Consider the following 57671-nt stretch of genomic DNA (forward strand, 5'->3'; position numbering starts at 1 on the left):
TTGCGGGGCGTTTACCTTGCAGATTTAAGTTAGTAAGCTGTTGTTCATAAAGATAATTGGCGCGAAATTGCTGTTCGGCATTCATGATAAATACTCCGTAGTGATTGGAGTATTAAGGGTAGTTTGAGGAGTATTTTCGCTTCACTCTGCCGCGCAGCGGCTTCGTTCAACAAAGCAATCAAGGTGATACGTTACACTCGGCAGTTTTGGTCTGAAGCTCGATGCGCCTTGCTAATTTAGTGGACGTACACCTTATTGCAGGCGTTATGTTTTTGGGGGAAGTTTAACCGATGATTAAATATTCTGATCTTCAGTCAGCTGATATAGCTGACGCTTTAGGTGAGTCATTTGACTTTGAATTGTGTCGAGCCAATGACGACTCTTCTTGGATAAAATTAGATCCTAATTTACCTTTCACTGTTTTGGCTGGCGAAGGATCTGGTGGTGTTTTTCTCGCATATGGAAATTTAGAACTGGAAAAACGACCGATACTCTTCGCTTCTTCTGAGGGACAAGCGGGCAAAGTTGCAAACAATCTACCGGAATTTCTAGCTTTGCTGATGGCTATTCCCTATTGGTTTGATTTGCTGAAGTTTTCGGGTAACGGTGATTTATCAGAAATGCGTAAAACAGCATTGTTCATGGAGCCGAAATATTGTGAGGACTATCCTGAATCATCTGAGGCAAGAGAACTGATTCAAAGTCACCTGGCACTTCCTGAAATTGAAGATCCTATTGCGGTGCTTCATGCTTGTGTTAATTCTACGGATTGCACTGTTGTTGCTGATGATGGATGGAAATATGAAACATTATTTAATAGTTTCGTTTCATCAGACAACAAAAGTTGGTCGTAAAAAAACATATAAAACAATCAAGGTGATGCCTTACACTCGGCATTTTTGGTTTGAAGTTCGGTGCGCTTGGTTGGTTCAACGAGGCACACCTTATTGTAGGCGTTATATACTCTTTCCTTTGTATCCCTCAAGATACGGTGCTATAGTTTGCTCATGGTAAAGCTATAGAGGTTCATATGCCAGAAATTGATGTATTGCTGGGCCTTTCGTTCTGCATGTACTTCTTCGATAACAAGCAGCACAAACTCCCTCACGTTCATGTGAAATATGGTGGTTATGAACTTATCGTAGCGATTGAAACTGCTGAAAGTTTAGAAGGTTACCTTCCAAATAAGCAGCGAAAACGAGCAGAAACGCACATTGCAGATAATCGTGAAAAACTCATGCAAATGTGGGCGAAAGCAGTCAACGGTGAAAACCCAGGTAAGCTATAGGTGACGTATGCTAAAAGTAATTGATGTTGATTGGTTAGAAGGCTTCAAGCTTGAGTTAACGTTTAGCGATGGTTTTTGTGGTGAAGTTGACCTTGAAGAGATTTTCCAGAAGCCAGCTTTTAAAACAGTAAGCGACTTCAAACGTTTCGCCCTGCGCAATGATGGTTCATTAGATTGGGAAGGTATTGATTTACCTGCGAGTGTTTTGCGTGAGCTAGCTATTGGTAGTTATGTTGATAATCCATTGAACCTCATAAATGTTCAAGAGATGGAGCAAATCATTAAACAGGCAGCTTGGGACTCAATGAAAGAAGGGCGAGTTGATATTCTTCAGGCGGCTATTCGCTCGTATGTTGAGTTTTTTGGTCATAGTCAGGTTGTTGAACGAGCCGGTATAAAAAGTCGTACAAGTGCGTATAAGTCACTAAAACCTGAGACATCGCCAAACTTTGGTACTTTGGTACAGCTTGGACATGCGGTGATTGAGATTGCTCAAGATCAGGCGAATTCCGCAAAAGCTAATCGTATATAACAAAACAATCAAGGTGATGCGTTACACTCGGCGGTTTTGGTTTGAAGTTAGGTGTGCTTGGCAAGTTCAGTGTCGGCACACCTTATTGTAGGCGTTATATTTGCGTCGAAATTCAAGGATGAAAAATATGTCAAAGTTAGTTGGAAATGTAGCTAGTTGTCTATGTGGCAACGTAAAAATACGAGTAGCTAACATCGACCCTAAGTTCACTGTTTGTCATTGTTCTTCATGTCGTAAATGGGGTGGTGGTCCTTTGTTTATGGCATCGTGTGGCACAGACGTTGAATTTGAGGGAAAGGAGTTAGTTAAAGAGTACGACTCATCGGCTTGGGCTACTCGTGGTTTCTGTACTAATTGCGGTACACATTTATTTAGCCGCTTCAAGAAAACAAATAGCTATAATATGCCAGTTGGTCTATTTCCAAACACGGAAGGATTGGAAATGAGCATGCAGTATTTCAGCGATCTTAGACCTGAATATTACTGTTTTTCCAACAATACACCGGAGATGACTGAAGCAGAGATCTTTGCTCATTTTGCTTCAGAGGTTTAGGAAAATATAATCGGGTAGCCGAGGGTTTCTAGCCCTCAGCCCCCACAACACCCTGCATGCGGATCCGCACAGGGCGTTTCCCAAAGATGTTTAAAGAAAGTTGGCCGATTAGCTCCTACTTTCTCCAATGCTGGCTACTGTATTATCAACGCCCCCATGCCTAAAGTCCGGTCGGATATAGCATGTTGAGTTGCACAGACTCCTCATTGAYCTYTAGGTTCAGGCCTTCACCGTGTCCCAACCATTACGATGGGCRTTTGGCTACTATGCCGTCTGCTGACTTCTGCTTAATCACCTATGCGAGTTACCCCGCAAGGCGCTATCGTTGTTCATCTGTTTCGCTCGAMCAAGTTGATGAAACTTGYTCGCCAGGCCTGTTGAACCAGRGGCCAAGCTGGTTAGGTAAACGAYCGCTTGTTAAGCAGATCTCCCCAGATAAGGACATGSACTTTCACTRCGCAACTGCATCATTTACGGTGRTCATTAAATCACTCGGCTTCGTCGTCTTGTGCCAACTCGCCTCTGACCTACGCCTCATATGATGTTCTTGTTCATCAGCTCGTAGTTTTGCTAGTGGCTTCCTTCAGACCGTTCCTCGCGGAAAAGCCCTTGCCATTCGCTAGTAGTTAACATCTAATAATCAATAGGTTATTAGACGGTGATTTTCCTACAGAGGACTTTCACCTCATTAGTTCATGCCCATGCTGGGCGTACACAATGCAATCAAGGTGATGCGTTTTACTCGGCATTTTTGGTTTGAAGTTCGATGCGCTTTGTTGGTTCATCGTGGCACACCTTATTGCGGGCGTTATATTTTTATACAACATTCGTGCCTTTTTATGCGATAGTTGCATATTAATCAACAAGGAGGTTGTTTGTATGGATGCTAGTTTGCTAGGTATTTTCGTCACAGTGGCGATTGCTCATTTTTTAGCTCTTCTAAGTCCTGGTCCTGATTTTGTCATCGTTGTAAAAAGTGCTATTCGAAATAGTGGGAAAAATGCTTTAGGTGTGGCTTTCGGGATTGCTACTGCAAATGCAGTGTATATAGGTTTGTGCTTAATCGGCGTTGGGTCAATTTTAGCGGCTTCAGTTCCTATAATGATCACACTTAAAGTCATTGGCGGCTTGTTTCTTATTTACCTTGCTGTACAAGCAATACGAGCGAGAAAGAGTGCATATGAAAATATCAATATTGCAGAGTCCAAAATATCTCACCAGACCACTTTTATCAGGGAGTTCATCACAGGCTTTATGTCTGGGATCCTAAACCCTAAAAATCTATTATTCTATTTGAGCCTTTTCACTGTGGTGTTAACCAATGATGTAGGCTTTTCTTTTAAGTTAGGTTTAGGTATTTGGATGACGTTGGTCGTGTTTATTTGGGATGCTGCAATTATTTCTCTACTTTCTACACCAAAAGTAAGAGGACAGTTTACTCGAATTGCGTATTACATTGATAAAGTGACAGGTGTTATGCTAGGGCTAATAGGCTTTACTATCGTCAAATCGGCAATCATACGTCAGTAAAAATATAAACAAAGCAATCAAGGTGATGCGTTACACTCGGCGGTTTTGGTATGGGGTTCAGTGTGCTTTACAGGTTCAGTAGGGCACACCTTATTGCAGGCGTTATGCATGTTTTTTGTTTTTAAAATAGATGCCTTCGCGTCGGGTGTAAGTTTCGCGTTGAATGAGCCTTTGTCTCTTCAACCAATTGGTTTGCACATTTTAACCGTTTTACTCTTTCAAGGGGATGGGTTTTTATAACCTTTGAAATAAGATCACAAAATGTTAAAAGGAAGAAAAATGAAAATCACCATAATTGGAGCTGGCAATGCTGGTTCTGCTTGTGCGTTTATGGCTGCTGAGGCAGGACATAAAGTAAGATTATTGAAGACTTCGAACCATATTACTCATGATGAGCATTTTGAAGCGATGGTCAGCAATAAGGGAATATATTGTATCGATAACACAAAAAAAGGGCATTTTACTGATAGTGCTGATGATGCCGAAAAAACCTTTCAACCATTGGAATTGATTACTCGAGACCCTAAAGAAGCGATTGAGGGGGCGGATGTAGTAATGGTTTTTATTCAAACCACATACCATCGGGATTTAGCTGAAAGAATCGCAAAATATTTTAAGGATGGTCAACTGGTTATCTTAATTCCAGGATATGCAGGCAGTATATTCTATAATAAATTTTGCGATAACAATCCAATATTTGCAGAAGGAGAATCTACCCCTAATGACGCAAGAGTGGTTGAACCTGGTACAGTGAAAGTCTTATTTAAGAATGTCAGAAATTCGCTGTCATTTTTTCCCGCCGCAAGAACGGCAGAAGGAATGGTCGTTGCATCCCGGTTGTTTCCTGCCTACAACATTGAAATGAACAGCGTGCGAAAACATATATTCGAATCGGCACTTCATAATCCCAATATCATTGTTCACACAGTGGGGCTGTATGTTATGTATCCAATGCTTGAGTATTGTGCAAAACATCATCCTGATGAAATTCCATATATGTACAGGGACGCACTTTCAACTGAAATGGCATGGCTGATGATAGAAAAATTGGACGCGGAAAAAATGGCGGTTTTAAGTGCTTTAGGATGTGAACCAATTCCTTATCTAAAAGCATGTTTATTTAGAAATGAAGAAGATCTTAAGCAAGACCCTAGAGAAGTTTTTGAAAGCTATAAAATCTCATCACCTCCAGGCCCTTATAGTTTCGATAATAGGTACATAACTGAGGATGTTCCTATGGGGCTAGTTTTATTATCATCATTAGGTGAAAAATTAGGTATTAGCATGCCTGAGTGTAATCGTTTGATCGAGATGTGCGGCGGAATTTTAGCAAGAGATTTTTATGAAGAAGGCAGAACGTTAGCTTCGTTAGGGTTAGGTGAACTAACAAGGGAGGATTTATTACATTTTGTAGAAATATAAAAAGTCGTGAACGACCGTTTTAGCTGTTCCAGTGTTAGTACAGAGCATTAAATTTTAAGCTTTGAAGGAAGTTTTTTATCCTGTGTTTGAGTTAATGTAAAACAAGAAAATTAAAGGACTGACAGCCAAAAGAGCAGGACAGCCATAACTTTTTGACACCTCTTCAGTCAGAAACGGAGCAACAAGAGCAAAATTCAAAGGGCAATGCTCCGCGGCTGATTGGGGCGTTATGTTTTATTCGACTATGGTGTGCTATCTAATAGAAATGGACGCTAGTGGTATTCCCAATTCACCATTGATTGAAATTGGTTGGCGTTTATCAACAGAACACTGGGGCTTAGGTTATGCGCCTGAAGCAGCAAACGTGGCATTAGCGTTTGCATTTGAAAAGCTATCATTGTGTGAGGTTTATGCCTTTACAGCCTTACCAAATGAGCCATCTCAACGGGTAATGACCAAAATTGGAATGGACAACATAAATCAAGACTTCAATCACCCTAAGCTACCGCCTGGGCATGTATTAGAGCGTCATTGTTTGTATAAAATAACGAAAGAGCAGTGGCTGGAAAAATCCACTTAACAGGGCGTTAGGCTTCGATTTTATATGGATTTCACATGAATAATAACACACCCGTTCTATATATCTTTTCTGGGTTACCTGCAGTTGGAAAGACCACTTTAGCTCAAATGTTAGCTAGACATACTAAAGCGTTATATTTACGTATTGATACTGTGGAACAAGGGCTAAGGGATTTATGTAATGTTCACGTTCAAGGCGAAGGATACAGGCTCTCATATCGTGTTGCGGATGACAATTTGCGGTTAGGAAACGATGTTATTGCAGACTCGTGTAACCCCATTGAATTAACACGCAAAGAGTGGCAACAGGTTGCGAAAGACTCAAAAGCGATATTTGTCGATATTGAAGTTATCTGTTCAAATGTTACAGAGCATAGAGATAGAGCTGAGACCAGAGACTGCACCATTAAAGGTTTAGTTTTACCTAAATGGGAACAGATTAAGTCACGAGAATACCACAATTGGTCAGATAACATTATTCAGATAGACACAGCGAACAAAAGTCAGGAAACAGCCTTCCAAGAACTACTGCAAAAAATCGAACGATATAAACCAAGACAACGAACAAAAACATCAAGTTGATGCGTGTTCTCAATGCTGTTCATTGGCAAATGAGCATTATCAAATCATGAGTATTAACAGTAAGGTTAAAATGGAAATAGTACTAATCCGACATGGTAAACCTACTGGTGCAACTAACCCTAAATTAACGGCAACAGGATTTGCACGTTGGGTCAGAAATTATAATCGCTCTAAAGTAACTCATGCAGCATAAGAAAATAGCAGTCTTTGGTCATGGTTTGACAAATAAATATGTCGCTAAAGAGCTCGTGAAGCTAGGTTGGTGTTGTTCTGAAAAAGGCAAATCGTACTGGGGAGTTACCAAGTTAAGTACAGAGCTGGCTTGACATGTTTTGACCTGACAGTCACCAATTCTCAATTGGTGACTGTCTGAACAAGACTCATGAAATAAATGCAGCTGTAAAACAAAAAGACCTACAGCTAAGTGAAACAAACTATCTTAAAACTCGGCTTCAACTTGGAACCGCATTGGTTCGTGAGTGATAGGGTGTTCCAATGTTAACGATTCTGCATGCAGATGTAAGCGACGGGCTTTATGACCGTAAAGGTCGTCACCTGAAATGGGCATGTTCAGTCCTAGCGAATGCGCACAGTGGACACGAAGTTGATGTGTGCGTCCTGTTTTGGGATGCAAATACACTTTCGTCTGCGTGTTGCTTCGCTCGACGACTTGCCATGTTGTTTCGGCGGGTTTGCCATGTTCGTAGCAAACCAACTGGCGTGGTCTGTCGTCTAAATCCCCGCGCATTGGCAAGTTTATAATGCCTTCATCTTGCTCTAATACGCCGTCGATTAAGGCAACGTAGCGTTTTTTTACTGTGCGACTAATAAACTGCTTCTGTAAACTTTTATTCGCTCGCTTGGTCAACGCTATTACCATTAAGCCCGAGGTAGACATATCGAGCCTATGTACGATTAAAGGGCCGGTCGCTTCGGGAAAGCGTTGTTTCATCCGCAGATAGACCGAATCTTCAATCGTTTTCCCTGGTACAGATAGAAACTCTGCAGGTTTATTCACCACGACCATGTCATCATCTTGATAAACAATGTCGATAGTTTTTCCTTCAGCAGGGTTGGTCAACAACGGGTTCTCATCCATTGCGATCCCTTCCAGTATGTGGCCTAAAATTGGCTGGCATTTACTTTTACATGCCGGATAGAAATTTTTGTGTTGTCTGATCTCTGATTTAGGTGGCGCTCCCCACCAGAATTCAGCCATAGCTAACGGCTTCATTCCCCATTTAAAAGCGTAGTGAAGTAATTTTGGCGCTGCGCATTCTCCAGATCCCGCTGGCGGGGTATGGTCTGGGGTGTCGTTGAAAATATCATTTAAGTTTTTCTCGACACCTTCGGCGTTTAGGAAGCGATACTGTTCAAACAATTTCTGCTGCAAAGAGGCCGACAGGACTTTACGTTTACTTCTTAGCAAATCGAGCTCATTAGTAAGCTGAAGAAGGTTTTGGTGAGCCGTCTTAATTCGTTCATCCCAGTGTAGCTTTAAATCTCGTAGCTGGTATTTCTCTTTAATGCTTTCGGTACTTAGCTGCGCTTTAAGCTGTAAAAAATCAGCAGGAGCGAGCTCTGTCGCCCCCGATTCTCTTTGCGCCTTTCTAACTTTTCGCCCTTCAATCATCGTCTCTCGGTGTGATTCGATTTGCACTCGAGCCGCGTCTTTTTCTACGGCTAATGCCATTTTGAATTCGGCGATTTTCGGGTTTGCTTGTAAGTTATTTAGTTGGTTGTTTATTGCATTGACTTCTGATTGTTCAGCAAGAAAGAAGCTGTCTTCAGTCAACATATCAAAGACTGGCGGAACAAATTTAGGGAGCAGATTTTTATCAGCAATTTTTCCTGAAAAAGCAGATAAGTAGCCAATTTCACCACACTTTTTTTGTACCAACAATACACCGAACATTTTACCGATCGCTGTTTCTGTATTACCCGTAAGACCGAAGTTATGCTGCCATTGCGTTTGCGTCTCAAGATGGTGTTGTAGTTCTTTAGCTGCTAACAGACACAGTGGGTGAGGCTCATAATAGAAAGGGAAAGTAAACTGCTCAGGTAAGCGATACGCATCAATCGATTCTTTAAATGGGGTAAAACAATTTTCTTGGGAGTGCATATTCTGATCTATTGTGATGAACGTTAGCCACGAAAGCATAAAGCTTCATTGGCGCTTAAGGAGGTGGGATTTTAACCTTTCAAAATGGAGATATCACTAAGCAATGGGGAATTAATCTTTGTTTTGTCATAGAAGCTAGGAAGTGGACAACTAAAATTGAATACGCTTACCCTTCATTTTAGTACCCGAAATGAAGGGTGTAGTAAAAAAACAACCTAGCAAGTGTATGGTTTAATTGATAATTGCAAGATGTGTCATGTCATTTGCACTATATAAAACCTGTCATGATTATTCACTGATTGCAATCTGACTGCAGCCCCAGCTTTTCGCACGTCGTAACGTGCTATCAGCTTTGATGTAATCGTAGCTGAATTCCTGGTATTCAATGGGTGTAATGCCGACACTGACAGTGATGCTTACTTCATGTCCTGACGCTAATATCAGCGACCAATTTGCAATTTTATCTTTAAGATAAGATGCAATTTCTTCTGCTTGTTTAATGTCGGTTTCAGGTAGTAGCACGCAGAATTCCTTACCACCTAAACGTGCCAGGTGATCCTCTTGACGAGTATGCTCACGTAAGCATTTCGTTAGCATCATTAGCATTTGATCCCCTGCGTGTAACCCATAGCGATCATTAATCGATTTAAAATTATCGATATCGAGTAACAGCATCGAAAAATCGCGCATGTATCGTTGACTGCGTGCTGATTCATTTTGATAGATAGGAAGCAGCCCTTGACGGTTGTGTAACCCTGTCAGGAAATCCGTTGTTGCGGTTAGCTTTACACGTCGGATTGCTTCGTTACGGTGGCGAGCCAGCAAGTAAGCCATGACGAATATAGTGGAATATGCGCTGATGTTTTGTAATGCTTCAGAAATCTGCAGTTGCTTGTCAGAGATACCGGCAACACTTAATACGATATAAAAGCCGCCAAACAACGAACTGTACCACGCGGCATGTTTATGTTGCAGAGCAAAGAAGCAAAGTAGTGGAATAGCCAGGCCGATAGTCGTGCTGATATGGCGGGTATCATCGGCATAAAAACCCATAGTACAGGCGGCCGTCGTAGCGATAATGAAAACCCAGACAAGCAGGAAAGGATTAATCTTATATCGATTAATAATAGTGAGTAAGTAACACAGACACATGCCTGCGATAGCAGAAAAAGTGAAAGATGGCGAAACGTTAGAGACCAAGTAGGTGAAGGCAATAATTGCACATATCATACCGGCGAAAGGGAAAAGTAAGGCTAACTGCTTTTGAAGTGTTTTTTCGCTAAGTTCGATATAGGCATAATTTGAAGATTCAAGCTGACTGCTGTTGATAAATGTAGTCATAGTATTCGCTGACATCCCTGTTACATCATAAGAAACCCTCAATGTGCAACACGGCGCATTGAGGGTGATAGAGTAATCAGAAATGCAGCTCATGTCTAATAAGTTTAAGTAACAAATGTAATTTATTGATTTAAATTATAAATGCTTTAATTAAATCTACGACGACTGTTGGTTGCTCATTCGTGACACCATGTCCCGTTTGCGGAATGACCACAACAGGCACTTCTAAGAATTTACTTAGTTCGATACCGTTTTTTAGCGGGAAAATTTGATCACTGTCCCCCCAGATAATCATGCTTGGCGGTAATTGGCTCGGTGAGTGTTGAGCAATACGTTCGCGCTCATTGGCCAACGTCGTGATAAGTGCCTCCCTTTCAGTTTGCCAGGGTGCAAAATAATTCTGGTAGATCTGATCGGCGATAAAGTCGGGCATGTGCTTCTTTTCATAGAACACATGGTCGAATAACCGTCTTACTTCATCACTGTTTTTGGGTACGAAAAGATCTTCGGGTTCATCGACGTTAGCTCGCTGGCAAAGAACGGCAAGATCTAGATCAGAGAAGAGTGGGCCAGGGCTGGCAATGATGATTGACTTACTAATACGTTCAGGTGTGGTCATCATGTTATAAGTGACAAAGCCTCCGTATGAGATCCCCGCGACGTTCACTTTGTCGATCTTTAAATGGTCCACTAGCTGCCAGATGGCTTCTGTCTGAGTGGTCAGGTTAGGTTGTCCGTTACTGTATGAATCGCCAAACCATGCCAGATCAGGTGCAATCACCATGTAGTTCTGACTTAGGGCAAGCATCTCTTTTTTCCAGGTTGAGATGGCCGTACCACCAAAACCGTGTAGCAACAGCAGCGGTTCGCCTTTTCCACCAACCCAATACTTTAATGTGCCTCCTTCTTTTAGTGGCAAAAATTGCTCAGAGTAACCAACATCAACTAAATCATCTTTATCTTGCTGTGCTTTCCAGTTGACGAGTTCACATCCAGATAAGGCAAAAATCATCACCAGAAGCATTAAAATGTGACGGTATATCTTTGGTGTTGGCATAGGAGATTCCGGTTCAGAGAGATAATGTTATTATACGGTGTTTTTTATTGTAGGGTAAATACCGAGTGGATAAATAAGAAGACCGCTGAACAACGACCTTCTTGGTTAGTCGCTTTTAATTACCACTCACTTTATCGGTCGAATCGATGCGATAAGGTTGATAGATAAAGAACAGAGCCAGACTAAATACCGCCCCCAATGTATCTGCCAGCATGTCTTTTTGCGCATCCCAGATATCACCCTGCGAGCCCAAGAACTCAATACCAGCTTCGCCTCCGGCAATTACGGCATACCACCATTCGATAATTTCGTACGCTGCTGCTACACCCATAATGGTTAATAAGCCAAACCACCCAGCAAGAAACGGGTTGCAATGTCCTTTTCGTGAAAGGTACTCCGCAACGGGGTAAGCGTAGAAACCAATTGAGAAGTGGGAAAAGCGGTCGAAATGATTGCGCTCGGAACCAATTAAATCACCGAACCAGTCAAAGGGAACGTTGGCGAAGGTGTAGTGCGCACCGATGCTATGCAAGATTAGCCAGCAAGCCATAAACATGTAAGCGGCATCAGAGAATCGGAACCATCTGTAGGTGACTACCAGTGGGATGAAAATCAGCAAAATAGGGACTATTTCAGCCCACCATACTTTAGGAAAGGCAGGGTTCATACCTGACCATAGGATCGTCGCGCTTACGAGTATTCCTAGCAGCACGGGGACTAATATCGATTTTTGTTTTGCCATTTTGTTCGATTACCTCTTACCTATAATGCCTTGATAAATAATGGTTAAAAAGAGAGTGGTGTTTTATTGAGATCGTCATACCTTCGGATTATTTATGTCAGCTCACATAAATAATCCGAAGATACTTATCTATTATGGACGCATGTAATTGAAGTTGTTGTTTTCTGTGTAAAGCGCTGAGCGCAATAAGTGTTATATCAAGCAGAGGCATAGGTATGTGCGTGGTTGGATTAGATTGGCGCGAACAGTGGGGTTGGTGGTGTTTAAGCATTATCGCACCTTTTACTGAATGGTTGATATTTTACGAAGTTGATAGGTTGATTAAAACACGCAATTGCACGCCGTGCAATTGCGGTGATTACTTGTTTAATAATGAATGATATTAGATGTTCATCGAAAGATTTGTGTTATAATCCGCCGCTAACATTTTTCATCCTGGTGTGAGTTTCGTCACGCGGGATTTGTAAACTCTGAATCAGAGCGTTTTTACCGGAGCATCATTTTGCATTTTAAAGATCTTGGATTAGACCCACGCCTTCTTAAGAAATTGACACACCTTGGGTTTGATCGAGCAACTGAAATTCAACGAACCGCCGTCCCTGTGGCTATTATGGGTAAAGACGTGCTTGCCTCGTCGAAAACAGGCTCTGGTAAAACACTGGCATTCTTGTTGCCTGCAATGCAGCGCATGTACCGTAGTAAGCCGTTTACACGCCGCGACCCTCGAGTTCTTATTTTAACGCCAACCCGTGAGCTGGCAAAACAGGTTTTTGCTCAATTACGTACGTTGAATGCGGGTACACCGTATGACGGTGCTTTGATTGTTGGCGGTGAAAACTTCAATGATCAGGTTAAAGAATTCCGTAAAGATCCAATGTTTGTTGTGGCTACTCCGGGGCGTTTTGCTGATCACCTTGAACACCGTAGCACACACCTAGATGGTCTTGAAATGCTTATTCTTGATGAAGCGGACCGCATGCTAGATCTTGGTTTTGAAGCGCAGTTACGTCGTATTCACGAAACAGCCAATCACCGTCGTCGTCAGACGCTAATGTTCTCGGCAACATTGGATAACGAAGATGTGATTGAAATGGCGACGGAAATGCTGAATGCACCGAAGCGCCTTTCTATCGGCAACTCAAATGAAGAGCACACTGATATTACACAGCGCTTCTTTTTGTGTGACCACCTTGATCACAAGCAAGCATTATTAGATAAAGTGCTTGAAACAGAAGACTATAATCAGCTTATTATTTTTACGGCAACTCGTGCTGATACCGATCGTTTAACCAAAGAGCTTAACGAACGTAAACTGAAAGCTGTCGCATTAAGCGGTAACTTAAATCAGAATCAACGTAACAGTATCATGAGCCAGTTCGAGCGCGTATGTCATAAGATCCTGGTAACAACAGACATAGCTTCTCGTGGTCTGGATATTGATAACGTATCACACGTTATTAACTTTGACATGCCAAAGCACGCTGAAGAATATGTTCACCGCGTTGGTCGTACTGGTCGTGCCGGTAACAAAGGTGATGCAATTTCACTGGTTGGCCCTAAAGACTGGAAGAGCTTCAAAAGTGTAGAAGCATATCTGCAGCAAGAAATTACGTTTTCAACCATTGAAGGTTTGGAAGGTAAGTTCAAAGGTCTGAAACCTGCGCCGAAGAAGAAGTTTGTTAAGAAGAAACCGACAGATAAGAAACCTTCTGCACCGAAGAAAGCATCCACGTCAAGTGCGAAGAAGAAGACGGATAAGCGTTTTTATGAAAACGTTGCAGTCGGTGATAATGTCTTCATGCCGAAGAAGAAGCGTAACGTCGACGTTAACAGCGACGATTAATTGATGTGCTCTTCATTGTAAAGCGAAGGGCAGCAATTATCGCTTCAAGATTAAAAAAGAAAGGGTGCTTATTAAGCACCCTTTTTGGTATTTAAAATACCTGAACATGGCCAGAAAACCGCTGAAAACTCATCACCAGCATCTACATTGGTGACCTTGTCACTTTTACTGGCGTCATTCATCCAATTCCATTTCCCAGTTATTTTGATCGGCAAGTTCGAGCAACTGTGCCATTTCTTCGTCTAACTTATTGACTAACCATGATATAAAATTAGTGACCTTGTCACCTTTGGTGTTGCAGTAATAGTAGTAATTCCATGGGCTACCAATGACTTTTACCGATTCGGGCAACTTCAGATAGCCTTGTTTGAGTTCATTAACCACCAGCATTAAATCGGTGATCGTAGCACCTTGTCCGGCAAGGCAAGATGTCAAAGCCATGTCCAGGGTGTCAAAGGTCAGGCCGGTATCATTATTCAGCTGATGTTTGTCATTTTTTTTCAGCCACTCGCGCCAGTCAGAACGATCAGGCGTGGGATGGAGGCGAGGGTATGTCAGCAATTCATCGACAGTCAGCGAGGCATCACCTTTGGTAAGCAATGTGGAATAAACCGGTGCCAGGTATTCTTTGCGCAAAAAATTGTTTTGATATTTTGCCTTAGGCTGTGCCAGCTGACCGAAAATGGCAATATCGTAATCATCGACATCTAAATTCAGTTCATCATCGCTATGGCTGATGGTGGAAGAGAGCACAATATCCAAATCCGGGTTCTGTTCCTTGAAGGAATGCAACCGGGGGATCAGCCAGCGCACAGCAAAGCTCATCACGACTTTCAAACGCAATGTATGGCTATCTTGATTTTTTAGCTGGCGAATAGTGCCGTTTAACTCACTGAATTGCCGGGTCAGCAATAGGGCTATTTCTTTGCCCTCATCGGTTAAGATCAATGCCCGATGTTGGCGAATAAACAGTGCAAAACCAAGGTTTTCTTCCAGTTGACGGATCTGGCGGCTAACTGCACTTTGGGTCACACTCAGTTCTTGTGCTGCAAGCGTAAAACTGAGGTGTCTTGCTGCTGCTTCAAAGACTCGAAGCCCATTCAATGATGACGGTAACAAAGCGTGTCGTGTAGCCATAATGTCAGATCTTCCTTGCATGAGTTTTTAGAATGCTAAGGTGCCATAAAAGTCGTTTGAAAAGCAATCCTTATGTCTTAACATTAAACACATAACAATAATATTAATCTGCATAATTAGGTCGTCTATGAAAAAATTGCTCAGCCTGGCTGTTCCGCTCATTATTTCCCAACTGGTTGCGCAACTACTGGTCTTTACTGATGTCTGGATGATGGCGCAATTAAGCATTGTGGCAATCGGCGGAGGCGGTCTTGGTGCATCAGTTTACTCTTTTGTCTTTATTATTGCGGGCAGTACCGTTGGTTGTGTCGCAAACCTTATTGCCATTGCATATGGCAAGCGGATGCATCAAAAAGAGCTAGGTGATACCGAGATCAGAATGGCTTTAAAAGGCGGGATATTACTGACCCTTATGCTGACGCTCGTCTTACAGCCGGTATTTTTTATGCTTGAAGGCTGGTTACTGATGGCGGATCAGGATCCGCAAGCTGTGGCGTTGGCGATGGATTACTTAAATGCATTGAAATGGTCAATGCTACCAACACTAATTTTGCTGGTATTGCGGAGCCTGGTAAGTGCATTTGGCGATGCACGTTCCATTATGATCATGTCACTGGCAACCGTGGTACTGAATGTGCCGATCAGCTATCTGTTTGCCTTCACCATGAACATGGGGATCGCAGGCTTAGGCTATGGGACGTCACTGGCATCACTGATCATGATGCTGGCTTATGGGTACTGGGTCTTTCGTCACCCGCGCTATCGTCAATACACGCCATTTGCAGGATTACATGAGTATAAATTAGGCGCGATAAAGCCGTTGTTAGCGATAGGTGTGCCAATCATGATTGCCACCTTACTAGAGCATGCGCTGTTTTCTGGCGGTGCCTTGCTGGCGGGAACATTAGGCGCGGTATCGCTGGCGATTCACCAGATTGCTATGCAGTGCCTGAATCTCTCCTGGAACATCGCTTTTGGTTTTTCGCAGGCAGCATCGATTCTGGTGAGTCAGCATGTGGGCAGCAGAGAGCCTAACATGGTCCGTCAATATGCCAAACAAGGGCTGTTTGTTGTCACGGCAACCAGTGCGGTCATTGGTTTGTTGCTCAGTATCTGGCCAGAGTTTCTGACTCAGGTGTTCAGTATTGAAGGCGATGTTCTGGCACAAGAATTGGTGAGTGCATTGCCAGGCGTGATGATCATGGTCGCGATGTGCTTTGTGGTGGATGCATGGCAGCTGACGGCAATAAGCGTATTACGTGGTATGAAAGTCGTGATAGGGCCAACGATCTCGACTGTGGTTGGTTACTGGCTGGTTGGTTTACCTGCTGCATGGTTACTGATGAAGCTGATGGGGCTGGAAGGCGTATGGGCCGGTATGGGCATTGGTTTGGCGGCAACGGGGGTGATGTTAGTTCTCTTATTGTTCAAGCATATCGCTAAGTTCGAACGCGATGTCAGTCAGGCCTCTGTCGCTAATGGGGATATGAATATTGGTACTGACGGTAAAAAACGCGCTATTGAAGCCCAAGCCTTAGTGGTATAAGTTTTTAACTAGTTCATCCATTTGAAAAAAGCCAGAAGTTGATTCTGGCTTTTTTGTTGGTACGGTTTAACGCATGCGGAAGACATCCGTCTTTTTATCATTTTGTACTTCCGCAAAGCTGCGAACAAATGGTCCTTGCTGGCGAATGTGAGGTGATAACCCCTGGATCACTCGCTTGGCTTCTTCTTTCGATGCAAAATCACCATAAATAACGGCGTACCAGCTTTGTCCGCGACTGTGTTTCCAGTTGACCCAAATTGGATCCTGCCCCTGGATATCTCGGATATAACCGCGAACATCTCGCTCCTCACTTAATGCAAGTACCTGAATGGTGAAACGGCCAGGATCTAAATGCCCGTACGCTTCCTGCGTTGTCATTGCACCTACGCACTGGCTTTCAGTATGTGTTGTTTCAGTGGTTGAACAACCGGAAAGAACAAGCAGTGCTAAAGCTGCGATCATCTTACGCATTAAGAGACTCCATAAAAGGTTTTATACCCATCTGATAAATGGTTGCAGAATGATCATTGCATTCTGCAGGCGGGTATTTTGTTATAAGTGATTCAGCGGCAAGTTTATCAAGAAGATAAATTATTGATGCATAAAACCGAACAAGCCGTTTTTGTTTGATGCTTTTTACATCATTTTTGGGTTGAAAAATCACCACCGCTTACAATTTGCTTAAAGACTGTGCATTCATACAGAAAAAACACATCCAATAAGTGACTATTGTACCGGTTTGCCATTAAGCTGTATATATATACAGTGCTGGCGAGTGAGAGAAGCAATGGCTGTACTGCCTTTATTTATTGAATCGGTGAAATGTGGTTTCCCGTCACCGGCTGATGGCCATCAGGAGCAATTAGAGCTGGAGGACTATCTGATCCGCAATCCGAATGCGACCTTTTTACTGCGAGCTTCCGGCGAGTCGATGGTTGGTGTCGGCATTTATGACGGGGATTTACTGGTGGTAGACAGAGCTGAGTCTATTGTTCCCGGGCGAATTGTCGTTGCCCGGATCTATGATGAATTTACCTGCAAGCGCTTAGTTCGACATAATGGCGCGTGGTGGTTGAAAGCTGAAAGTCCGGCTTTTAAACCGTTTCCGATGCCTGAAGATTCTGAAATCTTTGGTGTTGTCACGCGTAACATCCATGATTTGTTAAAAGTGTAATGGCGTTACACCTTGAAGGCTATCAAAATCAAGTATGGGCGCTGGTGGATGCCAAGAGCTTTTATTGCAGCTGTGAACAAATTTTTGATCCGAAACTGGCCAATAAACCCATAGTCGTGTTGTCAAATAACGATGGCTGCTGTGTTGCTCTATCAGAGCAGGCGAAAGCCTTAGGCATTAAACGCGGTGCGCCATGGTTCAAAATTGAGCGAGAGGCACGGCGATTAGGCGTTCAGGTCAGAAGCTCCAATTACACCTTATACGCCGATATGAGCCGGCGTTTTATTGAAGAGCTGAGTCAGTTTTCTCCCCATATTGAGCAATATTCGATTGACGAGGCCTTTGTTCGTTTAGATGGATTTCAATTAGATACCCTTGAAGATTACGGCAACAAGATCCGAGAAACCATTATGCGTAATATTGGGTTACCTGTGCGGGTTGGCATCGGATCAACGCCAACGCTGGCGAAACTGGGCAATCAGGCAGCGAAGCATTATGAAATGCGGGTCAAAGGGGTAATTCAGATTGATTCAGACTATAAACGACGCTGGTTGCTGGAACGTACGGATATTCAGGAGATCTGGGGAATAGGGGCCCGTACCGCAACGCGATTACGTACCACCGGGATCGAAAATGCCCTGCAACTGGCAGACAAGGATCCGGCAGACATGCGGCGGTTATGGAATGTCGGGCTAGCACGAACAGTACTGGAATTGCAGGGAATAGCCTGTATTGAGCCGGGGGATATCGACGAGACCCGCAAGCAGATCTTATCCAGTCGTAGTTTTGGCGCAGGTATTTCAAACTTTGATGAACTGAAGGCAGCACTCGCCTTTCATTGCCAGCGAGCCGGAGAAAAGCTGCGTAAGCAGGGAAGCCAGGCAAATATGGTGGGGATCTTTTTACGTACCAATCGTTACAAAGATTTGCCACAGCATAACAAAAGCAGTGTGCTGCCGTTGGGCTGCCCGAGTCAGGATACCTATAAGTTTCTCGATCTGGCACTGGCTCAGTTGGCTCAGTTGTATCGCCCCGGTTACGAATACCAGAAAATAGGGGTGATGTTAGATGATCTGACAGCAGCAGAGAACAACAGCTTCCAGCTCGATATGTTTGATAACAGCGCTCTAGAGGAATCTAAACGCCGCGATTTGATGGCAATTACCGATCAAATGAATGCGAAATATAAAAACGGCATCAAACCGGCCTCGGTGATTGGTTCAACCAACTGGCATATGCGCCAGGCCTTTCGCTCTAACCGTTGGACAACCCGGCTGGATGAATTGCAAACCGCGAAGTGTTAGGCCCGCTTATCTTTCAACAACCTTATAGCGTTTGCTTATGTCATAGTGGTAAATAGTATTTTTCATTATGGTCAAACCTTTTCAATAATATATACAGAGAATAAAAGCCAATGAATTCTCGCTGAACTCAGCATCTTGCAGTGGCTTGGGTATAAAGAGAATTGAAAGGGTATGACTTGATGGTTAAATGGATAGGCTTAGTGCTGGTTTTAGTGGTGTTGTCATTAACGACGTCAGGGTTGGTCAGTGCGTTACTCGACCTCAGTGCGTTTATGGTGTTATTAGTGGTGGTCGGGAAGAGAGCTGCTAGACGACATGATAGGAAGACTGTGATTAACAAGCCTAGTCATTGAAAAGAATAGAGCCCACCCGTGATGACGTTACCACGTCACAAAGCGAGTGTCAGTCGGACTCGTTTTATATTTCCTGCCAAGTCAATAATACCAATCGGAAGCATAGTCCCGATTGGTATATACCCAAATCACCTTAAAATCAGCCAGATCTCATAAACCTATTTGGATATAGGTCAGAGAGCCGATACCAATTGCCAGCCAAAGTATAATGCCAAGCAGCAGAGGCTTAAAACCGGACGTCCGGAGCTTTTGTACTGTGATACCAGAACCAATCAGGAACAGGCACAAGACCAGGATCCGTTTGGCTGCCATAAATATCTGGTCGTAAACACTTTGTAAAGAGGGAACATAGTGAGCAAATAAAATAGCCAGACAGTAAAACAGAATGAAATAAGGGATCCCAATCTTCTTGCTATCGCCCTTGAACAGGAGTGCACTGATAAAAGCGATTGGAATGATCCATAGTGCGCGAGCCAGTTTCAATGTCGTCGCCGTTCTGAGTGCCTCATCACCGTAAGCACCCGCGGCACCGACAACCGAAGAGGTATCATGGATCGCAATGGCTGCCCAGGTACCAAAAGCGTGCTGGCTCATCTCCAGCAGGTGCCCAATGGCAGGGAAAACAAATAATGCGACGGAGTTCAGTACAAAGACCGTGGCTAATGCTAACGAGGTTTGATCATCGCGGGCATTGATTGCAGGTGCAACTGCTGCAATCGCACTACCACCACAGATGGCCGTACCGGATGCAATGAGGTGTCCTGTCTTTTGTTCAATGCGCAATATTTTGGTTAATAGCCAGCCAATGATCAGAGTAAAAAAAATAGAGCAGACAATCAGGCCCAATCCTTGTTTACTGGCTTCAATGGCCTGTTCAAAGTGGATACCAAACCCCAATCCAATGATTGAATAGGAGAGGAGTTTTTTGGTGGCAGCTGCGATATTAAACCGTGCAGGCACCAGCCCTAAACTGGCGAGAGAAAACCCGAGAATAAGTGCAACAGGAGAACTGATAATGGGCAGTAAACAAATGAGAGCCACAAAGAAGAAAGGCATGTCAGAAGTCTGAAATCGTTTAACAGCGTTGTTCAGAGGCATTAGGTTCAGCAAAAAAGAGTCTAAAAGTGCAGCGAGTATACTCTGAAGCCTCTATTTCGTTAATTTAAATATATTGATGCCAGGGTTAAGAAAAACTGAACGAAAAGCTATTTCTTTATCCACTTGCCTGCTGCGTTTTGGTAATAGTGACCAGGTCGGGTTTTATCTACCGCTTTTTTATGGGCCAATACGCCGACTTCTGTCGTGGTTAAGCCATGTGACACAGCAATTTTCTTATAGCGTTCTTTTCGCTGGGTATTAACCTGTGCAACCAGTTGGGTGACTTCGGCAGGGGCATTAGACGTGACAACAGCGACGTATCCGTTGCTTGTTTCACCGACTAAACCTTGTGATTTTGCTTGTTGCAGATCGAGAGCAAAGGCACTTGCGCATATGAAAAATGCGAAAAATAGGATTGAAAAATTCTTCATGGCATTCTCCCTGCCGACTCAGAATACATCATCGTCACTGAACAAGTCATCAATTTCCTTATCGACTTTTATTCTGATTTCATGCTCAATTTTGACATTCAAATTGACTTCAATCGGCTTGTCAGAGGCGGTGACCTGAATGGTAGGTGTGCATCCGGCTAATCCAATAGTCGATAGCATTAATGTCAATGCAAGGAGTGTGAGTATGCATGAAAATTTTAGCTGTATGTCCATGGGCTATGACCTTCTTAGCCATTTATATCAATTAAGCGCATAAATTGCTACTCATCTAAACCAAGCTGCTTTAAAAATAAACCTTCCAATTTGGGTGAATTGATCGCATTCATTGTTTTTATTAGTGCCGGTATGTCATCTTCGATGTTCAGGTTTAAATACACGGGCCGACCATTTTGAAATTCAGGGTTATGGCCTTTAAAACGTGAACTCGCTTTTAACTCTCCTTCTTTAGAATAGTCTATATTAATAGCAAGTGAGTCGTAGTTATAATTTTTGAGAATCTTACTAACAATCAGGATGCTGTTTTCTCCGGCGGCTTCAACATTTTGATCGATGGCTGAACCTTCTAAGTAGCGTAACACCCCGCCAGGGTAGCGTGACCGTAACTGACCATTACGGATAACGGGCAAACCGTCTTGAATTGCCAAAGGAAGTGATCCATCTAAAATACCTGTTAATTCAATCCCTTCTTGTTCAAGATTATCCATAATCTGCTTAAGATTGATACCATGTACAACAAAGGGAATATTTTCGATGTCAGTCAGGCTGCGGCTGGAAACATGCTGGGCGCTTATACTGCCGCCAAATACCTGGGCAAAAACTCGATTTAACTGATAACGATTCTGCCGGGTATCAAACTCAAATGCTGCTGTGATATTTTCAAAGAGTGTACCAAGGTGGAGTAATCCGACATGAATACTGATCGGATACCTTGATTTAATACCCTGTGGAGTAAATAGAGATGTGAAAGAAAGGTTCACATCGGCAAAGCGAAAGCCCTCAAAATATCCAGATAGCTGTTCAGCAAATAATGCGACATCTCCTGAAAGTTTGCCATTATCAAGCATTATATTAGCTTTCAGACTAATCGATCCTTTATATAAGTCATAGTTTATCGGTAAGTGCAGAAGATAGTACTTTTTTAGAGAACGTTTATTTGAAAAACGAATGGCATTACGGTGTAACTTAATTTGAGTCTTTTGCTTATTAAGATCTGATGCGACAGTGAATTCAAGCAACCGGGCGTTCTTACTATTAGTTAGCTGCCCTGCGATAATGACGTTAACAGGGGTCAGATCGATATTTCCCTGACTGGAAAATGACGGAAGGCGTTGGTTATTTTGCTTGATACGGAGGGTGGTCAGGTAGTCTGTTTTAATTCTCAGGTTAGTATCGATTGGTTTTACCAGGGTAAACTTACTCAGATCCAGCTCAAGCTTTCCATTGTATTTTTGCACAGGTAGCTGGCTTTTACTCTTCAATGATTTTTTACCGGATTGCTGAGTTTGCTGGCTATCGGAAATGATCTTTTCAGCATAGAAGTCAGCAGAAAAACGCGCCTGGCTATCTTGTGGTTGGTTGAGAATGAATTGGCCTGCGGGCTGTGATGAATACTGTTTCAGTTTTAACGCAGTAATAGCCAGTTTAAGGTCGGTTGCCTGACCTGTATGAAGATCGGGATGTCCTGAAAACAGTAAATTGGCTGCGTTTATCTTTATGTTTTCAAGCAATAGCGTGTTTTCGACTAAGGCCGTATTTGTAATAGTTCCGGTATCTTTATAAGAGGTTGCGCTTTCAGGCTGCACAGGAGTTGTCATGGCTGACCATTGCAAAGCGATATCAGAAGAAAAGGAAACTTGATTAATTTTAATCGTCTTAGAAGGATACAGTTGTTCTGTCGAGCCATTAACTCCCGCCGTTATGTGACAGCGTAATGATTGTTCTGCGCACGTTAACTGATTGATTAAAAAAGACAGTTTAGTATTAGTCTGTTTGTTTTTAAGTGATAGTTTCTCATTTCTATCTGTTAGGGTGAGCTGTAGTTGCTTATTTTGATAGTGGGCAGTTAAGTTAAGTTGCCCATCCGTTTCGATCTCAATATCAGAGATAGCGTTCTGTTTTTGTTGTTTGCTGTTCTGCAACGGTTTAGCTTGCTGCTGAGCTGTTATATCTGATTTTGTATTTAGCTTTTCTGACTCGATGTCGTGCTCTGGAGGGGCAACATACAGCAGATGAGCAGGTGGCGCATATCGGTTTAAATCAATCGAAATAGTGGAAGGAAGCTGAATTTCCAGTTGATAGTTGGCGCTAATGAGCTTGTTATCCACTATCTGGTTTTTTTCAGGGCCTTCAATTTGATGAGCCGTAATGATGATAGGTTCAGTTAATAAGGCATTGGGAAGACCATAGAGCTTGAGGCGGTCAGTCAGATCTCTGGTGTTGCGGAAGTTGGCTTTACACGTCAGTGTTTTTGGGAGAGGTTGATGAAAACGAACCTCTGCCCGACAATCCAGCGCATTACCTTTAGGGCCTGACATTACCGCGGTAAAACGAGCTTCTTGTGCATTTAAATGTTTAATATGAAAATTTATATCGTAGGGTTCCGGGCCTAACGCTTTTCCTTCTAATGTCAATTTTGCCAGCTTTGTTGGTTTTCCCGGTTGTTGGCTCGGTGTTTCTAATAATAACTTTGAATCAATGATTAACTCTCCGTAGCTGAACTCTTTTACCTTGAGTTTTTGAAAAGGCAATTGTGCCAGGTTCGCAATTACCTGGCCGAGATGGAGCCCTTGATGCTCTGTGTCAGGTTTTTCAATAAAAGCGGGCAACGATACAGGTTGATCCAATACGGCTTTATCTGCCAGTAACCTGATGCTGTCAGTTGGCTGATCGATATCCATTTGCAAAGAGATATTGCTGAGTTGTTGTTTAAAGCCCTTAATGAGCGTTTTCCATTGCGGATTAAGCTGTTCTATGTGTACCGACAAGGGGGTGGCGTCAGGCTGCCAGGCAATTGAAAAATTTGCTTTACTAAAGTTGAGCGGATAATGGGGGGATGACGATAGGTTAGGGAAAAATAAAGTTAAGTCGCCTTGTTTGATGAAACCCGTTATCGTAAATGCCGGTTTGGTGGCCAGTACCAAATCAACATTGTTGATCACTTGCTTAACTTGCATCTGCTTGTCGTCACTGTGAAAAGCTGCAACCGTAATTTTCTTAGCATGGGCGCTGAAAATGTAGGGTTCAGACAAGTCAGTAAAATTCAGGGCGGTATTGGTTAAATGGATATGCTGTAGTCTGATCCCTTGCTTCTTGAGAAACGACTCCACCATAGGAGTTAATTTTATCTCTGTTTTTTCTGCAAACAGTCGCCAGGATGACGCAGAGATGGCACTTTCAGCATCGACATAGCGACCCAATGTAATATTGTGGAAAGTTAACGCCGTTTTACTAATGGATACCGAAACTTCTTCAATGACCAGCCCCTGGTGAAAACTTATTCCTGAGATTGCTTTTATCTCGATCCCTTTTGTCGCCAGCCAGGGCGGAATAAAAATAGCAGGAATGAGTAATACGCAGAAAAAGATCAACACAGCATAGCGTATATACCGTTTCCTTCGCGGCTTGACGCTTTGATCCCGCAAAGAAGGCGGTGTTGCTGGTGGTTGTATCGGCTTTGGCTCATTCATCAATCGTTCATATAACCTCGTAGGACAAGTGAAGCGATAAAATGTCAGCTCATCAATTCATCTTCATCTGGTGATAAGGGCATCATTACGTTATCAAGAACATACCTTTAGCCTGAAAGGCTCTTTTAAAGCATATACCCAAACAGTGATAACCAAAGTGGGAATTTTTATGACGCCTATCAATCATTAAGCTTTAGATATCAAAATAAGCGTTGCAGAGCGAAGCCTGAGTCGTGTTCAGCTAGATAGTGGTGTGGTTCATCTCACTAAAGTATGGCGAAAAATACCAATCAACAAGTTAATAGTTCACCGCTGTAAGATTAAGTTGTTGAAATTATACAAATTAAAAGTTGGTCTGTGTTTTGCTCTGCTGTTATGTATAAAAGCATGAGTTGTCGAAAAAGGAGTGACAATGAAAAGGGCAAATTACACATTAACCGTAATGATTCTGGCCGTAGCAGCTTTGTTTACAACCGTCGCAACGTATGCCATCTCGGCGACAGATGAAGAACGTATTATTACGGATGAAATTAAACTATCAGCAAGTATGTTAGCTGATAATAACAGTCAGTTGACGTTGAATGTGCCGGTTGGTCAGGTTGAGATCAAAGTGGCTGACAGCGACGTTGTCACAATACTTGTCAAAATAGAGAATAAAGATGTTAGCTGGCCATTTTCTAAGGTCGATTTAGACAGTGTTGAGCTAAGTAAACATATTGAGGAAAACCAGATAACCCTGGAGCTGACGGAAGATGATATTAAGCAAGAATGGCAACTGATACTGCCACGCCAGCTCGCTATTGCACTTAATATAGGTGTGGGTAATGCTGATATCCAATCACTTAGCCAGTCTCTCGATGCAAATGTTGGTGTGGGCTCTGTTTGGGTAAGTGTTGATAATATTGATTATAACCAAATGGAGATCTCCGTTGGTGTGGGTGAGATCCAATTGCAAGGTTTTAACCATGGGCAAATATTGAAAGAACGCGTCGTGGTATCAGATCACGTATCGTACCAAGGAAAGGGGACTCATAACGTGATGGTAGAGATAGGCGTGGGTGATGTAAATATTCGCCAGCAATTTTCTGAACAAATCTAAGAACTGCTTTTGCATAGCTAAACGAATGACGAGATGAATAGCCAGACAATACCTGGCTATTCAAATTAGTGACTAAATTATCAGTCTGGTAAGAAATTTATCGGGGAAAACACTTTAATTTCTGCAAATCCATTCATTAATGTGACTGTTTCTTTGTCTCAGACATCTCAATTTGCCCGGGGTAGCGGAGCGTAGTTAAGGTATGTCAGCCAATTGCGAGAAATATTATCGTATTCTTCAATACAGGTATCTTCTCGTTCCACTTTATACTCTTCATCAATCATCTGGCCGATATAAGGTTCAAGTATTCTCATTAATTGCTTCGGGAGAAGCTTTAATCTCTCGGTGGACACAGATCTCTCCATCATGGTTGATGATGCAGACATATAAAGAACGGGCATGGAGATCTATACCGCAGTAATAAGGGTGGTTCTTCGTATAAAATTGCATATGAGTCTTCTCCGTATTTTTGGTTTTGTCGCCTTCCAGCATACTCCTATGGGGCATGTTGTCGGAGAAGGCCCAATAAGTATCAAAGCTATCAAGGTGATGCATTAGACTTGATAGTTTTGGCATGAAGTTCGGTGTGTTTAATGTTGGCACATCTTATGGCAGGCGTTAGCCGAAATCGGACTCCATAGAATTTTTTACAATTATTAATAATGGTATTTCTATAAAATGTTTAAGTTTATTTTTCGTCTATTGTTTAGACTTCAAGGTTGGAAAGTACGTGATTTACCGCCTTCTGATATCAGAAATTGTGTAATGGTCGGTGCTCCTCATACGAGTAATTGGGATTTTGTTTTTACAATGGCAGCTTGCGATTATATGAACTTACCTCACCCACGTTTTACAATAAAAAAGGAATGGATGCGCTTTCCATTTAACCTAATTCTTGAACCTATGGGGGCGATTCCAATTGACCGTTCAGAAAAAAAACCGGGTGAAAAGCGCCCTAAAATGGTAGATGAAATGGTTAAATTCATTGAAGCCTCAGATGGTATAACCGTTTTAGTAACACCAGAAGGTACGAGGGGGCCTGCCAAACGGTGGAGAACAGGTTTTTATCAAGTCGCAATGAAATCTCAAGTGCCAATACTTTTAGGGTACTTGGACTATAACAAGCGTGAAGTTGGGGTTGGTAAGGTTATTTACCCAAGTGGTGACTTAGAAAAAGATTTACGCCAAATATGGGACTTTTATAGTACGATTCCGCCGCGATATCCAGAAAGGTATATACAGCTTTAATCGTAAAATATCAGGGCTTGAATATTTTACATAACAGGGGATTATCGGCTGTAAAGCCATCAAGGTGATGCATTACACTCGGTATTTTTGGTATGGAGTTAGGTGTGTTGGCTAGTTCAGTGTTAGCACACCTTATTGTAGGAGTTATATTGCCTTTTAAATTATGGAGAACAACAACGTGAAAACAATAGGAATGTTAGGTGGTATGAGCTGGGAATCCACCGCGAGCTATTACAAAGCAATCAATGAAGGTGTTAAGTCTGAGCTTGGCGGCCTTCATTCAGCAAAAATTTGCCTATATAGCGTGAATTTCGATGAAATTGAAAAGTTACAACATAAAGGGAAATGGAACGAAACGGCATTAATACTATCCAATGCAGCTAAATCAGTTGAAGCTGGCGGTGCTGACTTTTTAATGATTTGTACCAATACAATGCATAAAGTTGCTCCAGAAATTGAGGGGAATATTTCTATCCCAATTCTTCATATTGCTGATGCGACAGCTAATAAATTAGTTGCTGATGGAGTTAAAAAGGTTGGGTTGCTTGGTACTCGTTTCACAATGGAGCAGGATTTCTATAAAAGTCGTTTAGTCGATAATTTTGGTATAGACGTAGTTGTTCCTAATACCAATGAGCAGACAGTTGTTCACAACATAATTTATGATGAATTGTGTCGAGGCATCATCAACTCTCAGTCGAGAGAGCAATACTTGAGTATCATAAATGGATTACATGAACAGGGTGCTGAAGCTGTGATATTAGGGTGTACTGAAATAGCTCTACTTATCCAACAAGAACATACACGAGTACCATTGTACGACACGACTGAAATTCATGCTGCTCAGGCTGTTCAATTAGCAATATCAGATGACATGCAATATTTTCAGACAACGTAATTATCGATTAATGCTAAGTTCAGCAATTGGTTAGCGTGATGTTCTTATTGACTCAATAGTTTACGGGATATACCGTATCAGAAATGTTTAATTTGGCATCTAAATACCCTTTACGCATGCATGGTTATAACCAATGAATGTTTTGGTACGCAAAATCGAGTTATTTTCGAGCAGAATGCTTCAGGGTAGGAGAAGTTATGAATAAGTTGTTATCTTTTGAAGCATTACTTGTGTTGGATGCGATTGACCGTCGTGGGAGTTTTGCTGCGGCTTCAGAAGAACTTGGCAGAGCACCATCGTCATTGAGTTATCAGGTTCAAAAACTCGAACAAGATTTAGATCTGGTGATCTTTGACAGATCAGGGCATCGCGCGGTCTTTACCAAAGCTGGTCAACTGTTATTGGAACGAGGGCGTCTGCTTCTTTCTGCGGCAGATGACATGATTTCAGATGCCAGTGCGCTTGCCCATGGTTGGGAGTTGGATATCAACATTGCTTTTGATGGTCTGGTTAGCCTGAAAGGGATGTTACCGCTGGTGGATGAACTGGGTAAAAAAAGTAAAACACGAATTCGATTTACAGAAGAAATTCTGGCCGGGGGGTGGGAGGCGTTAGCTCAGAATCGCGCTGACATTTTAATTGCATCGGCGCCGAGTGTTGCGCCTCCGGAAGTCAAAATACAGCCACTGGGCAAACTCGATACCGTTTGGGTTGCACACCCTGATCATCCCATCCACCAACATGACAACCCGTTAGATCCTGCTGTTCGCCTTCAATATCGTGGTATTGCCGTTGCTGATACAGCGCGAAACATGCCTCCGTTATCGCACAATATTTTAGATGAACAACCCTTGCTTACTGTCAGTACGATGAATGATAAATTGATCGCCCTGAAAGAAGGGCTTGGCATTGGAACCTTATCACATTGCTATGCCTCTGATGCGCTAGCAAAGGGTGAACTGGTCGTGATTGGTGATGATCCTGTTTATGAAATAGAGATGGTCCTGGCCTGGAATCGTAGCCAAATGGGCAAAGCGAAAATATGGTGTATTAAACACATAGAGAATTTGTGGAAAAAAAAGTTGCAGTAAGAACCGCGACTGCAGGGAATAATAAACAAGATTGATATAAAATTCAGGCGCTCATTATGACTAAGCGCCTTTTCATTTTTAGCTGATTTTCTACGCCATCATCGAAGAATCGACCGTTAAGTATCAGAATTGAGAGGAAGCAACATCTCAACAATGCCATCTTCCATCTGAATATCGATTTGAAAGCCAACTTTCTGCGCCAGCATAATCATCCCGCGGTTGGAAGGCATAGTCATTCCGGTCATACGAACCATACCTCGCTGCGTGCAGTAGCGAATGATTTTATCCATTAATATCCGGCCTAACCCGATGCCTTTTAAGTCAGATCTAACCAGAATAGCAAACTCGGCTTCTTGATTGTCGGGGTCAGATAATGCACGAGTTACCCCTAAAATGATCTCTTCTTTTTCACCTTTTTCGTTGGTGATCTCGCTGGTGGCGACAAATGCCATTTCACGGTCGTAATCAATTTGGGTCAGGTTTGCCAGTGCTTCATGGTTAAATTCGCCCATATCAGAGAAAAAGCGTTTATACAGATCATCCACCGATACTGCAGAGATAAAGGCTTTATGTTTTGGTTCATCTTCCGGAAGAATCGGACGCAGCAAAATGGCACGGCCATCTTTTAAAGTGAATCGCTCTTCATGTTCTTTAGGATAAGGTCGAATAGCTAATCGAGCCTGTTTGTCACCTTTAAAATGCCGAATCGTCATCGAGGCATCAATTACTGTCATATCATCGCCGGCAGCCAGTAGCGGGTGAATATCAAAATCAACAATTTCAGGGCAATCGATGATCAGTTGAGATATTTTCACCAGTAACTGGCACAGGGCGGAAATGTCGAGACGCTCAGGCAGATTGCGGTGTTTAACTTTCCCCGTTTTAATCGCATTAATAACCAGATAGCGTGCCAGTGCCATGTTTAATGGCGGAATAGCAACGGCTGCATCTTTGTGTATATCCCAGGCTGCGGCATCATCACCAATCAGAATGACAGGCCCGAAGACAGAATCGTTATGAACTGAAATTCGCAGTTCCTGGGCTCCGGCACGATTCGCCATTCGTTGTACCAGTAAACCGTCAATACGCGCACTCGGATAGTTCAGCGCTACTCGGTCTAAAATAGCCTGGGCGCCATTAGCGACTTCTGCAGCATTACGTAAATGTAGCAACACACCATGTATTTCCGATTTGTGGCGAATATCGGGCGAACGGAGTTTTACGGCAACCGGGTAGCCAATCTGTTCAGCAATGTGCACGGCTTCTGCAGAATCAGAAGCTATCCAGGTTGGCAGCGTTTTAAAGCCATAACTTTCCAGTACAGGACGCACTTCATGCGTTTCCAAATGAGATATACCCTGAGAAATCATATGATTCAGCACATCATGAACATGGTGAGGGTTACAGGGTGTTTCACCAAATGAAACGGGTGTTTCCATCAGTTGTTTCTGGTTTTGCCTGTACTCAACCAGGTGCATAAATGCGGAGATGGCACTCTCAGGTGTTCGATAGGCAGGAAAGCCAGCTTCAGTGAAAGTCTGACGTGAGATAATCGCTTCATTCTCGCCAGTCCAATTACTTAAAATGTTAAATCGCTTAGTACGAGGGTGTGATTGAAGCACACTCACCAAGCGCTTGGCGGTTTCGTTCCCCGGGGCAATGGCTGACGGTGAGTGTATGATCAGTAAAGCATCAAAATCGTCACTATCGAGAAGGATCTCAATCGCTTTCACATAACGGGTAATATCAGCATCGCCGATAATATCGATGGGGTTAGCGTGTGACCAGCAAGTCGGTAATACATCAGAGAGCTTCGCCATTGTTTCAGGGCTTAACGCGGCTAATTTACCACCGCGTTCAGATAAGGCATCAACGGCCATAATTGCCGGACCGCCACCATTGGTGAGAATGGCTAATCGCTCACCGCGCAGCGGAACGGAATGAGCTAATGTTTCAACCGCTGTAAACAACTCATGGGTATTGTTGACTCGTAGCATACCAGAGCGTCGAATGGCGGCGTCATAAACCGCATCCAGCCCGACTTCACCTCCAGTGTGCAAGTGTGCCGCTGCGCTACCAGCCCGGGTTCGGCCACTTTTCAGTACCAATATCCGACGATTACGAGCAGCAGCTCGGGCTGCAGACATAAAGCGGCGGGCATCTTTGATCGAATCCACATAAAGCAAAATGGCTTCTGTTTTGCTGTCGCGGCACAGGTAATCGAGTAGCTCTGCAAAGTTGATGTCGCTGGCATCACCGATAGAGAGGAAAGTCGAGAAACCGATACTTTTGTTCTTCGCCCAATCCAGAATGGTGGTGCATACTGCAGCAGACTGAGAAATAAAAGCGATATTGCCTTTATTTGCGGCAATAGGAGAGAAAGAGGCATTCAGGTTAAGCCACGGCAGAATCAATCCCATACTGTTTGGGCCAACAATGCGCATACCATGTTTTTTTGCAACTTGGCACATGCGTGCTTCTTCTGTTTGCCCGTCACTATTAAGAGGCGCATTCATACCCGCAGCCAGCACAATAGCGACCTTAACGCCTTTTTTACCAAGCTGATCGATAATATCGACATTGCGGTGAGCGTTGGTACAAACAATGGCTAAATCTGGAATTCGGGGCAGACTATCAATCGTAGGGTAGGCAAGTACGCCGGCAACGGAGTCATATTTTGGGGTTACAGGCATAATAGGGCCGTGAAAGCTGCCTGACAGCAAATTACGGATCACCACATTTCCGGCGCGATTGGGATTATCTGATGCACCAATTACCGTAATGGATTTCGGCTTAAGGAGTTTATCCAATCCACGCATATTTTCACCCCGAATTAATATCTTAAATATCAGCCTGCTAAACTTTTATAGTAGCTAAACCGCGGGAGAGTTTCCGGCTAAAGTGTGGGGGCTGTGATCAAACCCAAGCACTTTTAAATAAGCGCTTGAGTTTGAGAGTCTGGTTGCCGTTTTGTAGGGCTAGACCTGATAGCGGGTTTTGTCACCAATGTCGTAATGAAGTGGCATGCGCCATTTAGAGAATGCAGCAACGGCTAATAATATGGCACCAAATATGCCAAACACCATGCTGATTTGAGGTTGATTAAATACCAGGCAAAACCAAAAACCGGCAAGGACAACAGGTGTCGCTAACAGTGCCTTTAACTGAAAGCAAAAATATTCTTTAATCGCCAGTGCGCTAAAGGTAAATAAAGCGGCACCTAATGCCAAAGGCTGCCATAACCCGGTTAATAGCCAAATTGCCGCGAATAGCCCGCTTCCCTGAATTAACCAGCGAAAGCGTTTGTCATAAATATGAACGGTGCTGGATGCGATTAATGCGGCAATAACCAATGCCGAGGTAGCAATATCAGCTTCCCAGGCAACGATAGACATGACAGCTGCCGAAAAGGTAAGAGCACAGCGATAAAGCAAGACAGTCAGTTTATCTAACCCGTCTAAATTGCTCTTAATGTGAGGATCGGCCATTGTTTACTCCAATATTGTTAAAAACATTGTATTGTACTGTTGATAATATCGAAATAGAATCAGATTCATGTGACATGTGGCTGATAGTTATTGATCTAACGTAACGTTAGGGTTGATTGGGACTCCATCCGGCGGCAAAATGAAAACAGAAAATCGTTTTGGCAGAGTAGTAATGAAAAAAATCGCCGTTTTAGCCGTCGTAACGGCATTAGCCGGTTGCGCATCAGATAATGAAACAATACAGATCATCAGTTCATCGTCGGAAGAGGTTTACTCTACCGAGCAGTTAACTTCGATGGCGCAAATGCGTGAGGCCAAGGCTGAGAAAGAGTCTATTGCCCTAAAAGAGGAAGTGGTTAAGTCTCCCGTCCAAAAGGTGGTCAGGGTTGATTCATCGAAAGAGCTTCAGTCATCGAAAGTGCCGCCAGCTAAAAAACAGGCAAAACCGACGCAAACCAAGCCAAGTTATAAGTATTCGACCATTGCAAGTCGCGGTTTTACCATTCAAGTGTTAGCACTTAGTCATAATCAGAGTTTTACAACCTATATGAATAAGCTGCCTTCAAACCAACCGGTATGGATGAATAAGAAAAAACTTGAAGGTCTGCCTTGGTATACCTTGTTATTTGGTCAGTATGAAACACGAGCAGAAGCGAAAATAGCATTAAAAGCCTTACCGCAAGATGTGAAAGCTTATGGTCCGTTTATTCGGAGCCTGGATGATATTAAAGCGTCTGCTACCCCAAAATTAACAAAGTTAAATTAGTCATGAACAACAAAGAAAAAGAGAGCTTGTATGCTCTTTTTTTCTGATAAGCTCTTTTATTTAAGCAGACTAGCAATGATAACTGAATTAGAAAAAATGCGTTCTGGTGAACTGTTCGATGGCGGCGATTCGGAAATAAGCGCGTTACGACAGCAAGCAGAACTCACCTTACTGAAAATCCAATCCTCCGGATCCGACCAGCATCCTGAGCTGTTCAGGCAACTGTTCGGCTCTTTTGGTCAGGACTCTTTTGTCCGCACGCCTTTCAGCTGTGAGTTTGGACAAACCGTGCATATTGGTGATCATACCTTCATCAATGCCGGTGTGATCATGCTCGATGGTGCAGATATTCGTATCGGCAATAATGTACTGATTGGCCCTGGTGCACAGTTCTATACTCCGACCCATTCTTTGGATCACCATTCACGCAGAAGGTGGGAAACCTGGTGCAAGCCCATTACCGTTGAGGACGATGTCTGGATTGGAGGCAATGTTTCGATTTGTCAGGGCGTTACCATCGGAACCCGCTCGATAGTGGCCGCGGGTAGTGTGGTGACTAAAGATGTTCCGCCAGACGTAATGGTTGGCGGTGCGCCAGCCAAGGTCATAAAAATGCTGGTTAATGCTCAATAGTTAGTCATCTTAACCGCTGTAAGACTTACTTTTGATATATTTAACTATTACTAATTATGAAAGGTGCAATAGTTCTCTATTTTTTATTACTATGGAAGTCGATTTATAGCTTTGGCGTGTCTCTTTTCGAACTTATCAGCTTACGTCAAAGCAGTGATAACAATAATATCGGCTGGCTCGAATAGCCGACTATGTACTACAAAGGATGATCATGAGCTCGATCCATGTTTTATTACTGTGTGGCGGTGGTAGTGCCGAACACGAAGTCTCTCTCGTCTCGGCGAACTATATTGAAGAGCAACTCAAGCGTATTGAAGATATCACCTATACACGTGTTGAGATGAAAGAAGATGGTTGGTTTGATACGAACAACACACCATGCCAACTTAACCTGGATCGCTCTTTACAGGTCGGAGATGAAAAAACATCCGTTAACTATGTGATCCCTTGTGTTCACGGTTATCCAGGCGAAACAGGGGATTTACAATCTTTCTTAGACATGGCGGGATTGCCTTATCTTGGGTGTGGCGCAGAGGCCAGTACCAATTGCTTCAATAAAATCACCACCAAGTTATGGTTTGATGCTCTGAACATTCCTAATACCCCCTATGTATTCTTAAGTGAAAACAATGAATCAGCACATCAAATAGCGGACTCTGCGTTTGATGACTGGGGTAAGGTGTTTGTCAAAGCGGCTTGTCAGGGCTCATCTGTTGGTTGTTACAATGTCACCAGCAAGGATGAGTTAGCAGAAGCTGTAAACAAAGCCTTCACATATTCAAACCAGGTACTGATTGAAAAAGCAATTAGACCTCGTGAACTGGAAATAGCTGCTTATCAGTATGGCGATGAAATCGTGATCACCAAACCGGGTGAAGTGTCATGCCCGGATGATAAATTCTACAGTTACGAAGAAAAATACAGTGCCGACAGCCATTCCGTTACAACGGTTGAAGCTCAAAACCTGACTGATGAACAAGTTGAGCAGATCCGTGGTTTTGCACGCAAAGCGTTCATTCAAATGAAACTGAAAGACTTGTCGCGGATTGATTTTTTCCTAAGTGAAGATGATGAGATTTTACTAAACGAAATCAATACGTTCCCAGGGATGACGCCGATATCCATGTTCCCGAAAATGCTGGAACATAATGGCCATAAATTTTCAGCTTTCATTGAAAGTGCAATTAAATCAGCAGCGAAGTAATACTGTAATCAGTTAGATGCAGTAGAAGTTGCAGAGCTTGTATCTATCGCCAGTCAGCTTTTCTGATTTTGCAGAATGATGCTTTACTGGCGTTTTTAATGATACCTGTAATACTCGTTAATAGATGTTCAACAAGGAGCCCTATGCTAACGAAGAAGCAAAAAAGTGAACATTTTAAATGTTTGCAAGCTCGTAATTACCGAGCAAGTCTTCAATTAGAAGGGTTCGATATTGAGCCAACAAAGCTCAAGTTTGCGAATGGAAATCATGGCGAAAAGCCAAAGACTTTGAGTGAATCTGAACTAATTGCCAATTTAAAGCAACGCTATGCGAGATAAGTATGGAGTAAGCCAAGACCCAGATTGCTACCCGGGCAGCTCGGTGTTGGTTAATAATTTGTCGATTTTTGATGACGATGAACTTGCCCTTGCCGAGCGAGACTTTACCAAGGTGCGAGCCGAACACTTTGAGCCTGAATTCGATCAATTTAACCTTCAATACCTGAAAAAAATCCACCATCTCTTATTTCAAGATTTATATCACTGGGCAGGTCAGGTAAGGCGAGTCGACATCACCAAAGGCCAGACTCGTTTCTGCCATGTTCATAATATTGAACGAGAAGCTGAACGCCTGTTTGCAGCGCTGGCACAAGATAACTACCTTTGTGGCCTTCCTTTTGATCGTTTTATCAAACAGATAGCCCATTACTATTGCGAACTAAACGTTATCCATCCGTTTAGAGAAGGCAATGGCCGTGTACAACGCATCTTCTTTGAAATACTGGCCATTAACGCGGGTTACGAAATCTGTTGGGAAGGGATCAATCTTAAAGAATGGGTTGATGCCAACCAGGCTGGGTATTTTGGCCACTTAAGCGCATTAGAGAAGCTGTTTGAACGCATTACCGTTCACATCGACGTCCATCAGGGCTATCGTGAGCACTGGAATGACAGTCCAAGTTCAACGTAGTAATAAAAAACCTGTTGAAGTCGTTTAGGTATACTCCAACATTTAATGTTCCCAAGGTTTCTCTTTCACAAATTTCGCGATTTCCTGATCGCGTTTCTCTGTATTTCCTACATATTGTGCAGGCATTGCCGGGCTTTTCCAACGCCCCTGAGTTTGTATCTCACTAATAGATAAACCTGAATCGGCCAGATCTTTAACCGCTCCGACCCTCGGTGACTGACCAGAGAAAATAACTTTCGCAGGTAACCCCAGCTCTTCACTGGCGCGACGGAACACGCGATAGATAGAGGAGTGGTCTAGCGGTTTATCACCAATGTTACTGTGCCGATCGATACGCCGGAACACAAAACCCGAATCAATAATACTAACGACTAACCAGCGTTGCAGAGCTTTCGACGCAACGTCACTAAGAGAAATAACGCGATCGTCGATAATGATATTGATAAGTCCATTGCTCTCGACTTCCAGTTTATCTACCGTCAGATCTGCAAGTTCACTGCGTTTTAACATGGCTTCAAAAGCAACGGCCCAGATTGCGACATCACGGATATCTTTGACCTTAGGAGAAAAGTCGAGGAGCGCTATTAACTGCTGAAGGTGGTCATCTCGGAAACCTTTGGCATGGCGATAATCATCGTGCTTCTCAAAACGTTGCTTACGCATAGCGAGTTTTACTTCAGTGTGCGAGCAAGGGTCGGGCAGAGCATGGCAACGATGAATTAGCCCAATAGTGACAATGTAACGCTTTAGACTGGCAAGTTTGCGCGTCTTAGACATCATCTCAATATAATTATGCACGGTCTGAACCGAAGCTGGCAGGGCTGACGCCTTATTCGCCAGGCAATAGGCCACAAAGTTGTTCCAGTCGTTTTTAAAGGCAACTAAGGTATTCTTGGCGTAACGATGATGGGTCAAGGATTGCCATAACTCGATTCCGTCCATAACTTGTGAAAAAGCAGATAGGCTGATTTTTCGTTGCTGATTGTTTTGAATCGCGGGAATGTTTTTAGCCATTTATCGTCCACCTAGTGCACTATAACTATATTAGTGTAGATCTAAATATACCCTCTATTATCGAAAAAGGAAGATAAGAACACAAAAACAACATTTAATCGCTTAATAGCATGGAGAAAACTATACAGAATCAATGGTTAATGCTTCAATAATATCAATTGATAAGTGCTTCAATATAAGAAAAACAATCGTCATCAATACTGTAAGAGCTTAATTATGTTTACTATTGGTAACAGCAGCTTGGCTAGCTTTTGGAATCGTGTAACGAAGGAGCAGATATGAAAAAGAGACTGTTCCATCGCAGTTACAACATTGAAAACGCATCTGGTGAACACGATGGTTGGAAAACAACCATCAACGGTAATACTATATCTGGTCGTTTAGCGTTACTAAAGAAAAGCGTTGATTGGTGGTGCGACACGAAAACTTTTTTGCCACCTGAAAGCTTCATTGGTACTGGATCTAATCAAAATCAGCAAGCAGCCTCGAACACTGAAGACTACAGGGGCTTCAAACTCATGAATGACAGCGGCAAACCAAATGACTGGTACGTTATTCTAAGAGGGCAACTTTTGAAAGGTTCTCCCGTTGCCATTAAAAGGCATCTTGATCTGGTGATTGAAAAACTCAGTAAAAAATGAATCTACTGAACTAAGCATCTTGAGCTGGTTAGGTATACAAACAAAATGCCCAATAGGGCATTTTGTATAAGGTATAAAAAGAAGAATAGGGGATTGGTTAATCGTCTTCGTCTTCCTTTTCAACGTCAACCAGATAACTACCTTCAAGCCAGTTACGTCCAATCAGTAATTTATAATCCAGCTTGCTGCGATCTCTCAGATTGACTGCTACCGTCTTATGCTCACCATTCCAACCAAGATCCATTTTAACTGCATATCGACGTTCTACGCCCTGAGCATTGCGGATCTTACTGACTTTAATTATTCGGCCCTTGAACTTGGTTTTTTCACCGTTTTCATTAATTGAAGTAAACTCAACAGTTTCTCCTAAGTGATCACGCATATCATCGCTATCACTTTCTTCACCCGTCACTTTAATATCAACAGCATGGATAGATGTTGTGGCTGCGCCAGTATCAATGCGAGCTTTGTAGTCCATATCAAGCTGATGAACCTTTATTGTTTCAACCTGGCCAACAATGGATTTGTGATCTTTGGTGCTTGCCATGGCAAAACTGGATGTGGCTGAAAGCAAAATCACCGCTGATAATAGAATTTTATTCACATAGTCTCCAATAAGGTAGCTGTTCGTCTTAATATGAATAGTAGACAATAGATTCAAGATATTGTTCACCATACAAGAACTCTGAAGATATCTCACTAAATTAACTAAAATAATCTTAGTTAAGATCTAACAAATCATAAATGGTTTCTAAACATTCATCTGATTGCTCAAAACGTACCGTGTGAAATCCTAAATCGCGTGCAGACTTAATGTTTTCTTCGCTATCGTCGATGAAGAGGGATTCATCAGCTTGTAAGTTGTATCGATCAAGTAGCAATTCAAATATTTCAGGATCTGGCTTGACTATCAGTTCCGCACCAGAAACGAGGCCACCTTTACACAGCGATAGAAAGCTATGTCGCTCGTTAAGGGTTTCAAAAAATGCACTGCTCATGTTGGTGAGATAGTAAATAGAGTAGTGATGCTCTAATAGTCGATAGAAAAGCGTTTGCGTGCAACTAACTTTAACTAAACTGTTCATAATGTGTTCAAAAAAGTCTTCCATTCTCGATTCAGGAAAACCTGTTCTGGCAGCACATTTAGGAATGATCTCAGCCATCAACATCGTGCCTCGATCGAGAGATAACCAATCGGGGTGTCGGAGAACCTCACTCAGCAACAGTTGTTGCTCGTACTTTGAATCCGTAAATGTTTGAACGATTTTGCTAGGATTCCATTGAAAAAGCACAGCCCCAAAATCAAAAATGACATTACGGATCATAAGCGTTTCCGTTCAAGTACCTTTTATTTATAATATTCCTTAACTGGTAATGCGCAAGGTACATGAGTAATCTTAGTTACCAGACTCACAAACCATAAAAAATCATGAGATTGTTATACGATGAATGATAACAGCCGCTTAGTTTTCTCAACAGAAACTGGCCGAATCAAAGAAGAAAAAGCCGCACCACAACGCCAAACTGGTGATGGTATTGTTCGTATTCAGCGCCAAACCAAAGGCCGTAAAGGCAAAGGTGTTTGCATTGTCACAGGCCTAGATATGGAAGATGCCCAACTTAAACTTGTGGCTGCAGAGCTGAAAAAAGTCTGTGGTTGCGGTGGTTCCGTCAAAGATGGAACAATCGAAATCCAGGGCGATAAACGCGATGTCATCAAAGCTGCATTAGAAAAAAAAGGCCACACCGTAAAACTTGCGGGTGGTTAATGATTTTAAAGCCTGAAGGTTCTTCAGGCTTTTTCTTACATCTTGGCATTGGTCTTAAACCAAAATCGCAGTACAAGAATAAACGCAGACTTTGTAGAACCAGGCAAACTGAACATTTGCAGCAGAACTAAAAAGGAAGTGTTTATTACCTATTTTATGGTAAATAAGAATACTGTTAAATACACAGCACTTTGTGAACCTGACAAAAAACCCATAACGTTAATGTATGAAGTTATCGTAGACCCATAACATAATTTTGGCAAGAGTGTCGCGGAGAGTTAAGTGGTTGATTTTTGCTTCTTCATGAACTTAAAGAAAAACCCGACATATTTAACATAAGGTACATAATGCGCACTGGGATATGTTCCCAAGTAGAGATGTCACCATCAATCCAGACGCCAAAAATGTCACGCCAAACGCCTGAAATCCTTGGCTATTGAGCTTTTTTGCAATTTCTTTCCATAGCTCTTTTAACTTGGGATTATCGTTGCGGTCACTGTGACAGCCCAGCAAGGCTTCCTTCGGGTCTATGTTTGCATTTTCTGCCAAGAAAACCGCTTCACTATCAGAGATATAGCGCTTACCGTTTCGCATTTCAGAGATTCTTTGCTGCTTTATATTTAAATCATGCGCTATTTGTTTGTCTTGGATGTAGTTCTTCGCTTTTTTATAGCTGTCTAACAGGTAATTTGCGTACATAGATAAATCCTCCTAAGACATATGATAGCTCTTCGCACACGAAATTACGTGTCTTGCGCACACGTTTAATCGTGTATATATTCAATTTCAATTCGTTACCGATACTGGAATTGATGCATATGACTCATTCAGCGACTAACCACACTCCATATTCTACAGCCTCGCAAATCCGTAATAAGGCTTATGACTATGCTCGTGGTCAAGTTGCTAAGTTGACTGAACAGAAAGAGTTACCGCGTCACTTCGTTAAGCGTGGTTCTGTTCTACCTGCTGTACCTGAGTGTTATAACGTCGTGGCCTCCATCTTTACTGATGAATACGGTATCAATCCTTTCTATGCCGCGCCCCAGCCTCACCTTGTTTCCTGTACTGACGACATTTCAAAAAAGACGTTTTACAAGGCTGAGAAAAGCTGGATTGTTCGCGCGTTCGATGCCTGTAAGTCACATCGAGATTTTGCACCGGTGATGACTCGTGCCTTTATTAATGTGTGTAATAAACGTGGTCAACTGGAAGCGGTTCGCGCTATTGAAGCCGCTAATGAACGTCTGACAAAAATGGAATTTCGCTATACCTCCAGTGATGAAGAAATCTGTCAGTTTGCAAAAGCCAAGTCTGCGTATGTGATGCGTAAGGTCTCCGGCGTTGCAGATACTAAAGCGGCCTTTGATAAAGCCTGTGAAATTTTGGCGGGTTATGGTTTGGCGTTCCGTCCGGCTTTGGTCGAGCAAAAAGAAAAAGACAATGATTTGCAAAGCCTTATTAACCGCGCGTCTAATGAATTATGGTGGCGTCGTCAACTGCGTCAACGTTGTGCTCATGAAATTGAGCGTGTTGCTCGTGACTTAACGATTGTTCATAAGCACGGGCAATCTTACTGTTCTAACTTCTCGCTACAACGTAGACGGCAACGTGACCAGGAGAACTTATCCATGCTTCAAAATACCATTGCGTATGATGAAGATGATGAATCTAACTGGTTCACGCTCAATGACTTAGCTGGTAAGTCCATTTCTAATCCTGAAATTCGCCGCGCTGAAATGTTCGTACGTCTCAAGGGGTTCGAGAACATTGCTCAAGCCAATGGTCATGTAGGTGTGTTCTATACGCCAACATGCCCTAGCCGCTTTCACTCTATTTCTAAAGGCAAGATTAATCAGAAATGGCTTGATGCTGACTGCCCGACAACGCAAGACGCACATGACTATATGACGGCTATGTTTGCTGATTTCCGTAAGGCGCTCGATAAAGCTGAGATTAAAGTTTACGGCTTGCGTGTTGTAGAGCCTCACGCTGATGGTTGTCCGCACTGGCATCTACTTTTCTTCATGGAAAAGCGTCACGAAAAAATCGTTACTGGCCTGTTCCGTAAAGAAGCAATGAAAGATTCCCCTGATGAATCGGGCGCAAAAAAATACCGTTTCACCTCAACCGAAATTGATTGGTCTAAAGGGTCTGCGGTTGGTTATGTCGCGAAATACTTATCTAAAAATATCGATGGTAAGCACATTGATAATGACCGCTCAACCGTTCTTGAAGGCACCGAGGCTGCTGAGCGTGTTGTTACGTGGGCGCGTGTAAATCGCATTCGCCAATTTCAATTTATTGGTGGCCCGTCAGTCACAGTATGGCGTGAGCTTCGCCGCGTTCGTGAAGACTTAAAAGAGGATGATGCCTTGTTTAATCGCCTAGATGAGGGTGAATGGCTCACTCTTGAAAATGTTCGTCGTGCTGCGGATTCTTCCGACTGGGAAGCCTTCTGTATTGCGATGGGCGGTGTGTTCGTTCGCCGTAATGACCAAACCGTAAAACCTGTTTATCAGGTTCCGCGCATCATGGAAAAGCTCATTGATGAGTTTGGTGAAGAGCACACCACTACCCTAGCCTCTAAAACCCGTTATGGCGATGACGCCAGTGCGCGCGTGATTGGTGTTGTTTTTAAAGCGGCCTATCTTGCTACTCGTGGCCGTAACTGGAAAACCGAAAATAAAGAGAAATTCCTTCGTGGTACTAAGCGCGTAATGACGGGCGTCACTGACATCTTTGAGGTACTTGAACGCGAAGGTGAATACCAACGCATGGCTGATGAGCAGTACGAGCAATATCAACGGTATTTACACCGAGTAGATGAACTTGCTGCTTATTGTTTTGATTACGACGCTGACGGGGCTTCAGATTGGAGCGACCGAACGATTCTGAGTGAGAAGCGACAAGAGGAGGCCCCGAATGGGGACGGCTCTTGCTCTTCCTTGGACTTGTGTCAATAACTGTCACCCCTATTTAAATTGGAGAATGGATAATGATTGTTCACGGACGTATAAACGATTTAGACGATATTGAGAAGAAAACGAATAACAATGAAAAAACGGGTGAGTCTCGTGATTCAGGTACTGTGAAGTTGCAGGTTTTTAATCCGTCTGAGGTGTTGGATTGTCGCATCTCCCCTGACCTATGGGATTCTATGGGCGGTGGTGCTGATTTAAAGAAGCTTATCGATAAGAAGTTAGAATTTAAGATTCAGCATATTGAGCGAACTTTTGCGGGTGATGGCGGTAAGCACGTGAGCTTTTCCGGTTATCACTTATTGGGAGTTCCCTCTCTTGATGCTAAGCCAAATAATTAAATGAGTTATATCAGAATTTTCTGTCTGTGAGATAGTTTTGTATGAAATGCCTAATCGCTCAAGTCGCTGTTGATGTTTCCAATATGCAGGAATGCTTTAATCAGGGCGGTCAGGCAATAGTAACGGCGGCTGATGTTCCAACGTTTAATACTGAGTTTTTTTTCTTAATACACGGCTTCATATTGTTGTCGTTTATAACTGGGCACTTTGGCGGTCGTATAGTTCGCTGGATGTCTAAAATCTAAATAAGGATATTTATCATGAAAGAAAAGAAAAGTGTAATTATCAACACAGTAAAAAAAGGCGGTATATTTGTTGCTGCGTCTATTGTAACAGCTCCGGCGTTTGCTGATACAACCGCATCTATTAATGCGGCTATTGCTGCGGCAGAAGCTAATATGACATTGGTTACTGTTGGCGTCTTAACCGTTGCGGCTATCGGCTTCGGCATTGGCCTAGTTACTTCTTTCTTGCGTAAATAATATGTTTGATGCTCTTAATACATTGCTTGTTAATCCACTTTCATCAGAGTTGATTTTTGCTGTAGCTTCTGGGATGGCGTTTGTTCATGGTTTTGTATCAGGGGTTAATACGCATTAAGTAGGTTTTGTTTTTACTGATAAGGGTGGCGATTGCTGCCCTTTTTTATAACTAAAGGAACTGGTTATGCGGTATTTGTTATTGGTTTTATTATTGTTTAGTTCGTCTGTTTTCTCTGAAGATTCAAATGACTATTTGGGTGTTTGTAATTCACCATCAACAGGTTCATATTCAGATATCGCACAGTCGTCATGCGTTGGTATTTTAACAGCAGATGCTAGTTTTGATATAAGAGGGTTTACTAGTTTAGGTGTTTTTCGTACCACCTCGTCAGGAGTGGTTACTTATGAAGCTAATTATCAAAGTGGTAATGCTGTAGGTTCTGTCGGCTATGGTAACTTCAGGTTGTCTACGTATTCAGAATGTCCTGATGGTGCGGTTAATGATAATGGTAAATGTCATGCTGAACCCGAGCCAGAGCCTAACCCTGATTGTCCCGATGCTCCGGCTAATCCAGATGGCTCATGTAGCTTACCAGACCCAGACCCTAATCCAGACCCAACTCCAGACCCAGACCCTAATCCCGAGCCTGATTYGTGTGATGCGACACCTAAACCTGCATTTTGTGTAGATAGTGATGCTGATGGCGGTGGTTCTGACGGTAGTGATACCGATGCTGATGGCGGTGGTTCTGGCGGCGGCGGTGATTCTGGAGGCGGTTCAGGTGGTGGTGATGGCTCTGGCATTGATAGCGGTGGTTCGGGTGGTGATGATGGCTCTGGCAGTGGTGATGGTATTGATGACTTTTGTAAAACAAATCCTGAAATGTGTCCTCCAGTTGATAGGCCTGAGTGTGTTGATAAACCATGGTTATGTGATGTTGAAAATCCGGAAAAAGATTTAATTGCGGCCATTGACCAGGTAACTAAAAAGCTGAATGACCAACATAGAACACAAATTGAAAATAAGGTTAATACGTTTAATACTGCGTCAAACACATCTAAACAATTAGATAAGTCAGAAACAATAAAAGACAACACGAAAGTAATTGCTGACAATACAAATAAAGCAACCGACAATTTAAAAGCCATTGATGATAGGGTTAGAAATTCAAATATCTTATTAGCTCAAAACGCTCGCGATTTAGATGGTCGCTTGGGTGAAATAAAGGATGCCATTAATAATAAAGGTGTTGGCGGCTCTGGCGGTGAAGGTGGTGGTGAGTGTAGTAAAGAAGATGAGGAGGCTGGGAAATGTAAGAGTGATAATGGTCTGTTAAAAGAAATTCGTGATGAGTTAAAGAAAGGCTTTTGTGATAAAAATAAAGAACATCCGTCTTGTATTACTGAGGTGTCTGGTGATGCGTATAAAGGTGTTTTTGATAGCTCCGACCTTGCTGACATTAAAGCTAAGGCTGATGATGTTAAAGCCAAAATAGCTAATAAGATTGATACATTTAAAAGCTTACTTGGTACGCCAAATATTGCACATGGTGGGAAAATATCGCCTGTTGAGTTTTCATTAAGCCATCAAGGTCATCGTGTTTCTGTAAAGCAAGATGGCTTTAATCAAGTTGGTGACATGTCGAGAGCTATTGTTATTGCTATTTGCTCAGTGTTGGCGTTAATGATTGTGGTGAGGACGTAAAATGAGAAAATTACTGATTTTGGTTTTATTGCTTCCTTCATTTGCTTATGCCGCTGAGGGGCCGTTTGATTCTCTTATTAGTGTTATTACTGGATTTCCTGATTTCGTTGAAAAGATGTTCGCCTATCTTATTGAATGGGCCGTTTATATTAAATTCGTTCTTTACATGCACTCGTTAGAATTTGCGTATGGTGTCGCTCAACACTTAGTCGCTAATCTTGGGTTGATGGACGCGGTTAATGCAGCAATGTCATCGCTATCACCTGACCAGCGTGCAATATTTGAAACATATGGTGCGCGTGAAGGTTTGGTGATTATCATCAATGGGTTAATGACTCGCTTTGTTCTGAATTTCATGGGGGCGTAATTATGGCTGTTGCAATCTATCATGGTGCGGCGGGTTCATATAAATCGGCCTCGGCGGTTTGGTTTCAGATATTACCTGCATTGCGTGAAGGTCGTTGTGTTGTCACCAACATTAAGGGAATGAAAACAGTAGAAGATATTGAAAAGGCATTGGGTGAACGGTTTCCGACTTCAACAAAGATCATTCGTATTTTAGCCAACAATGATAACGGCATTAGGCTCTGGCAACATTTCTATTGTTGGGCACCGCTTGGGGCTTTGATAGTGATTGATGAGGCTCAGGATATTTACAACAAAACTGCGGGATTTGATGCGACAAAAAACACTTATAAACCAATTTCTGATTTTGCTGAACTTCTTCCAGCTGGCTACCTGAATTACTATGAGCGTATTTTTAACTCATTCAAATCGGATGAGCGTTATGTAGATGACACGGGGTTTTCTTCTGTTGACGTTAATGGCCGCCCCGTTCTGCCCCGAAACTACAACGAATCGCTTATGCAGCACCGCCATTACAACTGGGATATTTACTACCTAACACCTGAGATAAAGCAAATTGACGCCTCAGTTCGTGGGGTGTGTGAAATGGCGTTTCACCATTCAAGCAAAGACAATACATTTTTAACTAAGCGCCGCCCTCGCATTTGGGAACACTGCCCCAAGTCAGCATCAACCAAACCGACAAAAGATAGTGCGATGACGTATCGGAGGATTCCTTTAGCTGTCCATCTTATGTATTCCAGTACATCAACGGGGAAAATTACTAAGGCCGGACTAGGAAAGGGATTGCTTTCCATGTGGAAATTTTGGTTGTTTCTTATTGTTATGGCCGCTTGTCTTGCCACGTTGATTTACACAATTTCAAATTATAAGGGATTAGGTAATGAGCCTACTATTGATGATTCAACATCGGTTGTTGAAGTTGTTCCGGTTTCTGCGGTTACACAAATTGATTCGTCTCCTGATGAGGATTACAAGACCATCTCTGATGCTGTTGCTAATGGGATTAAAGTTCCTCGCGTTGCGTCTGGGTATCTATCTAGCAGTGTTTCTGTTTCTGAATCTATCGCTAAAGTTGCTGATTTTCTAAACGCCAAGCTCTTGGGTCTTAGTGGTGATTTTAATGATGTGTATTTAAGTTCAGTTACTGCTATCAAGCGTGACAATGTAACCACTTACCGTTATCTGCTTAACTCCAAAGACCGCTATTTAAACAGTGAATTACTCACAGCAATGGGTTTTGAATTTCGTTACTTAAATGAATGTCTGGCTTATGTTGGTCACTCTGGCCGTGGTCGATTTATTGAATGTGATCATATGGCCAAGTCGTGGAAACCTGAGTTTGAAGATGGGCCGGCACTTGAGATAGAACAGCCTGAACTTGTTCCTTTTGGTGAGTTGGCTAGTAATATCTAAATTGTTTTTAATGCCGTTAGGCATGGGAGGGCGGAAATGAATTTATTGTGTTGCTGTGGTTAATCCCGCCCGATACCCCGCGTAGCGGTTGCACTTTTAATTAGTTCTTGAAAACCCTCCCCTCTACGTGTCGTTTTTCAGCTCTTTTGTTTCTGTGAATATAAATAGTGGTTTGTTGTTTATCGTCGGAGACTGATGATGTGATAGCGCCACCCCGTCTACTAAATGCGAGTTGAAAGGTTTAGGGGTGCGCCATGCCCTACCGCGCGGTCTTGAACTCCCAAAATGTATCACGGGGGTAGATTCAGTCATAACATGCAGCGTGTAAGATAGTGCTGTGTTTGCAATATCATTTGGTATCACCCGAGCATTTCAATACTGCTCTTTACGGTCATTTCTATCTTTTGTAATTTCTTCGAAGGAGGATTTTATGAAGTGTTTGTTTTGTTTTTTAGCGTTGGCTATCTCTTTCGCTGTTCATGCTAATGATGAGTACCTAATAGCCACTGTACTTCGTTTTAATGCACCGGACGTAATGATGGTAGATATTCCATCATTCCCTGATGTCACGGGTAAAGATATGGGAGTACGTATTTTGGGTATTGATGTGCCGTCATTCAAAGGTAAGTGCCAGGCTGAAGTTCACCTTGCAGTTCAAGCAAACATTTTCATTAAAAGCATAATAAAACCACCTCAGGCAGTACTATTGAAAGACATCCAGAGGGGGCATTATTTTATGTATCATGCTGAAGTTTACATAAATGGTTCATCTCTTGGTGATGAACTTGTAAAACGTGGTCTAGCCAAAAGAATTCCAACAGGTAAATTCGGCCCTAAACTTCCTCACATTGATTGGTGCGAAAAAGATTTTAAGTGATCGTCTGATAACATGCTCACGGGTAGTATCGAATTGATTGAGGTTCTGTCCATTTAGCTTTGCATTTTACACAGATATAGCACCTGCTCTTTATGTCATACCTGATAATTGATGCCCCAGTACCACAATGACTACATATCTCTAACTGATCTGGATGCTTGACTCTTAATAGCTTGCTGTATAGCTGTGGCTTTCCCATATCGCCTCAATAAATCACTGTACAAAAACACAGTGTAACGCAAAACGTATACTTTTGCCCTTTTCATCTTGATTCAGAGCCTTAGCCTATTGGGCAAGTTTGCCTGCGAATAGTACCTTGATTCTGTTCTAAACTTTCAAGGCAAGGCTATCTGGATTTCTGTACTTAGAGGTGTAGAATGCTGGTTAGCATACGATATGATGCTGAGTTAGCTGTTTTACCATGCTAAATCAGCTATTTAACGTAATTGGTATTTTGCGCACCGAATTTGATGGTTTAGCAGTTTTGCTTAATGTTTGACGTTTACGGTGAGATATACGATCTGAGATCGTTGAATACAATGTTATGCAAAAGGAGTGGTTATGAGTAATGAATTGATTAAAACGATTAATAAAACTGATGGGCTTACAGCATTGCTCGAACTTGGTGAAGCCCTTATAGATACTAAAATCACTAATGACTTATTGAGCAATATTCCAGTCGTTGGAGTTATTGTGAAACTCTCAAACTTAGGTGTCGGCTTATGCGATTATCAATTTATCAAAAAGCTTCAAAAATTTGCATTTCAGTTAGATTCTATATCAATTGATGATAGAGATAAATATTTCAAGGAAATTTCAGAAGACCCGAAGAAACAATCTAAAGTAAATGACAACTTGTTTTTGTTAATCAATGCGGCAGATGATATTGATAAACCAATTTTAATAGGGATTGTTTTTTCAGCATATATCGTTGGTGGTATTAGCTATGAACAATTTATGCAATTCGGAGTTGCCATAAATGGGTTAAATGCACATCAATTTAGTTTGTTGAAGCAGCAGAAAGATAATCTTATTCCGAGTGACGTCGGGCATACGATGGCTTCATTTGGTCTAGTCACTGTTGTTATACCTGCAATGATGGGGAGTGCAATACCAGAGTACTATCTTAACAAAAATGGAGCTTTATTTTTGAAGTGTATATATGGCATAGATATCGACATAACCTAATTGCATAACAAAGCAATCAACACGATTTACTACATTCGCCATTTTAGGTTTGCCTTTAGTTTCAGTGGTTAAGGCGGTAAAATTCAGGTTGGTTTGTGTCGTAGTAAACGTGTTATTGCGGCGTTAGGTCATTGTCATCTGAAATAATTAATAAATAGAGGATAAAATGAGTACAAAAATTTATAAAGGTACATCACTGTCTCAAATTGCTAGCTTAAAAAATAATAAGTTATACGAAGGTACATCATTAAGCCAAATCGCTAGCATTAAAGGAGCTAAGGTTTACAAAGGAACCTCATTATCCCAAGTTTTGAGTGTTAATGAAGGGAAAGTTTATGAGGGGACATCACTTAAACAAATTGCAAAAATTGATAATGGTAAGGTTTATCAAGGCACAAGTTTAAAACAAATAGCACATATTAAAGGCGGCAAAATTTATCAAGGTACAAGCTTGACGCAAATAGCACAAATTAAAGGACCTGCAACACTTACTGAGGTTGCAGCAATTTTATATGTTGTTCTTGGCCTATTTTGAGTTGATATTAAAATGACCTAACAATGCATTTAAGAGTGATTCCCAACGCTTGGCATTTTTGTCTCCGCGTTGGGTTTAGCGTTTACGGTGCAATGGTTTAGGTTAGGTGAAAGCGTTGCTCACACCTTATTGCGGGCATTAACTGTATTTGGAGAGTTTTGTGGGTAGTTTAGATTCTTTGGTTGTTAACCTAGACAAAATGGGCTGGTTTATTCCGCCATATATTAATATGGGACAATTGGAACAAATATTGAGTGGGTTTGATAATAATGGTCAGGTTCAGCAAGAAGTATTGAGTGACTTGTTACCCTCAATCTATTCGATAGAAAATATCTCAGCTGTATTCATTGAGAAATACACTGTAGCCCCTTTTGTGAAGGATTACCTCAGCGTCATCGATAATGGGATTGAATGTCACTATTTAGGTCTAAATTATGCTTCTGTTAGCACGCTAATTCCAGTGGTTGAAGGTATAGCTCGTAAGCTATCTAAGCACAGAAATGTGGAAGATAAGTACATTAAGCAAACTATCAAAAACCTATGTGCAAGCTGCAAAGATCAAGTGGTAGCAAATAAGGTTGGTGACTATGAAGAAATAGAGTCTATGATCGATTCTTTTGAGAGATTCGCAACTAACAAGCTTTATTCAGATTCGAAAAAATATCCACATGTGGATAACACAAATAGAAATGGAATTACTCACGGCGCATATACTGATCTCGATTTTGGCAGTTCAGTAAGCTTTTACAAAGTAATCGCGCTTATTAATTTCCTGTGTTTTCTCAGTGCAATTGACGCCGGATTGTCATGGTTTCCACCGAAGGGGACAATTGAGGGAGTCTCGAAGGCTCGTTACTATTATCAGTGTCAAAAGTTTTCAAAATTGCGTTTATCATACAGCTAACAACACGATGCTATTACACTCGGCATTCTTGGTTTGAAGTGTAATTGGTCTTGTGAATTCAACGAAAGCGCAGCTTAGGAGGAAAAGTGAATAAAACTACGATTAATTCAGATAAAAAAAAGAAAAAAAAGCGCAAGAAGCCATTAAGTAAACATGACTTAATAAAAGCTCTTTCTGATCAAAGATGGGACTATCGAACATCCCAAGCACTCGCAAAAGAATTGAACTCAAATGAAAGTGTAATTAATAAATATTTGAATGGCGATCCTGAAATCAGAAAGTCAGTTATGAAAGATAAATACGGTCGTAGCTTGTACACATTGAAAAAACGAAAGTCTACATTAGGTGATTATTGGGCGGCTTTTCGAGCTGTCAACTCAGCTAAAACAGGGAGCTGAATATGACAGTTCAAGAAGTTTTTATGTGGGGAGTTATTGGCGGAATATTACCGGAAGCGTTAGCTCTATATAAATTGAGGCACGCGAAGAAAGGCGAAAAGCCGGATTGGCTAAGCTCTGGTTTTTACTGGATTGTTACGTTGATAATGGTATGTCTAGGAGGACTTACTGCTCTCGTATATCAAAAGGTGGGCGTAAACATAAATGAACTAGCTGCATTACATTTAGGTGCCGCAACGCCGTTGATCATTGCTAGTTTTGAAAAGAAGAAGCCTCAGATATCTTGAGCACAGCTATAAAGTAATCAAGGTGATGGGTTACACTCGGCGGTTTTGGCTTACCCCGTCTAGTAATACGGGGTGAAAGTCTATAACGCATGACACCTTACAATTGGTCGCAGAATTTGCTCTTTGGAAACAACTTAAGTGATGCGGCCTACTCTTCCACAAAGTACAAACCCGCTTATTCCTCTATGGTTATCTTTGAGGGTTTATCATCGTTTCCAATACTAGTGAATGACTAATGCCTGTTGATATTTATGCAATTAGAGTCAATGTTTATACGTGATTGTTTGTTTTTTGTGACTATACTAACTAGTTATTAGTGCATAATGTCGATAGTATGTTGATAGGTTGGAATTTTATAGTTTAGTGGGTTATCAGCATTCATCGTTAAAGACTATATCGAGTATAGAGGGATATATGAGAATTCAATATCGCGTTGTTTGTGTTTGTGGTAATGAAGGTTCAGCTAGATTTTATGACGATGATTCACCCTATTCAGCATATGGTGTGTGGGATTTTTACGATTTAAATTGTATTACAAATAGAGCATCTAAACCCGTTGATATGAGTTTAGAGGAAGCAATCATTGAATCAAAACCTTGTTGTAAAATATGTAATAAAGAGATGGCTCCCGAAAATTTTCAACAAATATAAGCTCAAACAGATGTCTAAACCAGATTCAGGCATCTGCATATTATTCAATTTATCTTATGAATGAGTCTAGCCACTTTGACTATCATGCATAATAAATTACGGTCTGGTTCCGAACCTATCTCTATCAATGCATTCCCAGTAATAATCCGGTCTGGTGTGATTAGCCTACCTTCTTTGATACTCCATCCTCTCCAATCATCACTTAATTGGTCAAGCTCAAGGCCAGAATACAATTGCACTCTAGCGGTATTGGTTTCCCCCTTATCCCACTGCGTGACAGTTCTCACATTTTCAAAGCAAAGATTAATGGCGTCTTCTATGCTTACTCCGCATTAAAATCGAAAAGGATTAACCAAATGAAAAATCATAAAGCGATACTATCCGCTATTGGTGAAGTAACAGGGGGTCACTTCGCAGAACTGTTGGTCGCGGAAGTGTTGGGTGGAAAGGTAGTGGATGAAGATGGCTATGACATATTGTGTCCAGATGCTCGTCAAGTTGAAGTTAGGTCTAGGGTTGAAGGGACAGACTCTAAAACACCTCGAGTTACGTTGACGGCCAAAAAAATGGCAATCTGTACTGATGTCGTCGCAATAAGGTTCAACAACAATTATGTGCCAATCGAAGCCAGGCTGGTTCAACGAAATGAATTAGAGGATCTTTATTCCCAGTACCTTCAAACCGATGGCAAAACTGCCCACTTAAATTGGCAAAAATTTTGTGCCAGTACAGGAGCGGTAGATATTCTTCCAGATGTTCTTGCTGTTTATGATTCGCTCTAAGCCTAATAAATCCTTCAAGTAGATGCAGTTATACCTGGTCGTTTTGGCTTGAAGTTCTGTGTGCTTAAGAGGTAAAGGCTTACAACGGGTGAGACACCAACATGGCCGTCGAACTTATCATGGGAATCACCTCCCAAAGTTCTGATTCATTTTTGGCGGCCATCTCCTTACCTTATAAAGTCAGATTCGTGTTTGATCTAAAGAGACTCCTTAATGGTAAAGGCTCTAAGCTGTCCCGTATGCGGTTCATGTGAATACCTAGACTCGCGCTCTCTTGGTATTAGAGTGTGTATTTGTGGTGTTGCAACTTTTGAGGCGGTAAGCAGAGCCGAGGCCCTGCTCTTTTCTTATCGTGATATTAATCTGGCAACTTTGATGATCTGACTAAGGTTTTTTCTATCCGGTTCGGCTCCAATCTCTATCAATGCATTACCCGTAATAATTCGGTCTGGTGTTAACGACCATCTATTAGGTGTAATTAATAAGCCTTTTCTTATACTCCATCCTCTCCAATCATCACTTAATGGGGCAAGTTCAAGGCCAGAATACATCCGCATTAACCGTTTGCACTCTGGCGGTATTGGTTTCCCTTTGTCCCATGATGTGACAGTTCTCACACTCTTAAAACAAAGTTTAGCTGTATCTTCTATGCTTAATCCGCATCTGTAAAATCGAAAAATATAGTTTTCTGTAAGTTCATGTGTATTTCGCATCAAATCCTTCTTATCGCAAAGAAAGGATTCTAATTGATTGTTTTATAATTACTTTTGTTTTTTAACATAAGCCAGCATAATGCGCACTGAGGGTGTAAGAACCATTTAGAAGTGTCAGGTTTGAGCCAGTTAGAAATGTCATGTTGAACTAACTTCAGAGCACCATTTACTTGATGCGTGCTCTGGAGCCAATGAGATGTTACTGACTATGACTATGACTGATGACGAATTACTGCGGATTAAACTCATCCAGGATATTTGTGAAAAACGTATAACCGGCGTCGATGCTGCCCGCATTCTCAGTTTGAGCGCCAGTTATGTTTGAAAAACTGGTGTGCCCGCCGATTTTAAAATCTGTGTCTCTTATGGCTCTGATTGGCTTCAATTTTTAATTTGGATCGTATGTTGTTTGGTGATTGGTGCCTAGTCAGATTAAAACGATGTGCTGTCAGTCGTCATCTCTGGCAGACACTGTCATTACATTCAGAGCCACACTTGCTTGATCGTCATAACTCATCTCCCAGGAAATATTGACTGACCAGAGATCCACATGCACAGAGTCTTCAGCTATTGCGAATGCTGCTTGTTCATCGGGCTCATTGTGTTCTCTCGCATATGGATCCCGGATAAGCGCTGGTTACGTTCTCTGTAGAATGATAATTTTTAGGGATTGCGCTTTCCGGGATGACGCGCTGTGATCCTTGTTTTTTAGCCATATTGATGAACACCGCTGTGTGATTGTCACCCCCGAAGGCCGACGGTTCAGCCCCAAAGAGCTCGATTCGTGGGCATTACGGTTTGATGAGTATCATGCGCTCAAACGGATGTACGAGCTGGACTATGTGCCGGTGCGCTCCAATGTGGTCACGCCGTTGCCGTTCCGTGGTGGTCGTCGGGTCAAAGAGCCACGAAGTGACGCGGTAACCAAAGCGAAAAAGAAAGCTTGCCGTAAGGCTCAGGCCAATAAAGCCAAGCGACTTCCCTAGCCTTTGGGTATCAAAAAGCCCGCGATTGCGGGCTTTACTTAATTTTCTGTTGATGTCTCAACTTTTCTCCAAGCAAAGAGTTCTCCACCTTTTTGCTCGTAGAACACACCTTTTTCTATTAGATGTTTAATTACTCTTTGTACTGTGCGATTAGAAATACCTAAATCGTAAGCAACGGTTTTATGTATATTTCTTGGCCATGGTTGAGGTGGTAGCTTTTCCTGCACCTTAAGAATTAAGTCATCTTTTATTATCACTCTAGGTACACTTGGATTTTTAGAGTTCACAATTTGAACTATACCATCCTTTCTTTTAGCCGTTATTACATTTCCACAATGACATGTAACTGATTCAGAAGCCTTTGCAATTTTAGGAAGCTCAATCTTAACCGTTGAATCACAAATTTCACATTGTTGATTTAGCAGCTCAAGGTGGTTATTAGCTAAAGTGAACTTGTTTTTATCTTGGTCATATTCTGAAACTAATAAACGATTACATGATGTACTCGGGCATCTTATGCTTCTTATATTAGAATGTCTTATATGCTGATCATATCCAATGGTTGTATTGCACTCTGGGCACTTCCTAGTAACATGTTGAATTTTCTTATGTTCGTTAAGAATGATACCGCTATCACTTAGCAAATTATCCAGGTCCTTTCTCGCATCTAGCACTGATTGAGCTGATTGGTCATCTTCCTGTTCATTGTCTATTTCTTCTAAGTTTTCAATTCTTAGTAATAAGCTTTCTATTTGCTTCTGTTTAAGTTCATTTTCTTTTTGTTGAAATGTTTTAACATCTTCTCCAATAATGCCTTTCCAATCACTAATTGCAGTATCATTGAATGACTTTAATGATTCTATAATATTTGTAGTGCTTACAATTTTTTCATTAATTATTTTTACGTCTTCGACATCACTACCTTGAGAGTCTTTACTTATTTCTTTTAGCCGTAATGATAGTTTATTTAGTTCATTAGAAATGTTATTTACTTTTTCAGACGCGTTTATTACATATGTTTTCAAATTCTCTTTATGATAATCTTGTGCTTCCTGTAAAGCCGTTTTTTTAGACGACTCTGAATAAATATCTGTAATTAACCATGAAAATGCAATTGATAACATTGCGAGGGCTGTACTAAATAATGATACTTCTCTTTCTGTTAGTGAAACGGCAGAGAGTGTTATCAAGATTGCCACAAGGGATAGGCCAAAGGCCGCGACAAGAATCTTTCTCACAAAGTCACCAATTATCAATGAATTATCATCACATTTTACTCAATTTTCAGCTATGATAAAAGCAATCATTTGTCGAAACACTTTATTCTATTTTTTCCTTTTCCCATTCTAACTTCAAAATCCGCTTCTCATGTTGTGCCAACATCTTCTTTAGCTCACCAAGTACCGATTCATGCGCTTTGACCGAGCGAAACAGCAAATAACAAATGATGAGAGTTGGCGGCGTTACCCCCAACTCAGCAAACAGTTTTATGAGTTCTCCCATATCACCGCCCTATTTCTTCTCTTTTCGGAAGGTATCCCACAGGCCAATCAGCATGGCCGCTACTGCCGGAATTGCGCCGCCAACCTGAGCGCCCGTTTCACCAATTACCACATTAACCAGCTCGGTATTTCCTGCCAGTAATCCTGTTGCTGCACTACCTAGAAGAATCAAACCTGTTTGTGTGCTCTTTTGCTTAAAGTCGATCCTAGTAATCCCTTAGAACGTAGAAATTTAAGTGTGTATGCGCCAATCACGACGCCCGCCACGCTAATGGCAATGCTTTTCACCGTGGTTGCTGTCATGCCAGCCAAACTGACTATGACATGTATATTAATCTCGTCACGAACGATACAAATAATTGCCGCTATAAAGAGACCAATTAGCATTGGAGAAACAGCGGTTTTCAACCACAACAATGTATGAACAAACCAGAATAAAAAGACGCTTATTCTTCCTATACTCTATAGTGATTTAGTTATATCAAAATCCTGTAGGGAGTGCGCTATGGGTAGATTATTGTTTCTGTTTATTAGTTTTATCATATTCGGGAACCAGCCACTTGCAGCATTTGCCGTGAGTGATTCCGAAAAATATGTCCGCGCCCGAGAGGATATGGTCCAAAGCCAGCTCAGCATGCGCGGCATTGTAGACAAGAGAGTGCTGACAGCAATGAAAAAGCTCCCTAGGCATCTCTTTGTCCCGAAGATACTGGCTTTCAAGGCATACACAGATTCCCCCCTGCCGATCGGCGAAGGACAGACCATATCACAGCCGTATATTGTTGCCCTGATGACGGAAGTGCTCGAACTCACTGGCAATGAAAGAGTGCTCGAGATCGGAACCGGCTCTGGATACCAGGCAGCGGTGCTTTCCGAGGTAGCAAAAGAGGTGGTCAGCATCGAGATCAAGGAAAAGCTCTGCACTAAGGCCGGCAGGCTTCTGGACTCTCTTGGTTATACCAATGTTGAGACACAATGTGGTGATGGCTACTTCGGCTGGAATAAGGGAGCGCCCTATGATGCTATTATGATCACCGCCGCTGTTGACCATATCCCTCCGCCCCTTTTGGAGCAGCTCAAGGACGGAGGGCGGCTGGTTCTTCCTTTGGGAAATCCCTTCAGCTATCAGAACCTTGTACTCGTCACCAAAAAGGGGGGGGACTATAGGGTTTGGCAAATCGCCGGTGTTCTCTTTGTTCCCATGACCGGGCACGCAATGCAGGCCTCCGGGGAATAGCAATGATTCTCCCGGCAGTTTTCCTTGTCTCCCTCTCTTCTCTTGCCTTCGAGGTACTTCTGGCCAGGATCTTCTCGATCAGCCAGTGGAATCATCTCTCCTTTATGGTGATCAGCATCGCACTTTTCGGCTTTGCCGCAAGCGGCACCGTACTGAGTATTCTCGATTCAAGGAAAAATGGCTGGATAAAGCGATTTGCTACAGGGAAAGCGACATCGGTTTTGGTGCTTCTCTACAGCTGCTCTACGCTCATTTCCTTTATTATTCTGACAAAGCTTCCCCTTGATTACTTCAGGCTTTCACTGGAGTCAATTCAGGCATTTTACCTTTTTCTCAGTTATACGCTTCTCGCGATACCGTTTTTCTTCGCAGGTTTTGTTGTGCTGGCAGCTTATGTCGAGCAGCCGGAAAACACAGGCATAATCTACTTTTCCACTATGGCTGGTTCCGCTCTGGGAACAATTCTTCCCTCCCTATTACTGCCTTTTATCGAGGAAGGAAAACTTGTCGTGGCCGTTGCGATAGTCCCCCTTTGTTATGTAACTGCAGCCGTTTTTATAAAGAGTAAAAACAACATCGGCCCCCGTTTTCCGGCCCGAAATCTATTTTTCTCCCTAGTAAGTGTTTGTACTATGTTGCTGACTGCGACTCTGCTCTTCACCCCATGGGGCGGTGCTCAGCTGGCCGTTACCCCTTCGCCGTATAAATCACTGAGCCAGCTTCTGCAGTTTCCACATTCAACAGTAACAGAGTCGCTGAGCAGCATAACCGGCAAAATAGAAACCGTAACCAGCCCTTATATCCGTTACGCACCGGGCCTCAGTCTCAAATATAGCGGCAGCCTTCCCGTGCAGAAATCCATTTTCCGGGACGGAGACGAACAACTGGTTCTCTATGGGGCAGACGGCAATTCAAAGGCGTTCGGTTTTGCGGAATTTACCTTGCCGGCGGTAGGCTACGATCTTGTCCCCCTCCCTCAAAGCGCACTTCTTATCATCAGAGGTGGAGGGACCAGCATACCTGCGGCACTTGCTGCAGGGGTCCCGGAACTGACCGTTATTCATGAGAGCCCCAGTATATCTCGAGCCATAGGGGAACATTATAATCTGCACACAACGTCCGTAAATCCTCGAATATTTCTCAGGCAGTCGCAAAGAAG

Annotated in this window: 59 protein-coding genes and 3 pseudogenes (1 of these 62 running past the window's edge); 41 read left to right on the top strand and 21 right to left on the bottom strand. The window is 42.4% G+C overall.

The window, feature by feature from the left end; translation table 11 throughout:
* Positions 1–290 precede the first annotated feature (290 nt).
* The 8 genes and pseudogenes from L4D76_RS19025 (at position 291) to L4D76_RS19060 (ending at position 6486) form a co-directional block, all read left to right on the top strand.
* Positions 291–854, top strand: a complete 564-nt coding sequence (locus L4D76_RS19025) for a hypothetical protein (RefSeq protein WP_428442466.1) — start codon at positions 291–293, stop codon at positions 852–854.
* 176 nt (positions 855–1030) lie between these two features.
* A pseudogene (gene dhiT / locus L4D76_RS19030) lies at positions 1031–1302 on the top strand (type II toxin-antitoxin system toxin DhiT).
* Positions 1296–1820, top strand: coding sequence for a type II toxin-antitoxin system antitoxin DhiA (gene dhiA, locus L4D76_RS19035; RefSeq protein ID WP_428442467.1), 525 nt, complete (start codon positions 1296–1298; stop codon positions 1818–1820). The pseudogene dhiT and the gene dhiA overlap by 7 nt, the downstream one beginning before the upstream one ends.
* Positions 1821–1947: 127 nt before the next feature.
* Entirely contained in the window at positions 1948–2373 is a 426-nt protein-coding gene (locus L4D76_RS19040) for a GFA family protein (RefSeq protein ID WP_428442468.1), read from the top strand.
* A gap of 879 nt (positions 2374–3252) precedes the next feature.
* Positions 3253–3903, top strand: a complete 651-nt coding sequence (locus tag L4D76_RS19045) for a LysE family transporter (protein ID WP_428442469.1) — start codon at positions 3253–3255, stop codon at positions 3901–3903.
* A gap of 279 nt (positions 3904–4182) precedes the next feature.
* Positions 4183–5325, top strand: a complete 1143-nt coding sequence (locus L4D76_RS19050; RefSeq protein ID WP_428442470.1) for an NAD/NADP octopine/nopaline dehydrogenase family protein — start codon at positions 4183–4185, stop codon at positions 5323–5325.
* 274 nt (positions 5326–5599) lie between these two features.
* Positions 5600–5905 (top strand): annotated as a pseudogene (locus tag L4D76_RS19055) (GNAT family N-acetyltransferase); the annotation flags it as partial.
* A 35-nt stretch (positions 5906–5940) separates the two neighbouring features.
* On the top strand, positions 5941–6486 hold the full coding sequence (locus tag L4D76_RS19060; RefSeq protein ID WP_428442471.1) for a P-loop nucleotide/nucleoside kinase family protein: 546 nt from the start codon (positions 5941–5943) through the stop codon (positions 6484–6486).
* Between the two features lie 439 nt (positions 6487–6925).
* On the opposite strand, the gene L4D76_RS19065 is transcribed toward L4D76_RS19060, so the two are convergent.
* The 4 genes from L4D76_RS19065 to L4D76_RS19080 form a co-directional block, all read right to left on the bottom strand.
* Positions 6926–8608 carry an RluA family pseudouridine synthase gene (locus tag L4D76_RS19065; protein WP_428442531.1) on the bottom strand — a complete coding sequence of 561 codons (1683 nt, stop codon included), beginning with the start codon at positions 8606–8608 and terminating at the stop codon, positions 6926–6928.
* 288 nt (positions 8609–8896) lie between these two features.
* Positions 8897–9949, bottom strand: coding sequence for a GGDEF domain-containing protein (locus L4D76_RS19070; RefSeq protein ID WP_428442472.1), 1053 nt, complete (start codon positions 9947–9949; stop codon positions 8897–8899).
* 130 nt (positions 9950–10079) lie between these two features.
* Positions 10080–11006, bottom strand: coding sequence for an alpha/beta fold hydrolase (locus tag L4D76_RS19075; RefSeq protein ID WP_428442473.1), 927 nt, complete (start codon positions 11004–11006; stop codon positions 10080–10082).
* A gap of 115 nt (positions 11007–11121) precedes the next feature.
* Positions 11122–11748 carry a DUF2238 domain-containing protein gene (locus L4D76_RS19080; protein ID WP_428442474.1) on the bottom strand — a complete coding sequence of 209 codons (627 nt, stop codon included), beginning with the start codon at positions 11746–11748 and terminating at the stop codon, positions 11122–11124.
* Between the two features lie 502 nt (positions 11749–12250).
* Between L4D76_RS19080 and L4D76_RS19085 the strand changes: the two genes are divergently transcribed.
* Positions 12251–13591 (top strand): DEAD/DEAH box helicase, encoded by a 1341-nt coding sequence (locus L4D76_RS19085; protein ID WP_428442475.1) that lies wholly within the window; start codon positions 12251–12253, stop codon positions 13589–13591.
* Positions 13592–13765: 174 nt separating this feature from the next.
* On the opposite strand, the gene L4D76_RS19090 is transcribed toward L4D76_RS19085, so the two are convergent.
* Complete coding sequence (locus tag L4D76_RS19090; protein ID WP_428442476.1) at positions 13766–14728, bottom strand: LysR family transcriptional regulator; 963 nt, start codon at positions 14726–14728, stop codon at positions 13766–13768.
* A gap of 127 nt (positions 14729–14855) precedes the next feature.
* Between L4D76_RS19090 and L4D76_RS19095 the strand changes: the two genes are divergently transcribed.
* Positions 14856–16274, top strand: coding sequence for an MATE family efflux transporter (locus tag L4D76_RS19095; RefSeq protein WP_428442477.1), 1419 nt, complete (start codon positions 14856–14858; stop codon positions 16272–16274).
* A gap of 66 nt (positions 16275–16340) precedes the next feature.
* Here L4D76_RS19095 and L4D76_RS19100 read toward each other — a convergent pair whose 3' ends face one another.
* Positions 16341–16745 carry an SPOR domain-containing protein gene (locus tag L4D76_RS19100; RefSeq protein WP_428442478.1) on the bottom strand — a complete coding sequence of 135 codons (405 nt, stop codon included), beginning with the start codon at positions 16743–16745 and terminating at the stop codon, positions 16341–16343.
* A gap of 316 nt (positions 16746–17061) precedes the next feature.
* On the opposite strand from L4D76_RS19100, the gene L4D76_RS19105 reads away from it, so the two are divergent.
* From L4D76_RS19105 to L4D76_RS19115, 3 genes are all read left to right on the top strand, one after another.
* A complete protein-coding gene (locus L4D76_RS19105; protein ID WP_428442479.1) occupies positions 17062–17448 on the top strand; it encodes a LexA family protein in 387 nt (128 codons plus the stop codon).
* Complete coding sequence (locus tag L4D76_RS19110; RefSeq protein WP_428442480.1) at positions 17448–18752, top strand: Y-family DNA polymerase; 1305 nt, start codon at positions 17448–17450, stop codon at positions 18750–18752. The genes L4D76_RS19105 and L4D76_RS19110 overlap by 1 nt, the downstream gene beginning before the upstream one ends.
* 179 nt (positions 18753–18931) lie before the next feature.
* Positions 18932–19105: a hypothetical protein gene (locus L4D76_RS19115; protein ID WP_428442481.1), complete on the top strand. Its 174-nt coding sequence runs from the start codon at positions 18932–18934 to the stop codon at positions 19103–19105.
* A gap of 150 nt (positions 19106–19255) precedes the next feature.
* Here L4D76_RS19115 and L4D76_RS19120 read toward each other — a convergent pair whose 3' ends face one another.
* From L4D76_RS19120 to L4D76_RS19135, 4 genes are all read right to left on the bottom strand, one after another.
* On the bottom strand, positions 19256–20203 hold the full coding sequence (locus L4D76_RS19120; protein ID WP_428442482.1) for a YeiH family protein: 948 nt from the start codon (positions 20201–20203) through the stop codon (positions 19256–19258).
* A gap of 107 nt (positions 20204–20310) precedes the next feature.
* Entirely contained in the window at positions 20311–20634 is a 324-nt protein-coding gene (locus L4D76_RS19125; RefSeq protein ID WP_428442483.1) for a YdbL family probable chaperone protein, read from the bottom strand.
* Between the two features lie 18 nt (positions 20635–20652).
* Positions 20653–20868, bottom strand: coding sequence for a YnbE family lipoprotein (locus tag L4D76_RS19130; protein WP_428442484.1), 216 nt, complete (start codon positions 20866–20868; stop codon positions 20653–20655).
* Between the two features lie 47 nt (positions 20869–20915).
* Positions 20916–24341, bottom strand: coding sequence for an intermembrane phospholipid transport YdbH family protein (locus tag L4D76_RS19135; RefSeq protein ID WP_428442485.1), 3426 nt, complete (start codon positions 24339–24341; stop codon positions 20916–20918).
* Between the two features lie 412 nt (positions 24342–24753).
* Between L4D76_RS19135 and L4D76_RS19140 the strand changes: the two genes are divergently transcribed.
* A complete protein-coding gene (locus tag L4D76_RS19140; protein ID WP_428442486.1) occupies positions 24754–25440 on the top strand; it encodes a hypothetical protein in 687 nt (228 codons plus the stop codon).
* A 278-nt stretch (positions 25441–25718) separates the two neighbouring features.
* Here L4D76_RS19140 and L4D76_RS19145 read toward each other — a convergent pair.
* Positions 25719–25890, bottom strand: a pseudogene (locus L4D76_RS19145) (IS110 family transposase); the annotation flags it as partial.
* 228 nt (positions 25891–26118) lie between these two features.
* Here L4D76_RS19145 and L4D76_RS19150 point away from each other — a divergent pair.
* From L4D76_RS19150 to L4D76_RS19160, 3 genes are all read left to right on the top strand, one after another.
* Positions 26119–26688 (top strand): 1-acyl-sn-glycerol-3-phosphate acyltransferase, encoded by a 570-nt coding sequence (locus L4D76_RS19150; protein WP_428442487.1) that lies wholly within the window; start codon positions 26119–26121, stop codon positions 26686–26688.
* A 178-nt stretch (positions 26689–26866) separates the two neighbouring features.
* On the top strand, positions 26867–27586 hold the full coding sequence (locus tag L4D76_RS19155) for an aspartate/glutamate racemase family protein (protein ID WP_428442488.1): 720 nt from the start codon (positions 26867–26869) through the stop codon (positions 27584–27586).
* A gap of 197 nt (positions 27587–27783) precedes the next feature.
* Complete coding sequence (locus tag L4D76_RS19160) at positions 27784–28677, top strand: LysR family transcriptional regulator (protein ID WP_428442489.1); 894 nt, start codon at positions 27784–27786, stop codon at positions 28675–28677.
* Positions 28678–28793: 116 nt separating this feature from the next.
* On the opposite strand, the gene L4D76_RS19165 is transcribed toward L4D76_RS19160, so the two are convergent.
* Positions 28794–31496, bottom strand: a complete 2703-nt coding sequence (locus L4D76_RS19165; protein WP_428442490.1) for a bifunctional acetate--CoA ligase family protein/GNAT family N-acetyltransferase — start codon at positions 31494–31496, stop codon at positions 28794–28796.
* A gap of 159 nt (positions 31497–31655) precedes the next feature.
* Positions 31656–32165: a DUF2301 domain-containing membrane protein gene (locus L4D76_RS19170; protein WP_428442491.1), complete on the bottom strand. Its 510-nt coding sequence runs from the start codon at positions 32163–32165 to the stop codon at positions 31656–31658.
* Between the two features lie 139 nt (positions 32166–32304).
* Between L4D76_RS19170 and L4D76_RS19175 the strand changes: the two genes are divergently transcribed.
* From L4D76_RS19175 to L4D76_RS19195, 5 genes are all read left to right on the top strand, one after another.
* A complete protein-coding gene (locus L4D76_RS19175; RefSeq protein WP_428442492.1) occupies positions 32305–32931 on the top strand; it encodes an SPOR domain-containing protein in 627 nt (208 codons plus the stop codon).
* A gap of 75 nt (positions 32932–33006) precedes the next feature.
* The gene (locus L4D76_RS19180; protein ID WP_428442493.1) at positions 33007–33564 is read left to right on the top strand and encodes a sugar O-acetyltransferase; all 558 of its coding nucleotides are present in this window, start codon (positions 33007–33009) and stop codon (positions 33562–33564) included.
* Between the two features lie 211 nt (positions 33565–33775).
* Positions 33776–34768 carry a D-alanine--D-alanine ligase gene (locus L4D76_RS19185; RefSeq protein WP_428442494.1) on the top strand — a complete coding sequence of 331 codons (993 nt, stop codon included), beginning with the start codon at positions 33776–33778 and terminating at the stop codon, positions 34766–34768.
* 143 nt (positions 34769–34911) lie between these two features.
* The gene (locus L4D76_RS19190; RefSeq protein ID WP_428442495.1) at positions 34912–35106 is read left to right on the top strand and encodes a YhfG family protein; all 195 of its coding nucleotides are present in this window, start codon (positions 34912–34914) and stop codon (positions 35104–35106) included.
* Positions 35096–35737: a putative adenosine monophosphate-protein transferase Fic gene (locus L4D76_RS19195; protein WP_428442496.1), complete on the top strand. Its 642-nt coding sequence runs from the start codon at positions 35096–35098 to the stop codon at positions 35735–35737. Before L4D76_RS19190 ends, L4D76_RS19195 begins: the two co-directional genes overlap by 11 nt.
* A 42-nt stretch (positions 35738–35779) precedes the next feature.
* Here L4D76_RS19195 and L4D76_RS19200 read toward each other — a convergent pair whose 3' ends face one another.
* Positions 35780–36751 carry a tyrosine-type recombinase/integrase gene (locus L4D76_RS19200; protein ID WP_428442497.1) on the bottom strand — a complete coding sequence of 324 codons (972 nt, stop codon included), beginning with the start codon at positions 36749–36751 and terminating at the stop codon, positions 35780–35782.
* 278 nt (positions 36752–37029) lie between these two features.
* Here L4D76_RS19200 and L4D76_RS19205 point away from each other — a divergent pair, with 278 nt between their 5' ends.
* Positions 37030–37392, top strand: coding sequence for a DUF3319 domain-containing protein (locus L4D76_RS19205; protein ID WP_428442498.1), 363 nt, complete (start codon positions 37030–37032; stop codon positions 37390–37392).
* 97 nt (positions 37393–37489) lie between these two features.
* Here L4D76_RS19205 and L4D76_RS19210 read toward each other — a convergent pair whose 3' ends face one another.
* Together L4D76_RS19210 and L4D76_RS19215 are read right to left on the bottom strand one after the other, a co-directional pair.
* Positions 37490–37996: an ATP-dependent zinc protease family protein gene (locus L4D76_RS19210; protein WP_428442499.1), complete on the bottom strand. Its 507-nt coding sequence runs from the start codon at positions 37994–37996 to the stop codon at positions 37490–37492.
* A gap of 115 nt (positions 37997–38111) precedes the next feature.
* A complete protein-coding gene (locus L4D76_RS19215; RefSeq protein ID WP_428442500.1) occupies positions 38112–38717 on the bottom strand; it encodes an HAD family hydrolase in 606 nt (201 codons plus the stop codon).
* Between the two features lie 120 nt (positions 38718–38837).
* On the opposite strand from L4D76_RS19215, the gene yciH reads away from it, so the two are divergent.
* The gene (gene yciH, locus L4D76_RS19220) at positions 38838–39161 is read left to right on the top strand and encodes a stress response translation initiation inhibitor YciH (RefSeq protein ID WP_428442501.1); all 324 of its coding nucleotides are present in this window, start codon (positions 38838–38840) and stop codon (positions 39159–39161) included.
* 330 nt (positions 39162–39491) lie between these two features.
* Here yciH and L4D76_RS19225 read toward each other — a convergent pair whose 3' ends face one another.
* Entirely contained in the window at positions 39492–39860 is a 369-nt protein-coding gene (locus tag L4D76_RS19225; RefSeq protein WP_428442502.1) for a DUF3693 domain-containing protein, read from the bottom strand.
* A 119-nt stretch (positions 39861–39979) separates the two neighbouring features.
* Between L4D76_RS19225 and L4D76_RS19230 the strand changes: the two genes are divergently transcribed.
* The 14 genes from L4D76_RS19230 (at position 39980) to L4D76_RS19295 (ending at position 52074) form a co-directional block, all read left to right on the top strand.
* Positions 39980–42127 (top strand): replication endonuclease, encoded by a 2148-nt coding sequence (locus L4D76_RS19230; protein ID WP_428442503.1) that lies wholly within the window; start codon positions 39980–39982, stop codon positions 42125–42127.
* Between the two features lie 32 nt (positions 42128–42159).
* Entirely contained in the window at positions 42160–42483 is a 324-nt protein-coding gene (locus L4D76_RS19235) for a hypothetical protein (RefSeq protein WP_428442504.1), read from the top strand.
* Positions 42484–42743: 260 nt separating this feature from the next.
* Positions 42744–42965: a hypothetical protein gene (locus L4D76_RS19240; RefSeq protein ID WP_428442505.1), complete on the top strand. Its 222-nt coding sequence runs from the start codon at positions 42744–42746 to the stop codon at positions 42963–42965.
* 184 nt (positions 42966–43149) lie between these two features.
* Entirely contained in the window at positions 43150–44670 is a 1521-nt protein-coding gene (locus tag L4D76_RS19245; protein WP_428442506.1) for a hypothetical protein, read from the top strand.
* Between the two features lies 1 nt (position 44671).
* On the top strand, positions 44672–45037 hold the full coding sequence (locus L4D76_RS19250) for a DUF2523 family protein (protein ID WP_428442507.1): 366 nt from the start codon (positions 44672–44674) through the stop codon (positions 45035–45037).
* 2 nt (positions 45038–45039) lie between these two features.
* A complete protein-coding gene (locus tag L4D76_RS19255; RefSeq protein ID WP_428442508.1) occupies positions 45040–46452 on the top strand; it encodes a zonular occludens toxin domain-containing protein in 1413 nt (470 codons plus the stop codon).
* A 430-nt stretch (positions 46453–46882) separates the two neighbouring features.
* The gene (locus L4D76_RS19260; protein ID WP_428442509.1) at positions 46883–47329 is read left to right on the top strand and encodes a thermonuclease family protein; all 447 of its coding nucleotides are present in this window, start codon (positions 46883–46885) and stop codon (positions 47327–47329) included.
* A 561-nt stretch (positions 47330–47890) separates the two neighbouring features.
* The gene (locus L4D76_RS19265; RefSeq protein WP_428442510.1) at positions 47891–48517 is read left to right on the top strand and encodes a hypothetical protein; all 627 of its coding nucleotides are present in this window, start codon (positions 47891–47893) and stop codon (positions 48515–48517) included.
* A gap of 166 nt (positions 48518–48683) precedes the next feature.
* Positions 48684–49052 carry a hypothetical protein gene (locus L4D76_RS19270; protein WP_428442511.1) on the top strand — a complete coding sequence of 123 codons (369 nt, stop codon included), beginning with the start codon at positions 48684–48686 and terminating at the stop codon, positions 49050–49052.
* A 160-nt stretch (positions 49053–49212) separates the two neighbouring features.
* The gene (locus L4D76_RS19275; RefSeq protein WP_428442512.1) at positions 49213–49956 is read left to right on the top strand and encodes a hypothetical protein; all 744 of its coding nucleotides are present in this window, start codon (positions 49213–49215) and stop codon (positions 49954–49956) included.
* Between the two features lie 86 nt (positions 49957–50042).
* Positions 50043–50354: a hypothetical protein gene (locus L4D76_RS19280; RefSeq protein ID WP_428442513.1), complete on the top strand. Its 312-nt coding sequence runs from the start codon at positions 50043–50045 to the stop codon at positions 50352–50354.
* 2 nt (positions 50355–50356) lie between these two features.
* Positions 50357–50641 carry a hypothetical protein gene (locus tag L4D76_RS19285; protein ID WP_428442514.1) on the top strand — a complete coding sequence of 95 codons (285 nt, stop codon included), beginning with the start codon at positions 50357–50359 and terminating at the stop codon, positions 50639–50641.
* A gap of 414 nt (positions 50642–51055) precedes the next feature.
* Positions 51056–51292 (top strand): hypothetical protein, encoded by a 237-nt coding sequence (locus L4D76_RS19290; protein WP_428442515.1) that lies wholly within the window; start codon positions 51056–51058, stop codon positions 51290–51292.
* 356 nt (positions 51293–51648) lie between these two features.
* On the top strand, positions 51649–52074 hold the full coding sequence (locus tag L4D76_RS19295; protein WP_428442516.1) for a hypothetical protein: 426 nt from the start codon (positions 51649–51651) through the stop codon (positions 52072–52074).
* 347 nt (positions 52075–52421) lie between these two features.
* Here L4D76_RS19295 and L4D76_RS19300 read toward each other — a convergent pair whose 3' ends face one another.
* The gene (locus L4D76_RS19300) at positions 52422–52787 is read right to left on the bottom strand and encodes a DUF3653 domain-containing protein (RefSeq protein ID WP_428442517.1); all 366 of its coding nucleotides are present in this window, start codon (positions 52785–52787) and stop codon (positions 52422–52424) included.
* A 701-nt stretch (positions 52788–53488) separates the two neighbouring features.
* Here L4D76_RS19300 and L4D76_RS19305 point away from each other — a divergent pair.
* A complete protein-coding gene (locus L4D76_RS19305) occupies positions 53489–53773 on the top strand; it encodes a DUF3653 domain-containing protein (protein WP_428442518.1) in 285 nt (94 codons plus the stop codon).
* A 38-nt stretch (positions 53774–53811) separates the two neighbouring features.
* On the opposite strand, the gene L4D76_RS19310 is transcribed toward L4D76_RS19305, so the two are convergent.
* The 3 genes from L4D76_RS19310 to L4D76_RS19320 all read right to left on the bottom strand — a co-directional run bounded on the left by L4D76_RS19310 (position 53812) and on the right by L4D76_RS19320 (position 55447).
* Positions 53812–55011, bottom strand: a complete 1200-nt coding sequence (locus L4D76_RS19310; RefSeq protein WP_428442519.1) for a hypothetical protein — start codon at positions 55009–55011, stop codon at positions 53812–53814.
* Positions 55012–55093: 82 nt separating this feature from the next.
* Positions 55094–55276, bottom strand: coding sequence for a hypothetical protein (locus tag L4D76_RS19315; protein ID WP_428442520.1), 183 nt, complete (start codon positions 55274–55276; stop codon positions 55094–55096).
* Positions 55277–55285: 9 nt separating this feature from the next.
* Positions 55286–55447: a hypothetical protein gene (locus tag L4D76_RS19320; protein WP_428442521.1), complete on the bottom strand. Its 162-nt coding sequence runs from the start codon at positions 55445–55447 to the stop codon at positions 55286–55288.
* 333 nt (positions 55448–55780) lie between these two features.
* Here L4D76_RS19320 and L4D76_RS19325 point away from each other — a divergent pair, with 333 nt between their 5' ends.
* Both L4D76_RS19325 and L4D76_RS19330 read left to right on the top strand, forming a co-directional pair.
* Entirely contained in the window at positions 55781–56512 is a 732-nt protein-coding gene (locus tag L4D76_RS19325) for a protein-L-isoaspartate(D-aspartate) O-methyltransferase (RefSeq protein ID WP_428442522.1), read from the top strand.
* Between the two features lie 2 nt (positions 56513–56514).
* On the top strand, positions 56515–57671 hold the beginning of the coding sequence (locus L4D76_RS19330) for a spermidine synthase family protein (protein WP_428442523.1). It continues 1273 nt past the right edge of the window; the window shows 1157 of its 2430 coding nt (coding positions 1–1157); its start codon is at positions 56515–56517; its stop codon lies beyond the right edge, outside the window.

Source organism: Photobacterium sagamiensis, assembly GCF_050337085.1.
Taxonomy (GTDB): domain Bacteria; phylum Pseudomonadota; class Gammaproteobacteria; order Enterobacterales; family Vibrionaceae; genus Photobacterium; species Photobacterium sagamiensis.

Coding starts and splice junctions, on each gene's coding strand:
- L4D76_RS19025 (WP_428442466.1), top strand. CDS start 291: ATGATTAAATATTCTGATCTTCAGTCAGCTGATATAGCTGACGCTTTA.
- dhiA (WP_428442467.1), top strand. CDS start 1,296: ATGCTAAAAGTAATTGATGTTGATTGGTTAGAAGGCTTCAAGCTTGAG.
- L4D76_RS19040 (WP_428442468.1), top strand. CDS start 1,948: ATGTCAAAGTTAGTTGGAAATGTAGCTAGTTGTCTATGTGGCAACGTA.
- L4D76_RS19045 (WP_428442469.1), top strand. CDS start 3,253: ATGGATGCTAGTTTGCTAGGTATTTTCGTCACAGTGGCGATTGCTCAT.
- L4D76_RS19050 (WP_428442470.1), top strand. CDS start 4,183: ATGAAAATCACCATAATTGGAGCTGGCAATGCTGGTTCTGCTTGTGCG.
- L4D76_RS19060 (WP_428442471.1), top strand. CDS start 5,941: ATGAATAATAACACACCCGTTCTATATATCTTTTCTGGGTTACCTGCA.
- L4D76_RS19065 (WP_428442531.1), bottom strand. CDS start 8,608: ATGCACTCCCAAGAAAATTGTTTTACCCCATTTAAAGAATCGATTGAT.
- L4D76_RS19070 (WP_428442472.1), bottom strand. CDS start 9,949: ATGACTACATTTATCAACAGCAGTCAGCTTGAATCTTCAAATTATGCC.
- L4D76_RS19075 (WP_428442473.1), bottom strand. CDS start 11,006: ATGCCAACACCAAAGATATACCGTCACATTTTAATGCTTCTGGTGATG.
- L4D76_RS19080 (WP_428442474.1), bottom strand. CDS start 11,748: ATGGCAAAACAAAAATCGATATTAGTCCCCGTGCTGCTAGGAATACTC.
- L4D76_RS19090 (WP_428442476.1), bottom strand. CDS start 14,728: ATGGCTACACGACACGCTTTGTTACCGTCATCATTGAATGGGCTTCGA.
- L4D76_RS19095 (WP_428442477.1), top strand. CDS start 14,856: ATGAAAAAATTGCTCAGCCTGGCTGTTCCGCTCATTATTTCCCAACTG.
- L4D76_RS19100 (WP_428442478.1), bottom strand. CDS start 16,745: ATGCGTAAGATGATCGCAGCTTTAGCACTGCTTGTTCTTTCCGGTTGT.
- L4D76_RS19105 (WP_428442479.1), top strand. CDS start 17,062: ATGGCTGTACTGCCTTTATTTATTGAATCGGTGAAATGTGGTTTCCCG.
- L4D76_RS19110 (WP_428442480.1), top strand. CDS start 17,448: ATGGCGTTACACCTTGAAGGCTATCAAAATCAAGTATGGGCGCTGGTG.
- L4D76_RS19115 (WP_428442481.1), top strand. CDS start 18,932: ATGGTTAAATGGATAGGCTTAGTGCTGGTTTTAGTGGTGTTGTCATTA.
- L4D76_RS19120 (WP_428442482.1), bottom strand. CDS start 20,203: ATGCCTCTGAACAACGCTGTTAAACGATTTCAGACTTCTGACATGCCT.
- L4D76_RS19125 (WP_428442483.1), bottom strand. CDS start 20,634: ATGAAGAATTTTTCAATCCTATTTTTCGCATTTTTCATATGCGCAAGT.
- L4D76_RS19130 (WP_428442484.1), bottom strand. CDS start 20,868: ATGGACATACAGCTAAAATTTTCATGCATACTCACACTCCTTGCATTG.
- L4D76_RS19135 (WP_428442485.1), bottom strand. CDS start 24,341: ATGAATGAGCCAAAGCCGATACAACCACCAGCAACACCGCCTTCTTTG.
- L4D76_RS19140 (WP_428442486.1), top strand. CDS start 24,754: ATGAAAAGGGCAAATTACACATTAACCGTAATGATTCTGGCCGTAGCA.
- L4D76_RS19150 (WP_428442487.1), top strand. CDS start 26,119: ATGTTTAAGTTTATTTTTCGTCTATTGTTTAGACTTCAAGGTTGGAAA.
- L4D76_RS19160 (WP_428442489.1), top strand. CDS start 27,784: ATGAATAAGTTGTTATCTTTTGAAGCATTACTTGTGTTGGATGCGATT.
- L4D76_RS19165 (WP_428442490.1), bottom strand. CDS start 31,496: ATGCGTGGATTGGATAAACTCCTTAAGCCGAAATCCATTACGGTAATT.
- L4D76_RS19170 (WP_428442491.1), bottom strand. CDS start 32,165: ATGGCCGATCCTCACATTAAGAGCAATTTAGACGGGTTAGATAAACTG.
- L4D76_RS19175 (WP_428442492.1), top strand. CDS start 32,305: ATGAAAACAGAAAATCGTTTTGGCAGAGTAGTAATGAAAAAAATCGCC.
- L4D76_RS19180 (WP_428442493.1), top strand. CDS start 33,007: ATGATAACTGAATTAGAAAAAATGCGTTCTGGTGAACTGTTCGATGGC.
- L4D76_RS19185 (WP_428442494.1), top strand. CDS start 33,776: ATGAGCTCGATCCATGTTTTATTACTGTGTGGCGGTGGTAGTGCCGAA.
- L4D76_RS19190 (WP_428442495.1), top strand. CDS start 34,912: ATGCTAACGAAGAAGCAAAAAAGTGAACATTTTAAATGTTTGCAAGCT.
- L4D76_RS19195 (WP_428442496.1), top strand. CDS start 35,096: ATGCGAGATAAGTATGGAGTAAGCCAAGACCCAGATTGCTACCCGGGC.
- L4D76_RS19200 (WP_428442497.1), bottom strand. CDS start 36,751: ATGGCTAAAAACATTCCCGCGATTCAAAACAATCAGCAACGAAAAATC.
- L4D76_RS19205 (WP_428442498.1), top strand. CDS start 37,030: ATGAAAAAGAGACTGTTCCATCGCAGTTACAACATTGAAAACGCATCT.
- L4D76_RS19215 (WP_428442500.1), bottom strand. CDS start 38,717: ATGATCCGTAATGTCATTTTTGATTTTGGGGCTGTGCTTTTTCAATGG.
- yciH (WP_428442501.1), top strand. CDS start 38,838: ATGAATGATAACAGCCGCTTAGTTTTCTCAACAGAAACTGGCCGAATC.
- L4D76_RS19225 (WP_428442502.1), bottom strand. CDS start 39,860: ATGTACGCAAATTACCTGTTAGACAGCTATAAAAAAGCGAAGAACTAC.
- L4D76_RS19230 (WP_428442503.1), top strand. CDS start 39,980: ATGACTCATTCAGCGACTAACCACACTCCATATTCTACAGCCTCGCAA.
- L4D76_RS19235 (WP_428442504.1), top strand. CDS start 42,160: ATGATTGTTCACGGACGTATAAACGATTTAGACGATATTGAGAAGAAA.
- L4D76_RS19240 (WP_428442505.1), top strand. CDS start 42,744: ATGAAAGAAAAGAAAAGTGTAATTATCAACACAGTAAAAAAAGGCGGT.
- L4D76_RS19250 (WP_428442507.1), top strand. CDS start 44,672: ATGAGAAAATTACTGATTTTGGTTTTATTGCTTCCTTCATTTGCTTAT.
- L4D76_RS19255 (WP_428442508.1), top strand. CDS start 45,040: ATGGCTGTTGCAATCTATCATGGTGCGGCGGGTTCATATAAATCGGCC.
- L4D76_RS19260 (WP_428442509.1), top strand. CDS start 46,883: ATGAAGTGTTTGTTTTGTTTTTTAGCGTTGGCTATCTCTTTCGCTGTT.
- L4D76_RS19265 (WP_428442510.1), top strand. CDS start 47,891: ATGAGTAATGAATTGATTAAAACGATTAATAAAACTGATGGGCTTACA.
- L4D76_RS19270 (WP_428442511.1), top strand. CDS start 48,684: ATGAGTACAAAAATTTATAAAGGTACATCACTGTCTCAAATTGCTAGC.
- L4D76_RS19285 (WP_428442514.1), top strand. CDS start 50,357: ATGACAGTTCAAGAAGTTTTTATGTGGGGAGTTATTGGCGGAATATTA.
- L4D76_RS19290 (WP_428442515.1), top strand. CDS start 51,056: ATGAGAATTCAATATCGCGTTGTTTGTGTTTGTGGTAATGAAGGTTCA.
- L4D76_RS19295 (WP_428442516.1), top strand. CDS start 51,649: ATGAAAAATCATAAAGCGATACTATCCGCTATTGGTGAAGTAACAGGG.
- L4D76_RS19300 (WP_428442517.1), bottom strand. CDS start 52,787: ATGCGAAATACACATGAACTTACAGAAAACTATATTTTTCGATTTTAC.
- L4D76_RS19315 (WP_428442520.1), bottom strand. CDS start 55,276: ATGGGAGAACTCATAAAACTGTTTGCTGAGTTGGGGGTAACGCCGCCA.
- L4D76_RS19325 (WP_428442522.1), top strand. CDS start 55,781: ATGGGTAGATTATTGTTTCTGTTTATTAGTTTTATCATATTCGGGAAC.